At 60.4% G+C, this 56,908-nt stretch carries 47 protein-coding genes and 3 tRNA genes (2 of these 50 running past the window's edge); 26 read left to right on the forward strand and 24 right to left on the reverse strand.

Going from position 1 to position 56,908, the window contains the following annotated elements; translation table 11 throughout:
• The 5 genes from AC24GY_RS04970 to AC24GY_RS04990 all read left to right on the forward strand — a co-directional run.
• Window positions 1-885, forward strand: the 3' portion of a protein-coding gene (locus tag AC24GY_RS04970) for a D-alanyl-D-alanine carboxypeptidase family protein (protein WP_487680817.1). 75 nt of this gene lie to the left of the window's left edge; 885 of the gene's 960 nt are visible here — the last part of the coding sequence; its start codon lies off the left edge, out of view; it ends in the stop codon at window positions 883-885.
• A 69-nt stretch (window positions 886-954) separates the two neighbouring features.
• Complete coding sequence (locus AC24GY_RS04975; RefSeq protein ID WP_487680819.1) at window positions 955-2,172, forward strand: hypothetical protein; 1,218 nt, start codon at window positions 955-957, stop codon at window positions 2,170-2,172.
• A gap of 111 nt (window positions 2,173-2,283) precedes the next feature.
• Entirely contained in the window at window positions 2,284-3,612 is a 1,329-nt protein-coding gene (locus tag AC24GY_RS04980; protein ID WP_487680821.1) for a DUF1501 domain-containing protein, read from the forward strand.
• Window positions 3,613-3,984: 372 nt separating this feature from the next.
• The gene (locus AC24GY_RS04985; protein ID WP_487680823.1) at window positions 3,985-4,572 is read left to right on the forward strand and encodes an RES family NAD+ phosphorylase; all 588 of its coding nucleotides are present in this window, start codon (window positions 3,985-3,987) and stop codon (window positions 4,570-4,572) included.
• Window positions 4,573-4,661: 89 nt separating this feature from the next.
• Entirely contained in the window at window positions 4,662-5,009 is a 348-nt protein-coding gene (locus tag AC24GY_RS04990; protein ID WP_422319799.1) for a hypothetical protein, read from the forward strand.
• A gap of 55 nt (window positions 5,010-5,064) precedes the next feature.
• Here AC24GY_RS04990 and AC24GY_RS04995 read toward each other — a convergent pair whose 3' ends face one another.
• Window positions 5,065-5,949, reverse strand: a complete 885-nt coding sequence (locus tag AC24GY_RS04995) for a prenyltransferase/squalene oxidase repeat-containing protein (RefSeq protein ID WP_487680825.1) — start codon at window positions 5,947-5,949, stop codon at window positions 5,065-5,067.
• 109 nt (window positions 5,950-6,058) lie between these two features.
• On the opposite strand from AC24GY_RS04995, the gene AC24GY_RS05000 reads away from it, so the two are divergent.
• From AC24GY_RS05000 to AC24GY_RS05010, 3 genes are all read left to right on the forward strand, one after another.
• Window positions 6,059-6,143 (forward strand) — tRNA-Leu (locus AC24GY_RS05000).
• 49 nt (window positions 6,144-6,192) lie between these two features.
• A complete protein-coding gene (locus AC24GY_RS05005; protein WP_422321123.1) occupies window positions 6,193-6,867 on the forward strand; it encodes a ubiquinone/menaquinone biosynthesis methyltransferase in 675 nt (224 codons plus the stop codon).
• 275 nt (window positions 6,868-7,142) lie between these two features.
• A complete protein-coding gene (locus AC24GY_RS05010; RefSeq protein ID WP_422321122.1) occupies window positions 7,143-7,625 on the forward strand; it encodes a hypothetical protein in 483 nt (160 codons plus the stop codon).
• Window positions 7,626-7,749: 124 nt separating this feature from the next.
• Here the strand turns inward: AC24GY_RS05010 and smc are convergent, their stop codons facing one another.
• From smc to AC24GY_RS05045, 7 genes are all read right to left on the reverse strand, one after another.
• Entirely contained in the window at window positions 7,750-11,745 is a 3,996-nt protein-coding gene (smc, locus tag AC24GY_RS05015; RefSeq protein ID WP_487680827.1) for a chromosome segregation protein SMC, read from the reverse strand.
• 422 nt (window positions 11,746-12,167) lie between these two features.
• The gene (locus AC24GY_RS05020; RefSeq protein WP_487680829.1) at window positions 12,168-14,003 is read right to left on the reverse strand and encodes a vWA domain-containing protein; all 1,836 of its coding nucleotides are present in this window, start codon (window positions 14,001-14,003) and stop codon (window positions 12,168-12,170) included.
• Between the two features lie 249 nt (window positions 14,004-14,252).
• On the reverse strand, window positions 14,253-15,353 hold the full coding sequence (gene aroB, locus AC24GY_RS05025) for a 3-dehydroquinate synthase (protein ID WP_422315583.1): 1,101 nt from the start codon (window positions 15,351-15,353) through the stop codon (window positions 14,253-14,255).
• Window positions 15,308-16,246, reverse strand: coding sequence for a tRNA (adenosine(37)-N6)-dimethylallyltransferase MiaA (miaA, locus tag AC24GY_RS05030; protein ID WP_487680831.1), 939 nt, complete (start codon window positions 16,244-16,246; stop codon window positions 15,308-15,310). The genes aroB and miaA overlap by 46 nt, the downstream gene beginning before the upstream one ends.
• Window positions 16,247-16,270: 24 nt before the next feature.
• Window positions 16,271-16,435 (reverse strand): hypothetical protein, encoded by a 165-nt coding sequence (locus tag AC24GY_RS05035; protein WP_422320256.1) that lies wholly within the window; start codon window positions 16,433-16,435, stop codon window positions 16,271-16,273.
• A gap of 1,287 nt (window positions 16,436-17,722) precedes the next feature.
• Window positions 17,723-19,042: a Fic family protein gene (locus AC24GY_RS05040; RefSeq protein WP_487680833.1), complete on the reverse strand. Its 1,320-nt coding sequence runs from the start codon at window positions 19,040-19,042 to the stop codon at window positions 17,723-17,725.
• 1,062 nt (window positions 19,043-20,104) lie between these two features.
• On the reverse strand, window positions 20,105-21,442 hold the full coding sequence (locus tag AC24GY_RS05045) for a VWA domain-containing protein (RefSeq protein ID WP_487680835.1): 1,338 nt from the start codon (window positions 21,440-21,442) through the stop codon (window positions 20,105-20,107).
• A gap of 337 nt (window positions 21,443-21,779) precedes the next feature.
• Here AC24GY_RS05045 and AC24GY_RS05050 point away from each other — a divergent pair.
• The 14 genes from AC24GY_RS05050 to AC24GY_RS05115 all read left to right on the forward strand — a co-directional run bounded on the left by AC24GY_RS05050 (window position 21,780) and on the right by AC24GY_RS05115 (window position 36,180).
• Window positions 21,780-21,854, forward strand: a tRNA-Thr gene (locus AC24GY_RS05050).
• A gap of 75 nt (window positions 21,855-21,929) precedes the next feature.
• A complete protein-coding gene (tuf, locus tag AC24GY_RS05055) occupies window positions 21,930-23,114 on the forward strand; it encodes an elongation factor Tu (RefSeq protein WP_395734230.1) in 1,185 nt (394 codons plus the stop codon).
• A 151-nt stretch (window positions 23,115-23,265) separates the two neighbouring features.
• Window positions 23,266-23,341, forward strand: a tRNA-Trp gene (locus tag AC24GY_RS05060).
• Between the two features lie 44 nt (window positions 23,342-23,385).
• Entirely contained in the window at window positions 23,386-23,604 is a 219-nt protein-coding gene (locus AC24GY_RS05065) for a preprotein translocase subunit SecE (RefSeq protein WP_397384804.1), read from the forward strand.
• A gap of 42 nt (window positions 23,605-23,646) precedes the next feature.
• Window positions 23,647-24,216 carry a transcription termination/antitermination protein NusG gene (nusG, locus tag AC24GY_RS05070; protein WP_422320811.1) on the forward strand — a complete coding sequence of 190 codons (570 nt, stop codon included), beginning with the start codon at window positions 23,647-23,649 and terminating at the stop codon, window positions 24,214-24,216.
• 53 nt (window positions 24,217-24,269) lie between these two features.
• Window positions 24,270-24,695: a 50S ribosomal protein L11 gene (gene rplK, locus AC24GY_RS05075; protein WP_422320810.1), complete on the forward strand. Its 426-nt coding sequence runs from the start codon at window positions 24,270-24,272 to the stop codon at window positions 24,693-24,695.
• 54 nt (window positions 24,696-24,749) lie between these two features.
• On the forward strand, window positions 24,750-25,448 hold the full coding sequence (gene rplA, locus AC24GY_RS05080; RefSeq protein ID WP_487680838.1) for a 50S ribosomal protein L1: 699 nt from the start codon (window positions 24,750-24,752) through the stop codon (window positions 25,446-25,448).
• A gap of 19 nt (window positions 25,449-25,467) precedes the next feature.
• Window positions 25,468-26,028: a 50S ribosomal protein L10 gene (rplJ, locus tag AC24GY_RS05085; protein WP_487680840.1), complete on the forward strand. Its 561-nt coding sequence runs from the start codon at window positions 25,468-25,470 to the stop codon at window positions 26,026-26,028.
• Between the two features lie 129 nt (window positions 26,029-26,157).
• Window positions 26,158-26,535, forward strand: a complete 378-nt coding sequence (rplL, locus tag AC24GY_RS05090; RefSeq protein ID WP_487680842.1) for a 50S ribosomal protein L7/L12 — start codon at window positions 26,158-26,160, stop codon at window positions 26,533-26,535.
• Window positions 26,536-26,650: 115 nt separating this feature from the next.
• On the forward strand, window positions 26,651-26,830 hold the full coding sequence (locus AC24GY_RS05095; protein ID WP_487680844.1) for a hypothetical protein: 180 nt from the start codon (window positions 26,651-26,653) through the stop codon (window positions 26,828-26,830).
• Between the two features lie 85 nt (window positions 26,831-26,915).
• On the forward strand, window positions 26,916-30,776 hold the full coding sequence (gene rpoB, locus AC24GY_RS05100; RefSeq protein ID WP_487680846.1) for a DNA-directed RNA polymerase subunit beta: 3,861 nt from the start codon (window positions 26,916-26,918) through the stop codon (window positions 30,774-30,776).
• Window positions 30,777-30,830: 54 nt separating this feature from the next.
• Entirely contained in the window at window positions 30,831-34,970 is a 4,140-nt protein-coding gene (gene rpoC / locus AC24GY_RS05105; protein WP_422320806.1) for a DNA-directed RNA polymerase subunit beta', read from the forward strand.
• A 143-nt stretch (window positions 34,971-35,113) separates the two neighbouring features.
• Window positions 35,114-35,824, forward strand: a complete 711-nt coding sequence (locus tag AC24GY_RS05110; protein WP_487680848.1) for an alpha/beta hydrolase — start codon at window positions 35,114-35,116, stop codon at window positions 35,822-35,824.
• A 140-nt stretch (window positions 35,825-35,964) separates the two neighbouring features.
• Window positions 35,965-36,180 carry a CsbD family protein gene (locus AC24GY_RS05115; protein WP_487680850.1) on the forward strand — a complete coding sequence of 72 codons (216 nt, stop codon included), beginning with the start codon at window positions 35,965-35,967 and terminating at the stop codon, window positions 36,178-36,180.
• Between the two features lie 49 nt (window positions 36,181-36,229).
• Here AC24GY_RS05115 and AC24GY_RS05120 read toward each other — a convergent pair whose 3' ends face one another.
• The 4 genes from AC24GY_RS05120 to AC24GY_RS05135 form a co-directional block, all read right to left on the reverse strand.
• Complete coding sequence (locus tag AC24GY_RS05120) at window positions 36,230-37,111, reverse strand: phosphodiester glycosidase family protein (protein WP_487680851.1); 882 nt, start codon at window positions 37,109-37,111, stop codon at window positions 36,230-36,232.
• Window positions 37,112-37,115: 4 nt separating this feature from the next.
• Window positions 37,116-37,712: a non-canonical purine NTP pyrophosphatase gene (locus tag AC24GY_RS05125; protein WP_487680853.1), complete on the reverse strand. Its 597-nt coding sequence runs from the start codon at window positions 37,710-37,712 to the stop codon at window positions 37,116-37,118.
• Window positions 37,713-37,840: 128 nt separating this feature from the next.
• Window positions 37,841-38,776 carry a CNNM domain-containing protein gene (locus tag AC24GY_RS05130; RefSeq protein ID WP_487680855.1) on the reverse strand — a complete coding sequence of 312 codons (936 nt, stop codon included), beginning with the start codon at window positions 38,774-38,776 and terminating at the stop codon, window positions 37,841-37,843.
• Window positions 38,777-38,791: 15 nt separating this feature from the next.
• Complete coding sequence (locus AC24GY_RS05135; protein WP_487680858.1) at window positions 38,792-40,066, reverse strand: CNNM domain-containing protein; 1,275 nt, start codon at window positions 40,064-40,066, stop codon at window positions 38,792-38,794.
• A 114-nt stretch (window positions 40,067-40,180) separates the two neighbouring features.
• Here AC24GY_RS05135 and AC24GY_RS05140 point away from each other — a divergent pair, with 114 nt between their 5' ends.
• On the forward strand, window positions 40,181-41,089 hold the full coding sequence (locus tag AC24GY_RS05140; RefSeq protein WP_487680860.1) for a ThuA domain-containing protein: 909 nt from the start codon (window positions 40,181-40,183) through the stop codon (window positions 41,087-41,089).
• A gap of 93 nt (window positions 41,090-41,182) precedes the next feature.
• Here AC24GY_RS05140 and AC24GY_RS05145 read toward each other — a convergent pair whose 3' ends face one another.
• The 3 genes from AC24GY_RS05145 to AC24GY_RS05155 form a co-directional block, all read right to left on the reverse strand.
• On the reverse strand, window positions 41,183-42,097 hold the full coding sequence (locus AC24GY_RS05145) for a bifunctional riboflavin kinase/FAD synthetase (protein WP_487680862.1): 915 nt from the start codon (window positions 42,095-42,097) through the stop codon (window positions 41,183-41,185).
• A 79-nt stretch (window positions 42,098-42,176) separates the two neighbouring features.
• Window positions 42,177-42,368: a hypothetical protein gene (locus AC24GY_RS05150; protein ID WP_487680864.1), complete on the reverse strand. Its 192-nt coding sequence runs from the start codon at window positions 42,366-42,368 to the stop codon at window positions 42,177-42,179.
• 103 nt (window positions 42,369-42,471) lie between these two features.
• Window positions 42,472-43,173, reverse strand: a complete 702-nt coding sequence (locus tag AC24GY_RS05155) for a hypothetical protein (protein WP_487680866.1) — start codon at window positions 43,171-43,173, stop codon at window positions 42,472-42,474.
• Window positions 43,174-43,508: 335 nt separating this feature from the next.
• On the opposite strand from AC24GY_RS05155, the gene AC24GY_RS05160 reads away from it, so the two are divergent.
• Window positions 43,509-44,570: a hypothetical protein gene (locus AC24GY_RS05160; protein WP_487680868.1), complete on the forward strand. Its 1,062-nt coding sequence runs from the start codon at window positions 43,509-43,511 to the stop codon at window positions 44,568-44,570.
• A gap of 274 nt (window positions 44,571-44,844) precedes the next feature.
• Here AC24GY_RS05160 and lspA read toward each other — a convergent pair whose 3' ends face one another.
• The 3 genes from lspA to AC24GY_RS05175 form a co-directional block, all read right to left on the reverse strand.
• Entirely contained in the window at window positions 44,845-45,381 is a 537-nt protein-coding gene (gene lspA, locus AC24GY_RS05165; protein WP_487680870.1) for a signal peptidase II, read from the reverse strand.
• 183 nt (window positions 45,382-45,564) lie between these two features.
• Window positions 45,565-46,701, reverse strand: coding sequence for a galactitol-1-phosphate 5-dehydrogenase (locus AC24GY_RS05170; protein ID WP_487680872.1), 1,137 nt, complete (start codon window positions 46,699-46,701; stop codon window positions 45,565-45,567).
• Between the two features lie 335 nt (window positions 46,702-47,036).
• On the reverse strand, window positions 47,037-47,441 hold the full coding sequence (locus AC24GY_RS05175) for a peptide chain release factor-like protein (RefSeq protein ID WP_422322871.1): 405 nt from the start codon (window positions 47,439-47,441) through the stop codon (window positions 47,037-47,039).
• Between the two features lie 219 nt (window positions 47,442-47,660).
• Between AC24GY_RS05175 and AC24GY_RS05180 the strand changes: the two genes are divergently transcribed.
• Window positions 47,661-48,458, forward strand: a complete 798-nt coding sequence (locus AC24GY_RS05180; protein ID WP_487680875.1) for a thymidylate synthase — start codon at window positions 47,661-47,663, stop codon at window positions 48,456-48,458.
• A 206-nt stretch (window positions 48,459-48,664) separates the two neighbouring features.
• Here AC24GY_RS05180 and AC24GY_RS05185 read toward each other — a convergent pair whose 3' ends face one another.
• On the reverse strand, window positions 48,665-49,222 hold the full coding sequence (locus AC24GY_RS05185; protein ID WP_487680877.1) for a transposase: 558 nt from the start codon (window positions 49,220-49,222) through the stop codon (window positions 48,665-48,667).
• Between the two features lie 246 nt (window positions 49,223-49,468).
• On the opposite strand from AC24GY_RS05185, the gene AC24GY_RS05190 reads away from it, so the two are divergent.
• Window positions 49,469-50,443 carry a carboxylesterase family protein gene (locus tag AC24GY_RS05190; RefSeq protein WP_487680879.1) on the forward strand — a complete coding sequence of 325 codons (975 nt, stop codon included), beginning with the start codon at window positions 49,469-49,471 and terminating at the stop codon, window positions 50,441-50,443.
• A gap of 67 nt (window positions 50,444-50,510) precedes the next feature.
• On the opposite strand, the gene carA is transcribed toward AC24GY_RS05190, so the two are convergent.
• The 5 genes from carA to AC24GY_RS05215 form a co-directional block, all read right to left on the reverse strand.
• Window positions 50,511-51,677 carry a glutamine-hydrolyzing carbamoyl-phosphate synthase small subunit gene (carA, locus tag AC24GY_RS05195; protein ID WP_487680881.1) on the reverse strand — a complete coding sequence of 389 codons (1,167 nt, stop codon included), beginning with the start codon at window positions 51,675-51,677 and terminating at the stop codon, window positions 50,511-50,513.
• A 296-nt stretch (window positions 51,678-51,973) separates the two neighbouring features.
• The gene (gene metG / locus AC24GY_RS05200) at window positions 51,974-53,548 is read right to left on the reverse strand and encodes a methionine--tRNA ligase (RefSeq protein WP_487680883.1); all 1,575 of its coding nucleotides are present in this window, start codon (window positions 53,546-53,548) and stop codon (window positions 51,974-51,976) included.
• A gap of 75 nt (window positions 53,549-53,623) precedes the next feature.
• Window positions 53,624-54,241 (reverse strand): hypothetical protein, encoded by a 618-nt coding sequence (locus AC24GY_RS05205; RefSeq protein ID WP_487680885.1) that lies wholly within the window; start codon window positions 54,239-54,241, stop codon window positions 53,624-53,626.
• 72 nt (window positions 54,242-54,313) lie between these two features.
• Window positions 54,314-55,012 (reverse strand): hypothetical protein, encoded by a 699-nt coding sequence (locus AC24GY_RS05210; protein ID WP_487680887.1) that lies wholly within the window; start codon window positions 55,010-55,012, stop codon window positions 54,314-54,316.
• Window positions 55,013-55,423: 411 nt separating this feature from the next.
• Window positions 55,424-56,908, reverse strand: the final stretch of a protein-coding gene (locus tag AC24GY_RS05215; protein ID WP_487680889.1) for a c-type cytochrome domain-containing protein. The gene runs 2,142 nt beyond the window's last position; only the last 1,485 of its 3,627 coding nucleotides appear in the window; its start codon lies off the right edge, out of view; the stop codon is at window positions 55,424-55,426.

Here is a 56,908-nt window from a genome sequence, read left to right on the forward strand (position 1 = left end):
GTGCGTGCCATTCCGGTCGCACCGAATACGCAGCACATGTACGCCGAGGGCGACAGTGCGCAGATCATGCCCGTGATGCTGCCAGAGCGGCCCATGCTCGTGGCCACCTCAGGACCCGCGATCCGTGCCTCCTCCTACCTGCTGCTGGATGCGCGCACCGGGCAGCACCTGGCGGGGCGCAGTTTTGAAACCGCACGTGGGGTGGCCAGCACACAAAAGCTGGTGACCGCCTTGGTGGTGCTGGATGCGGGAAATCTGGACAAGATGGTGCGGATTCAGGCCTCCGACGTGGCCGTGGAGCCGACTCGGCTGGGCATCAAGCCGGGGGAGGTGTACTCGCGCCGGGAACTGCTCTATGCCTTTTTGGTGAAGAGCGCGAACGATGTGGCCAATGCTCTGGCGCGTGACAACGCGGGCAGCATCAGCGCCTTCACGGCCAAGATGAATGCCAAGGCGCGCGCGCTGGGCTGCGCGAACTCCAATTTCAAAAACCCGCACGGCCTCACCGTGGGCGGGCAGTACTCCACGGCACGCGACATGGCCCGGGTGGCGATGGCGGCGTATCGCAATGCGGTGATCCGTGATGTGGTGCGGCGGAAGTATTTCAGCTTCCGGCGTGCGGACGGGCGTGTGGTCACGCTCACAAACACCAATGAACTGCTGGGCGCCATGCCCGAATGCAACGGCATGAAAACCGGCTACACCGTGGCCAGCGGGCGCTGTTTGATCTCCAGTGCCGCCAGTGGCGGGCGGGAAGTGATCCTGGTGCAGCTCGGCACCAAGACGAAGTACATCTGGGAGGACGCCCGCATCATGATGAGCTGGGGATTGCAGCGGCTGCGCTCCAGTGGCGCCTTCACCGCGGATGCTTGGACGGGAAATTGACCAACCACAAGTTGCGGCGGTTCAATCCAGCCGCCAGAGTGCCCACCCTTCATCAACGTCCAGCCAAGAATGCCGGCCACCATCCTCGTTTGCCCTCACTGCGAAAAAACTGTCGAAATCCAGGTTTCTTCAGTGACGCGCTCACGCCCCTGTCCTGAGTGCGGGCAGATGGTGATGCTGCAGATGGCGGAGAAGACCACCAAGACGAAGCGCCGTGCGCTGCTGATGACGCAGAATGAGCCGACCAGCGCAGCACCCGCTCCGAGTTCGAGTCCGGCTGCTTTTCAGGAACCGCAGCCGCTGCCCGGGGATGCCTTTGACCGCATGCGCATGGATCCTGAGATCCAGCAGTTTCGGCGGAAGTTGATGATTGGCGCGGGTGTGGTGGGCGTCATCGTGGTCCTGCTTGTGGTCTGGAGCTTGATGCCTTCACCGGCCAAGAAAACTGAATCGCTTGCTTCCAAGCTGGCCAAAGCGGGGGATTCGAAAGCGCAGAATGAGAACGGCGGGAAGATGGTGCTGCCGCCTGACGTGGCGCTGATGCAGCCTGAAGAGCCGCTGCCCCAGGTGAATTCTGGCAATCTGGTGTTTCGCCCACCCGGCAGTGAGAACCTCAAAACCGCCAGCGCCCTGCCCAAAGTCACAGGCGGAGACCTGGCGAAGCTGGCTGCCGCAGAGGAAGTGATCGGGAAGTTTCTGGAAACTCCCACTTGGAAACAGCGTGTGCTGCTGGTGCGCGACCGCCTGCGCGTGGCACCGCTGATGAGCCTCTACTATTCAAAAAATGCGGATGGCCCGCAGGCGTTTGATTCCATCGTCGAAGCGACGGAACTCTCCCCCAAGTTCAGCCAGCATGTGGTGGTTTTCGAAGGTGGTGGCCGGCGCGTTGCCACGGTGGAGCACTCTGCGGCGGGGCCGCGTGTGGACTGGGAGTCCTTCGTGGGCGCAGGTGAGATGGGCTGGTCGGATTTCCTTGAATTGAAGCAGGCCGCCCCCACGCTCTTTCGGGTGCTCGTTTCTCCTGCGGGTCACTTTGAAAATCAGTTTGGTGATCCCTCCAAGCTCCAGTGCTACAGCCTGCGCAACATTTCCGAACCCGGGGCCAAAGTGGTCTATGGCTATACCGACAAGGGCGCTGCGATCACCAAGGCGCTGGATTACCAGCTGCAACTGAGTGAGGACGCCACCGTGCCGATGATTCTGCGGCTTAAATTTCCTCCGGATGCTCCGGTTGATTTCCAAGTGTGGATCAGTGAACTGGTGCAGGCTGGCTGGGTGACCCCCTGATTGTGCGAAACCACGATTTGTGTCATTTTTCGCAAGATATGCAAGAACCCCGGGGGGGACCCGTATTTCCTCTCGAATCCAGCAACAACACCCCTCCTTCACTTTATGAAAATGCACTCACTCTGCCAAGGCAATCACCTTGATTTGCGCTCCGGTGCCAGCCGTCGTGACTTCCTCTATGTCGGCATGCTCGGCGGCCTCGGCCTGACATTGCCTGAGATGCTGCGCCTGCAGGCTGCGCAGGTCATGCCTGAAGTGGAAACCTTCAAGCCCGTCGCTGACTCGATCATTCACATCTACCTCCCAGGTGGCATGGCACAGCATGAGTCCTGGGATCCGAAGCCCTTTGCCTCGCCTGACTATCGCGGCCCGTTCACCCCGATCAAAACTTCCATCCCCGGCGAATACGTCGGTGAGAAGTTCGCGAACATCGCCAAGATCATGAACAAGCTCACCGTCATCCGTTCCATGACGCACGGTGAAGCCGCTCATGAGCGTGGCACGCACAACATGTTCACCGGCTACCGTCCAAGCCCGGCGATCAAGTTCCCAAGCTTCGGCTCCGTCATTTCCCACGAGCAGGGCAGCCGCAACAACCTGCCTCCTTATGTGGTGGTGCCAAACATGGTCGCTCCTGATCAGGGCACCGGCTACATGAGCAGCGCCTTCGGTCCCTTCGCCCTCGGCAGCGATCCTGCTGACAAAGGCTTCACCGTTCGCGATCTCCTCACCCCGAAAGACGTGGATGAGAAGCGCTTTGACCGCCGCCGCAACCTTCTGGGCACCGTGGACGAGCACTTCAAAAACGTGGAAAAAGCCGACTCCATCAGCGCCATGGACAGCTTCTATCAGGCCGCCTATGGCCTGATCAGCAGCAAGCAGGCCCGTGAAGCCTTCGACCTCACCAAGGAGTCCGACAAACTGCGTGACGAATACGGCCGCAACACCGCCGGTCAGCGCTTCCTGCTGGCCCGCCGTCTGGTTGAAGCCGGTGTCCGCATGGTGTCCGTCAACTACGGTGGCTGGGATCACCACTCCAACATCAAGGACGCCTTCACCGGTCAGGCTCCGAACTTCGATCAGGCCTTCGCCCGCCTCATCACCGACCTCGCTGATCGCGGCATGCTCAAGCGCACGCTCGTCATGGTCAGCTCCGAATTCGGCCGCACACCGAAGATCAACGGCACCAATGGTCGTGACCACTGGCCACGCGTGTTCTCCGTCGCCATGGCTGGTGGCGGCATGAAGGAAGGCTACATCCACGGTGCGTCTGACGCCCTCGGTGGTGAGCCCGACCGCGATGCGGTGGGTCCGGAAGATCTTGCCAAGACCATGTATCGCCTCCTCGGCATCAACAGCGAGAAGCGCATCATGGCCGACGGCGGTCGCCCGATCGACATCGTCAACGGCGGTCGCATCCTCACGGAAGCGCTCGCGTAATTCGAGGCTTCAGCAAAATATTCAGAGAACCCGGACAGCGATGTCCGGGTTTTTTGTGCCTGGGTACTGCGCCAGGCCTCCTCTCCTCTGTAATCGTCCTAGTCCTCCTGCTCGAACTCGTCCTTGATCCCAGATTGTTTCAGGCAATGCGGAGTTCGATCTATCCAGCGTACCCCTAGCGGTTTTCCCTCTCTCCGTCCATGACGAGGGATCATGCCCTTATCTTTCTTCGAGAAGAGGGAGTTTCAGGCACGCGCCGACAGCCTGGGATGACTTCTGCCCGAAGTCTGCCAGCGCATTTTGCGCTTAATTTGTTCAGCGTGGGCATAGCTATCTTGTAAAAGAACGCCAGTCAGACGACAGTACCCACCCGTGAAGACTACCGTTCACCCAGACAGCTCAAAACTGGAGCATCGGCTGAAAACCATCGGCAACACTTGTGATGTGAGCTGCAATGAGATGCTGTACCGCTTCGTCAATCCCACCTACTCAAAAGCCGCTGACATTACGAGCGGTGCCGGTGCCCTGCACTCCTCGGGCAGATGGCACACCAAGGGAGCTGCCAGATTGAGCTATACCGCGCTTACGCCGGAGACCGCACTGGCAGAAGCGCAGGCTCATGTGCGTTATTACGCGCTGCCGCCCAGCAAGGCTCTTCCTCGCACACTGGTGGCCCTCAAGTTCAAAGCCAGGCGCGTGCTTGATCTGCGGGACGGAAAGGTGCGCCGGATACTGCAACTCTCCGAAGACACCATTCGCCATCTGGACTGGCGGGTAGAGAACCAGTCGGGCCAGGAGTCCATCACACAGGCTTGGGGGAAAGCCTTCGCTGACACCGGTTTCGAAGCGGTCATCGTCCCGAGCGCCGCAGATTCCTCTGGCGTGAACGCACTCGTTTTCCCTGAAAATTTGCTACCGGGCAGCCAGTTTGAAGTGGATCAAGAAATGATATCGCCTTAACAATCCTGCAATTTTGCAGGATTGTTGTTGCGCGTCCCGGGCGTCAGAGGCATGGTTGTTTCATGAGAAGCGCTGCGACCCAGAAGCCCGTGACTTGGCAGCAGGCCAGGGAGAGCGGGACCGCGTTGTTCGTATGGCGCAGAAACATCGGTTTAAATCGGTGTGTCTTTGCGCGGCTATCCAATTTTTCGGAGCGGACCCTTGCCACCTATGAAAAGCAAAAAAAGCTTTCCGCTCCAGTGCAGGCGCAGGTCACAGAAGCCGTGCGCCTTGTGAAGGCATTGCTGGAATTGATCCCGGCGGAGGATCTGTCTGCATGGTTGCAAAAACCCAATCCAGGCTTCAAAGACCGCAGCCCGTGGACGCTGATCGAGAACGGTGAAAGAGATGTGATATGGGAGATGATCCATCAGACCCGCCACGGAGCCTTTGCGTGAACCCGTCTCTGAAGAACTTCAGCGGAAAAAGGCGGTAGCTGGAGCAGATGAGTATTCACGCCAGATGCCCCAGCGCCAGCATGCCGTAGTAGGTGTACTCGCAGTCCAGCATGTCATCGGTCCAGTTGCCGTGGAAGCCGCCGGTGGCATTCCAGAGTGAATCGACAAAGTCGAGGCAGGGTTCCTTGAGGCGGGAGTAATCCGCCTGCACGGCATCCAGAGCATGCAGGGCCACGGCGGTTGAGAGCAGGTCGGGCAGGGGAGCGGCGGGGAGGGCCAGGAAGCCACCTGCAGGCAGGCACTGGCGCATCAGCCAGTCCACGGCCTCAGCGGGCGGGGGTATGTCCATGTGGCGGTGCAGGGCCACTATGGCTGCCGTGGCTGTGGTGGAGCCCACGGGGATGCCGGGTTCGTTGGACCATGCGCCATCCGGTGTGCGCAGGCCGCCCATGCATTCCACCAGCCGCCAAGGCTCGGGCGGGATGCCGCCGAGATCTTGGTAAGCACCCCAGGCCAGCAGGCAGCCGTAGGCGCTGCCCTTGGCACGCTTGGGTGCCTGATGGTAGCCACCGTCCGGGCAGCGAAAGGCCTCAATGCGTGCCGCCAGCGCCTCACGCGAGGCCATGGGAAAATCTTGCATGCCGGCATTCGCCCAGCAGCGCGCGAGGCAGCACAGATGTACGAAATCCTGCCGCTCCCCATCTCCAAATGGAGCCAGCCATGGCCGCACATCGGGAATCGTGGCGGCATCCACGGACAGCGCCTGCAGGCCTTCCAGGCCAAACACGGTGTAGTAGAGATCCGGCTTGTCGTTGCGATCCAGGAAACCGCCCTCGGGGGACAGGCGCGAACGCAGGAAGGACTCCACCAGCTCCGCCGACTCACCGAGGAGTTTGGGGGCCAGGCGTGCGACTTGCAGCATCTCAAGACGAAAGGACATGCCACGCGACTTACCCGAAGCCCGCCATGTCGCCAGAAGAAAGTCATTTTCTCGCTTGAGTATTCTGCGGCTTGGTCAAAACTCTCGACCCGGTTAACCCGACTCCTTTGCTCACGTGGCGGAATTGGTAGACGCGCTAGATTCAGGTTCTAGTAAGTAACATTGTGCTGGTTCGAGTCCAGTCGTGAGCACCATCCAGCGGCAACAGTGCCGCCTCGGGTAACCGGTTAAACAGAAAGTCACATGCAAGACGCAGGATTCGTGAGGCAGGCATTTGCGGGAATCGCATCGCGTTATGTGCTGGCGAATCACGTCCTCAGTCTCGGCATCGATTGCCTCTGGCGGCGCACCACGGCCAAGCGCATCGCGGAACTGAAACCGCAGCGCGTTCTCGATCTCGCCACTGGCAGTGGAGATCTCGCCCAGGCCATCCAGGCCGCCTGCCCGCAGGCGAAAGTGCTGGGGGCAGATTTCTCGGTGCCCATGATGCGTGAGGCGCAGAAGCGTCAGTTCACCAGCCTCGTCGCCGCAGATGGACTCGCGCTGCCTTTTCAGGATGGTGTCTTCGATGTGCTCACGGTGGCCTTTGGCCTGCGCAACATGGCTTCCTGGCCTGCGGCCCTGAAGGAAATGAACCGCGTGCTGCGGCCCGGCGGTCGCTTGTTTGTGCTCGATTTTTCCATCCCGCGCATTCCCGGCATCCGGCAGTTGTACCTGTTTTATCTCAAGCAGATCATGACCCGTGTCGCCGGGTGGATCACTGGCAAACGCGAAGCCTACGTGTACCTCTGCGGTTCCATTGAGCGCTTTCCCTCCGGCCGTGAGATGGAGGCTTTGATTTGCGAGAATGGTTTCGCCAGTGCGAGTTCACGCCAGCTCACGCTTGGCATCGCTTCGCTATATGAGGCGGTGAAGTAGAGTTAGCCGCGCAAAGACAGAATAGCGCTGGGCGGTGTGGCGCACTTTCAGGCCGGAGCGCGGAGAAGAACGCGGAGCGTCTTGGAGTGCTCCAGTCCTCTGGAGCTTTTCGTAGGCCACGAGGCACTCGAAAGCGCCGGCGGACCGGCGCAGTCCAAAACGCATAGCGCAGGCGGTGACACGTTTTCAAACACGACCTAGGTTGTTCGTGCGTGCGGCACGCGAAGGCGCTTGCCTCGCAGTTGCAGAGCTTGTGATTGGAGTTATCCCTTCGCATGAACTGGCAGAAAGCTCGCAGGATTCTGGCCGGACTCGCCTTGGTCGCGAGTGTGTGGATGATGTCTGCAGCGCTGAAGATGGACTGGCTGTCTGCGGCCTTTCGGGTCATCGGGAGCATGCTGCTGCTCGTGACGACGGTGCTGCTGCTGGCTCCGGACACGGCTTTCAAGCTGGCGGAGTGGATTGCGAAGCCGTTCGCGGAGCTGTTCTTTCCTTCCGATGAGTTTGAGAAGCCGCCGCTGTCCTACAAGCTGGCGCGTCGCTACAGCCAGGAGCGCAAGGTGGAGGCTGCGGTGCAGGAGTATGAGAAGATCTTGTTTTATTATCCCGAGGAACGGGATGCGTATCTGGAGGTGATCGAGCTGGCGCAGCGTGTGCGGGATGAGGAACTGCGCGATAGGTTTGAAGGGCTCTTGAGGGAGAGGGACGAGGCGGAGGCTGCCAAGAGATCAAGGAGCCAGGATGAGGGCGAGGCTTGAGGTAGACCGAGCTTGGAAGTTCGGTCTACGACAAGAAACTCTGCAGTCGCAAGCCATTGCCGAATGGCGCACGGCTTGACGTCTTGATGCGCTGGGAGCGAGCTGAAGCTCGCGAGTACTTTCCTCACACCAGCGCCGCCGGCGTCTGTTCCTCCATCTCCTCGATGGCGGTCAGGCGGGCCTGCTCTTCATCGAGGTCTTCGTTGACGGGGATGGTCTCGGCCTGCTCATCGGCTGAGGCTTCGGCATCGTCGTCTGCTGCCTTCTTCCGGCGGCCGGGCTGGTTCGGGGCTTCGAGGGCGAGTTCCTGGACGGTCTTGTCCATGGTGCGGGTTTCCTCCGTGGTCATGCGGACGCCCACTGGCTTGCTGACGCCGAACTCCTGCATGGTAACACCGTAGATCACATCGGCGCGGCTCATGGTGCGCTTGTTGTGAGTGACGATGATGAACTGGGAGTTGTCGATGAAGGCGTCCAGCATCTTGAGGAAGCGGCCGATGTTGGTTTCATCGAGAGGTGCATCAAGCTCGTCCAGCACGCAGAAGGGGCTGGGCTTCACCTGGTAGATGGAGAAGAGCAGGGCCACGGCGGTCATGCTGCGCTCGCCACCGGAAAGGAGGCTGATGGTCTGCAGCTTTTTGCCCGGGGGCTTGGCGATGATTTCGATGCCGGACTCCAGCGGATCGTTTTCATCCACCAGCATGAGGTCGGCCTTGGCGGCAGGGCCGAAAAGCTCGCGGAAGTTGTTGTTAAAGAATCCGCGCACCTGGGTGAACGTCTCCACAAACATGGTCTTCGTGGTCTCGTTGATCTTGGCGATGACCTGCAGCAGCTCGTCCTTGGATTTGACGAGGTCGTTGTGCTGGGTGTCGAGGAAGTTGTGGCGCTCTTCGAGTTCTTCGAACTCCTGGATGGCATCAAGATTGACGGGGCCGATGCCTTCGAGCTTCTGGCGCAGTTCATAGACCACCTCCATGACGAAGGCCCAGTCGGGCTGTGCTTCTTCGCCGGGGATGACGACTTCGTCGATGTCCACGGCATCGTCATCACGATTGGAGACGGCGCGGATGACGGGAGCTTCGGCTTCCTCGGCAGCGGGCTCGGCGTCTTCAGCATCTTCGTTGCTGGCTTCGGCGCCATCGGCGGCTGCGCTGGAGCCTGCGGCATTGGCTGTGCCTTTCTTGCCACGGTTGCGGTTCTTCTTCTGCTCTTCGATGGTGACCATCAGCACGTGGTAGTCAGGCTCAAACGCCTCGATGTGGAAGCTGTAACGCTCCTGCACCTGATTGATCAGGTTTTCGAGGCGCAGATCCACGCGGGTGAGGGCGACTTCGGCGCGGTTGCGGGATTCGTTGAGGCCGTTGAAGCTCTGACGCAGCTGCGTGAGCTGCGCTTCGAGCTGGCTGACCTGCTCAAACAATCCGGCGCGCTCTTCGGTCTTGGACTGCAGGTGTTCTTCAATGGCGGCGATGGTGTCGCGCTGGGATTCGATCTGCTCCTGGAAGCGGGCGTTTTCCGCCTCGCTCTGCTGGATGCGCATGCGCCAGGTGTTGATCTCTTCGGAGAAGCGATTGATGCCGGCCTGCAGCTCCTGCAAGCGCACGCCGAGGGGAGCCTTCTGGCGCTCGATGGAATGCAGCGCACTCTGCTCAAGGGCGAGAGCGGTGCGCAGCTTGTTGAGGCGTTCGCTGGATTCAAGCTCGCGGCGGAGGAAGGCCTCCATCTCGAGCTCAAGATCGTTTTCGAGGGCGCGTGAGGTGGCCAGTTGCTCCTGGGCGATGGCCACGGCTTCGTGAAGCTGCTGGATCTGGCTTTCGGAGCCGCTGATGCGATCCTGAATCTGGTTCTGGTCCCACTCCACGCTTTCGAGCTTGGTGGTGGCCTGCTGCAGCGCACGCTGAACGACGCTGATCTTGCCCTGGAACTGGGAGAAGCCTTCGCGGGCGCGCTGGGACTGCTCGCGCAGGGACACTTCCTCGCGCTGCATTTCCTCCAGCTGCGCGCTGATGTTGTTCACCGCGTCTTCCTTCTCCATGTACTGGTATTCCAGTGCTTCCACTTCCGTGCGGAGCTGGCGCACTTCGGCCTCACGGCGCAGGGTGGAGGAGCCTTCCTCCTTCGTGGCACCGCCGGTGATGATGCCGTCATGCGTGATGAGTTCACCGCGCATCGTGGCGATGGCGAGGTGCGGCATCTCGCGCTTCATGCGCAAAGCGGTGTGCAGATCGTCCACGATGACGACGTTGTGCAGCAGGTGGTCAATGAGGCTCTGCACGCCGGTTTTCACGCGCACCTTGTCCGTGGCCCAGGCGATGGCGCCAGCGGGCAGGAGCTCGCGATCCGAGGCGCGGCGGAGGTTGCAGAAATCATGCGGCACCAGGGCGGCTCGGCCCATCTTGTGATCGGTAAGGCGGTCGATGATCTGCGCGGCGAGTTCGCTCTCCGTGAGAAGAACGGCCTGCAGGTGGTCTTTGAGCGCGGCTTCGATGGCGGTGATGTATTCGGGCTCCACTTCGATGCTGGAGGCCAGCAGGCCGCGCACACCGACGGAGTAGACTTCCGGATTGTCCAGGCCGCTGATGACCTTCTGCGTGCCGGCGGAGAGGCCTTCGCCTTTTTGCAGAAGCTGCTCGATGATTTCGAGGCGTGACTTCCGCTGCGTCAGATTGCGCTGGAGGTCATTGAGCTCGTTGTTCATCGCGTCGCGCTGGCGGCGGCGTTCGATCATTTCACGGGCGCAGTCCTTGGCCTTTTCGTCGAGCTGGTTGCGCGTCTCTTCCAGTTCCTGGATCTGGCGCTGCAGTTCGTCGAATTCGATCTGGCTCGTCTCACGCGCCTGCTGCGCGGTCTGGCGGTCATGCGCCAGGGATTCGTGGCGCTGGCGGTCGCCGGAGATCTGATTGCTCAGGGACTGCGCGCGGGCTTCGCTGGAGGCGATCTGGCCTTCGAACTGGCGGATGGATTCGCGGATGGCGCGGCGGTCGGCTTCGAGACGGTTGCGCTCTGGAAGGATGCTCTGGTGCTGGCTGGCGTGCTCGTTCATGGCGAGCTGGCGCGTCTGGATGTTGTCCGTGATGGCAAGCAGTTGCTCGTCCGCATTGGCGAGGTCACGACGTGCCTGATCGAGCAGGTCTTCATTCGCGGCGATCTGCTCTTCGTTCTGGCGGATACGGCCTTCGAGTTCCTCACTGCGCTCGCGGTTGAAGCCCAGGCGGCCTTCGGCGCTCTGCATCTGCGAGCGGAGCTCCTGTGCCTGCTGGCGTGCCTGGCTGATCTGGGATTCCAGCGCGTGGTAGGCCTCGCGGGTCTGTGCGGCTTCCGTCTCGGCGACTTGCAGCTTGCCCTGCAGTTGTTCGATCTGCTGCGCCATCATGCGCACCTGATTTTCAGACTCGGATTTTTCACCGGCGAATTCGGTGTACTGCTTGTGCGCAAGGTGGGTGTCCAGCAGCCGGGTATCTTCGAGCAGCGTCTGGTAGCGGCGTGCCTTCGCGGCCTGGCGCTGCAGCGTGCCCATCTGGCGTTTCACTTCTGCGACGATGTCGGCGACGCGCAGCAGATTGGCTTCTGTGTATTCGAGCTTGCGCAGCGCTTCACGCTTCTGCGATTTGAACTTGGTGATGCCGGCGGCTTCTTCGAAAACGGTGCGGCGGTCTTCCGGCTTGGAGCTCAGAAGCATGTCGATCTGGCCCTGCGCCATGATGGAGTAAGCCGCGCGGCCGATGCCGGTGCCGGCGATGAGATCGTGGATGTCCTTGAGACGGCAGACGGTGTTGTTGAGGCGGTATTCGCTGCGACCGTCACGGAACACGCGGCGGGTCAGTGCCACTTCGTTGAAATCAACTTTGAGCGACTCCTCGCAATCAGCCATCGTCAGCGTCACTTCCGCGAGGCCCACGGGCTTGCGCTTGTCGGTGCCGTTGAAGATGACGTCCGCCATTTCATCGCCGCGCAGCGCTTTGGCGGAGGTTTCACCGAGCACCCAGCGGATGGCATCGACCACGTTCGACTTGCCGCAACCGTTCGGCCCCACGATGCCGGTGACACCTTTGTGGAACTCGAAATGGGTCTTGTCCGCAAAGGACTTGAAGCCGTGAAGGGTGAGGCTTTTGAGATACATGACGGTGAATAGGCGGAGATGAAAAGGCGGGTGAAGAAATCCGAAGGACGAATGACTTCGCGGTGAGTACTGAGAAGGACTGAGAAGGACTGAACCATTCCGCGCCGGATGCCCGCAAGAGCGAACGCAAAAATCCACGCTATCTTGGGGATCATTAAGACATCTTAAACAAGATGTGGGATTTTTCAGGACGTTTTTCCTGTGAATAATCGTAGCGGCTGTGAACAAGTTTTCAAGGGCGGGGTAATTAAGGAGCGCGGAATTTATTCCGCAGCACTCCGCTACTCACAAAAGTCCGCGCTTCACCTGCTCCTCCTTCACGTCTCGGGGCCAGCGTGTTTGTGATGCTCAAAGCAAAGCCCCACCCGCAGCGTGCTTGCGACCTGCTGCGGAATAAATTTGGCGCTCCAAAAAACGTTCCGCTAATACACCGCCTTGCGGTGAAACAGAAAGCTCTCGGCCAGCAGCAGGACCAGCGCGAGCCAGATCAGGCGCTTGGGCCAGGTGCTGAAGGCGGAGGCGGTGATGACGGGGGCAGTTGGCTGAACGGAATGCGCGGCATCGGCGGCGAGGGCGGGGAGGTTCGTTTCGGCGGCGGAGATCAGGGCGCAGGCGCCGCTGCGGTCTTTGCCGGTTTCCCAGCTGCCGATGCGGTTCAGCGCGAGGAGGCCGTGCGCGGGATCGTCGGACACTTCGATGAAGGACTCGCCGTTCCACGCGTGCCATTGCACGAGGCTGTCGGTGTGCAGCATCTCGCCGGTGTGCAGGGTGCGCATGTCGGTGAGGGCTTCGCTGTTTTCGGCGCACCAGTAGAGCGCATTGCCGAGGATCAGCGGAAACGAGGGCAGCAGGGCGAGCTGCTCGGACTGCGAGGGCGAGAACGCGGTGACCACGAGGCGCTGGCCGTTGAACTCTCCGGCGGCGAGCACGGGCTCGTTGCCGGCAAACCACAGCGGCTCGACCGAGGCGGGCAGTTTGAGCAGCGTTGTCTGCGTGACGGCGATGCGGCTGCTGCTGGCGCGGAAGAGCAGGGGATGATCCGGCTGCACGGAGCGCACGCTGTCATGCGGGATGCTCTTAATGGAGCGTGCCTGCAGCGGGCCGGAGCTGCTCTGCGGGGTGAGGGCGATCACCGGGCGGTCTGTGGGCAGTTCCTTGGGCAGCCAGTTTTCAAACACAAACACGTCGGGCTGCTCCTTCGGCGGCCAGGCCTTGGGGTCGCCTTTGCGCATTTCGATGCGGCCGTTTTCGATGAGGGCGGAGAGCGCGAGCTCGGTGAAGGGATCGGGCTTGTCAGCAAACCACGCGACGGTGAGAGGTCTCGTTTTGGGCAGCGGTGCAGCGAGGCCGTCGTCCCAGCCGAAGCAGTCGCCGGCGGTCTTCAGGCGGATCTCCATCTGCTGGCCGCGCACGCCTTCCAGCGGCAAGATGAGAGCGCTGGATTCACCGGGGGCGAGATCCAGCTCACGCAACTGAGCGATGCGCCCGGCGATGGAAATTTCGAGCGTGGTGGTGGCCTTGTCCTTGTTGGCGGCTGAGGCGCTGACTTTCACGAAGGCCTCGTAGCGATCACGCGCCAGCGGGCTGTGGCGGATCTGAAAGCCGGTGAGGCCCACGTTGAGCGGCTCCTTGAGGGCCACGGGAATCCAATCGACCGCACTCGTTGATGAAGGCTGTGCATCGCTCGCCATCCAGATGCGGGAGTGGGTTTCGAGATCCGCGAGGCGCTGGGCCACGGTCAGTGCCGACTCCGGTTTGCCCTCGATGGGCGTGGGAGTGAGCTCTTCGAGCAGGCGCAGGCACTCGCGGTGGTTGCGGCTGCGGGAGAGGAGCACACGGGCGCGCGAATCAAAGGCGATGAGGGATACCACGGTCTGGTCTGGCAGCGCGCGGATGCGTTCCTTCACGCGCTGCTTGGCGGCGTCCAGCCGGGTCTGGCCTTGCAGATCCTGCGCGGCCATGGAGGCGGAGCAGTCCACCACCATGACGACGGCGCTGATGGCATCGGCGGAGAGATTCCCGCTGGGCCGTGCCAGCGCCAGGATGGCGAAAAGCAGCACCAGCAGCGTGAGCAGCAGCGAGAGCCATTTCTTGATGCGGCGCAGCCACGCGGACTCCTGGTGCTCACGCGCGAGCGATTTGAAAAACAGCAGCGTGGAAACCGGCACCCGCTTCGCCTGCCGGCGGAAGAGCCACAGCACCAGCGGGATCAGCGCGAGCCAGAGGAGGTGCAGGTAGCTGGGGGTGAGGAAGCGCATTCAGGAGTGACGGACGGGAGAGTGGCCGCAAAGAGGCGCAAAAAGAAGCAAAAAAGTCGAAGAGTTGCGGAGGGGTGTCCGGTCCGGATCGTAGGTTGGGTGTGTTTGGCGAGTGTGAGTCTCGCTATCACACATGGGCTCTTCGCCAAACCGCCCGACTGCGAGGACGTCCGTACTCCATGGTGCTTGCCGTACGCTCGCAGACGGGTGGGCTGTCGCCACACCCATCCTACGGCTCAGAGGCCCCCCCTACTTTCTCAGCTCATCCAGCGCCTGCTTCAAATGCCCTTCAAGGACATCCTTGCTCACGTAGGCTTCGCCGATCTTGCGCAGGAGGACGAAGCGGATCTTGCCGTTTTCGAATTTCTTGTCGGTGCGGGCGATGCGCATGATCTCTTCGGTGTCGAGATCGTCCGGCAGGCGCAGGGGGAGATCGCAGAGCTTGAGGAGGTTGAGGATGCGCTCGTAATGGTCGCTGGTGAGATCGGAGACCTGGGTGGAGAGCCAGGCGGCGGCGCGCAGGCCGAGGCTGATGGCCTCGCCGTGCAGCAGCCTGCCATAGCCTGCGGCGGCTTCGATGGCATGGCCGAGGGTGTGGCCGAAATTCAGCAGGGCGCGGGTGCCGATGGTCTCGTACTCATCGGCCTCCACGATGACGGCCTTGATGGCGATGTTCCGGCGGATGAGGCCGACGATGTCTCCCTTGCCGGCGGCGATGTCTTCGATGGCCTTGAACATGGACTCATCGCGAATGCAGGCGTGCTTGATGATTTCCGCAAAGCCTTCGTTCCACTCGCGGGTGGGGAGGGAGCTGAGGGTGTCGAGATCCGCGATGACGTGCACCGGCTGGTGAAAGCAGCCGACCATGTTTTTCGCATTGGGCAGGTTCACGCCAGTCTTGCCGCCCACGGAGCTGTCCACCTGGGAGAGCACGGTGGTGGGCACCTGTACATAAGGAATGCCGCGCTGGTACACGGAGGCGCAGAAGCCTGCCAGATCGCCAATGACGCCGCCGCCGAGGGCGACGACGAAGCTCTTGCGGTCCAGGCCAAAGCGCACCATCTCGCTGAGCACGGACTCGCTCCAGGTGAGGGATTTGGAGGACTCCCCGGCAGGCACGGTGATGAGGTGGGGCTTTTTGCCGGCATCGCGCAGGCTTTGCAGCACCTTCTCAGCGTAGAGCGGGCCCACATTTGAATCCGTGACCACGGCACAGCTGGTGCGGTCCGGCAGCTTTTTGTTCACCTCTTCACCCAGCGTTTTGAGCATGTCGCGACCGACCTGAACGAGGTAGCTGCGTGGGCCTAGATTGACGAAGACGGGGCGGACGGGCTGGACGGGCGGAGGCATGGAAAAAGTTCGAGGAGATGGGGGAGTGCGTACTCTGCCGCCGGAACGGAATCGAGGCAAATCGTTTGGAAGCAGCGCTCGCGCCGAAACCACGTGATTTGTCGCTTGGCGTAGTGCCGGGTGGCCTGCTGGATGGCGGCGAGGGTGTCTTCCAGCGAAACGTTCCCGGCCAGATGCGCGCGGATTTCCCGCACGCCGATGGCCTTTTCCGCCGTGGGGGAGAGCGGGCCCAGCGCGCGGACTTCCTCGATGAGCCCGGCGGCAACCATGTCCAGCGTGCGCTGATTGATGCGGCGGTAGAGCGTCTCGCGGTCCCAGGTGAGGATGACGCCATTCACCTGCGGCTCGGCCTGCTCAAAGGAGCGCCGCAGGCCGGACTGCGGGCGGCCGGAGAGCAGGCAGATCTCCAGCGCACGCTCCACGTAGCGGGGATTGCGCAGGTTCACGGTGGTGGCGGCTTCGGGATCGCGCTGCAGCAGCCACACGATTTTCTCGCCGGGGCTGAGGTGCTGAAACTGCGCCCGGAGCTGCGGCGAGGCGGCGGGCAGGGGAGAGAGGCCGTGGGTGAGCGCCTTGATATAAAGCCCGGACCCACCCACCACGATGGGCACGCGGCCACGTGCGGCGATGTCTTCTATCTTTGGCAGTGCCAGCGCGTGGTAGCGCTGCGCATCGCAGGCCTCCGTGAGAGGGATCACCCCATAGAGATGGTGCGGCACGCTCGCCAGCTCCGCCGGGGAAGGCTTCGCCGTGAGGAGGTCCATGCCCGCGTAGAGCTGAAAGGCATCCGCATTCACGATCTCCCCGCCCACGTGCTTCGCCAGGGCGATGGCCAAGGCCGTTTTGCCCGAGGCCGTGGGCCCGGTGATGAGGAAGGTGCTGGCAGGAAGCATTCGGGGGTCGCAGCGGGCTGCGCCTCAGAATTTGCTCTCGATCTTGCGGCCCACGTGCTCGATGCCTTCACCGGTCTTGTGGATGGCGTGGTCCACACCACGGCCCGCACGCGTCATGGGCCCGCCACTGCCACGGCAGGAAGCGAGGGAGAAAACAGCGACAATGAGGAAAGAGGCGATGATTTTCATGGTGGCGCAAACTAGTGCAAGGGGCGGAAAGGCTCAAGCGGGGAGTGCGGGGGGATGATTCGTCCTCGTTCTCCTTCTCGTCCTCGATCCTGTAGCGCCGCTGGATATTGAATGCGGAATCTTCATTCTCTTTCGGAAACGTTGCATGGGTTTCGTTCCCGATGCCTTCACCGCCCAGAGGCTCAAACGCGGGCACCGTGAAAAGGGGGGGGACGATGGGGCCACACCGCACGCTGGGACGAAGGAATCTACGGACGCGCACAACTCGTCCCTACCATCCCCTGCGGCGTTTTCGGGGTGGTAGGGAACCGCTGTGCGGGTCCGTGATTATGGGTCTGTGTCCCCCGCAGGCTCTCAAAAAGGTGCGCCGTCCGTGAGGCGATGAAAATGCAGGGGGCGGCTTGCTCACACGCGGCCTGCCTGCATCAGAGCCGCCCCGAAGTTGCCGAGTTTCCACACCTCAGCATGGCAACTTGGCAACTCGCGTCGCTGAGGCTCCGCTTGCCAATGGGAGGCTTCCACTGTTTCCACCGTTTCAACGGGGGAGTGTGTGAATCAAACCGATGCCGAGTGGGCCATGGAAGGCGTAGAAGCATGCAGGGCATGCCCACAAACCATGGCAACCCAACCCCCCCTTCTGGTTGCCATCCTTGGAGGTGCTTTCGGACTTGAGCGTCTTCAGCGGCTTGCATCGCATTGCCACCGTTTTCCAACGGCTGCGTCCTGCTGCAGTCTCCTGCACAGTGTCTGGCGTGGGCCGTGAGCACCTTGGTTGCCGGTTGCCCACCCTAGATTCTCGCGATGGCAACCGGCAACCAGCGGGGGGCGGGCGCAGTCTGCCGATGGGAGACTTCCACTGTTTCCACAGTTTCAACGGGGGCTGGTGTGAGTTGGCTCTGTGCGAATGGAGGCTGGAACGGCGCGACAGCGTCTTGGAACCGAAGCGCAGCGAAGGTAGACAGCCGCAGGCTGCCCGAAGGGTGAGCGGAGCGAGCCGAACGAAGTGAGTCAGACGACTGCAAGGAGCCCAAAGGGTGAGCGCAGCGAATCAATCAATGCGTGCGGTAAGCCTTGGCGCGACGCCGCTTTCGCAGGCCGGACGGCAAGGTAAGGCCCAAGAGCATTCAACACCTCACGAAAGCGGTGTCGCCGATGCAGGCTTGCGCCGTGCATCTCTGCCACCGCAGTCCAAGACGCTGTCGCGTGGCTCGTGGACATCCAGCCTGATCCACAACCATGCATGCGCTTAATTGAATGCTGTTCATGATTGCTACCCAATGGCGGTGTTCATTCCTTACTGCCGCTGAGTTTTTTAATCTCAGCGAAGGCGTGGGCCAGGGCTTTGTTGGCAAGGCTCTCGGCTTCGTCTGGGAGGAGTGGCTCGGTGTATGACCTGCGCAGCTGCTCCTGATCGTTGATCTTTATTGTGTAGCGATAGTCACCAAAGTACATTTCAAATCCGATCTGAATATCAAACGGAGCTGGGGCTTGGCCTCCGTAACCACGGAAATGATGCTGCACTAAGAATACAGAAATATGATCGGGAAATTGGATCATGTGCTCCAACGGTTTAACGGGACTTTCGCTATCGTTGAGTTTATGTGGCAGAGCCGTCACGGTGTGATCCGTGAATAGGGGTGCGAGCTTACTGAGCTTCACGTCAAACTTTTCAATGAACTCCCGGAGCCCTACATCAAAAAGTACACGTAGTGACTCTGCTGACCGCTTTTTTTCACCCTTTGGTCCCTGCTGATTCCGTACAAAGATGGCCACCTCCTTTTCCAGGTCGCTGGGCTCTTCAATGCTTTCTCCTTTGGCGGCCTTGATGCCTAACTGCAGCGACCACTCCAGGCGGCGCTGGAGGTAGGTCATGAGGGCGGAGAGTTCGCCAGCGTCTGCGAGGCGCAGGGCGGTGAGGTAGGCTTCCTTTTCATCGGTGCGGACGATGAGGGGCAGGTAGCCGCTGCGGATGAGCACGTAGTTCACCAGAAGGCGGGCCACGCGGCCGTTGCCGTCTTCAAAGGGGTGAATGACAATGAAGTCGTGATGGAGCTTGGCGATGCAGGCGGCGATGGGCAGGGTGGGGGAGGTCAACTCCTGGCGCAGCCATGTCACGAGGTCGCCCATGCGTGAAGGTGTTTCCTCCACGCTGGCAAAGCTCATGATTTCACCGTTGGCCTGACGCACACTGTTGGGGGTGGTCTTGTATTGGCCAGGAATGATCTCCTTGCGTGTGCTCTGGCCGTCCGCTGTTTCCGCGGACTTCCAGAAGGACTCTTTGAGGATGATGCGGTTGAGATCGCGGATGTCGCTCTCGGAGATGAGGCGGTCTTTGTCTGCAGCGAGAGTTCGCACGTGTTCGATACCCACATCGTGGGCCTTCATCTCCAGATACTCACGGTGGCTGTGGTTGCCGGTGGTGCGGTCATGCAGCAGTAGGAGTTCTGTTTCACCGTAGGTCAGGGTGTTGCCTTCGATGTGGTTGGAGTGGTAGTTCCATTCCAGGCGCAGCTTTTTCCACAGGCGTGTCACGTTCTCCGCCGACAAAGGCTGGAGGGCCTGCCATTCATCCCGCAGGGCGTCGAGGGGCTGGAGCTCGGTGTGCATGCGGCAGGGAAGCCGGAGATGGAAACACATGCCACAGGAAAAGCGGAAAAAATGGCGGTCAACGAGGAGGTGTTTGTCCACCTGGCATGCTGCGTGTGTACATCCCCCCCCGGCGAATGTGGAGAAGTTGGCGAACTTTCTTCTGCGGCCTTGGGTCGGAAACACACCAGCCCCCGTTGAAACGGTGGAAACAGTGGAAGTCATGTGTCGGCAGGCGAAGCCACACCGCCGATGGTTGCCAGTTGCCATCGCGAGAATCTAGGGTGGGCAACCGGCAACCGAGGGGATAAGACAGCCCGAAAATTTGGGGCAGGAAGTGGCAACGGGATGCATGAGGCGGCAACGCAGTGCAGGCCGATGCAATCCATTGAGGCCGTGAAAGCGCCAAAGACGGCAACCAAAAGGGGTGTTTTGGTTGCCATGTTTTTTGCTCACGCTTCGGAGCCTGCCATGGCCCGCCGGCGCAGGATTGTTCTCACACCAGCCCCCGTTGAAACGGTGGAAACAGTGGAAGTCTCCGCGTTCGCTGCTGGAGGAAAGGGATCATCCTGAGCCGCAGCTTGCACGCCCAGAAATCATGGCAACCAGCAGGAGGCCATAAGTTGCCGTGAGGGTCGGCCTTTTACAGCCATGAAATACCATGGATTGCCACGCAGTGCCATCGGCGGCTTCTGTTTGCGCAGGTTTGCGATTTCTGAAAGGTCGAGTTGCCGAGTTGCCGTGCTTAGGCGTGGAAACCGGCAACTCAGGGGAGGGCGGCGCTGATGTTGGCGGGTGGCGTCTGAGCAAGGCGGTCCATGCAATGATCATTGCTCCAAGGACGGCGCACCTTTTTGAGCGCCTGAGACGCTGCAGACCCGAAATCACGGACCCGGCGCAGCGGTTCCCTACCATCCCTGAGGTGCCGCAGCACGCAGCGCTCGGTAGGGACGCGTTGTGCGCGTCCGTAGATTCCTTCGTCCCAGCGTGGGTGCGGCCCCATCGCTTTCCCTCTTTTCCAAGGTTCCCGTGTTTGGCCTTGGCGGCATCGGCATCAAGGATCCCCCCCCAATCACCCACCTCTCACGGCGGCACCGTAAACGTCCCGCCGCACGCATCCGCGATCTGCTTGAGCAAGGAGGGCTCGGTGCTGCCGGGCTCAGCTTCCTCACCGATGCTGATGCAGTGGATGCGCACCTTGTACTGGGTGTGGATGCGCTGGGCGAGATCCAGCACCATGGCAGGGGTGCCGTCGCTGGGCTGGCCGTCGCTGAGGAAGACGAGGGTGTCGATGTTGCCCTCAGGGAGGATGCGGGTGAGGGCGTGGCTGAAGGCCTGGCACATGGGCGTGCCGCCGTCGGCCTGGATGCGATCCACGAACTGCACGGCCTGCTTGTGGTTCTTCTCGTCGTTCAGCGCCATGCCGCGTGAGGAGAAGCAGGAGTCCACGGTTTCGCCAAAGGTGAGGATGCCGTAGCGCAGACTGGCGGGCTTGTTTTGCAGCGCGGTGAGGAGGTTGCTCATCTGCCCCTTGAGCTTGCCGATGCGGTCGTCGCGGCTCATGCTGCCGCTCACATCCAGGATGAAGAGCGCGCCCTTGCCCCGGATTTCCAGGCCGTAAAACGAGGCCATGTTCACGGCGGGATCTTCCTCCAGCGGCTTGAGCAGCTTGAGGAAGTCCGCGTATTCGCTGCGGGGCAGCATTTTCCACGGGATGCTCGTGCCCTGCGCAGTGATCCACGCCTTCCATTTCTCCGGGTCGTCCACGAAGTCCTGACCGGTGAGCTGAAACAGCGAGGCGTGCACGGCATCGCCGATGGCTTCGTCGTTCAGATAGGGCAGGAGGGACTGCAGCGCCACGGCACTGCGCATGCCGCCCAGAGCCTCGGCTGCGCAGGCACGCATCACGTGGGCATTGGCTGGCTCCAGCAGCGTGGCCACGCGGGCCACCACGGGGTCCGGATTGTCCTCAAACGCGCCCAGCGCCCGGGCTGCGAGGGCGATGCGCTCCGGCTCCTTCACCGCTGAGAGCGGGCCTCTCGCCTGCGCGAGCAGATTCCAGAAATAGGTGCGCGTCTCCATCAGGTTCGCGCCTGAAAAAAACATCAGGGCGTCGTCATCGCAGGCGGGGTGCTTCGCAAGCCAGTCCACCAAGGCTTTGCGCCCTTCGCCTGCAGGCCATTCGGCCACGATTTCCGCCAGGCGCAGCTTCATGCCCAGGCCCACGCGCTTGTCTCCCACGAGGGAGAGCACCGCATCGCCAGCCAGCTTTTGTGCGTGCAGATCCTTCAGCGGTGCCAGTGCCTCCTGGTCTCCAGCACGGGCGTTTTTCACGAGGCTTTTGAGCATTGCCGTCTCATCCGCTCCGTGCAGACCGGTGAGCAGCAGCAGGAATACAAGGCTGGCGAGGACGAGGCGCATGGCGGCTGCTAGTTGCGGGAGTGAAGAAGCCTGCCCATGGGAAGGGGAGTGGCGCATTTTCCAGCCCAGAGTATGAACCTGAAGCCCTCATAACCAAGCCCTAAAGTGAGAACAGCCGGGCAGCGGGAGGAAGGTGAATGACGAAAATATATTCGTCTTTCTTTCGCAAACAGTCGAAATAGTCTTTGACTGTGCCCCCAATCGTCCTAGTATCGCGCCACTTTTTCGGAACAAAGCCGGGGTGTACTGTCTCCTGACGCCAGTCATGGAGGTTGTTTTATCCCCGGTTTTCTTGTCGAAAGAGGAGGAGGTTTCTCACCAAACCGCCGCCGGTTACGCTGTTATAGCTCAGTGGTAGAGCACGTCCTTGGTAAGGACGAGGTCGAGGGTTCAAGTCCCTCTAACAGCTCCAGTGGCAGTCCGTGGGGATCTTCGAAACACGACAAACGAACCAGTCCCAAGCGCACCCCCTCAACTAACTCCACCCATGGCTAAAGAAGCATTCCAACGCAACAAGCCGCACGTCAACATCGGCACGATTGGCCACGTTGACCACGGCAAGACCACCCTGACCGCCGCCATCACGACCGTCCTTTCCAAGAAAGGCTTCGCCCAGGCACGTGCATACGACCAGATCGACGCAGCTCCTGAAGAAAAGGAACGCGGCATCACGATCAACACCGCCCACGTGGAGTATGAGACCGACAAGCGTCACTATGCTCACGTCGACTGCCCCGGACACGCTGACTATGTGAAGAACATGATCACCGGCGCCGCTCAGATGGACGGTGGTATCCTCGTCGTTTCCGCCGCTGACGGCCCGATGCCCCAGACCCGTGAGCACATCCTGCTCGCCCGTCAGGTCGGCGTTCCTGCCCTCGTGGTGTTCATGAACAAGGTGGACATGGTGGACGATCCAGAACTCCTCGACCTCGTCGAGATGGAAGTTCGCGACCTCCTTTCCAAGTACGACTTCCCAGGTGACGACATCCCGATCGTCAAGGGTTCCGCTCTCAAGGCCCTCGAAGGCGATGCTGAGCACGAAGCCAACATCCTCAAGCTCATGGAAGCTGTGGACAGCTACATCCCGCTGCCAGAGCGTCCGATCGACAAGGACTTCCTCATGCCAGTTGAAGACGTGTTCGCGATCGAAGGTCGTGGTACCGTCTGCACCGGTCGTGTCGAGCGTGGCATCATCAAGAAGATGTCCGAAGTCGAAATCATCGGCATCCGTCCGACCGTCAAGACCACCGTCACCGACATCGAAATGTTCCGCAAGCTGCTCGACGAAGGTCGTGCAGGCGACAACGTCGGCCTTCTGCTTCGCGGCACGAAGAAGACCGACATCGAGCGCGGTCAGGTCATCGCCAAGCCAGGTTCCGTCACTCCTCACAAGAAGTTCACCGCTGAGGTGTACGTTCTTTCCAAGGACGAAGGCGGCCGCCACACCCCTTTCTTCAACAACTACCGCCCGCAGTTCTACTTCCGCACCACGGACGTGACCGGCAGCGTGAAGCTTCCAGAAGGCGTGGAAATGGTGATGCCTGGTGACAACGTCTCGATCGAAGTCGAGCTGATCACCCCGATCGCCATGGAAAAGACCATCCGTTTCGCTATCCGTGAAGGTGGCAAAACCGTGGGTGCTGGCCGCGTTGCCAACATCCTTGACTAGTCCGCTTTAGTTCGTTTGTCTCGAATCCCGCCGGGTCTGGCGCACAGACCCGGCGGTGATTTCGTCTCCCAGCCGGGAGAGGAAAGAGGCGCCGGACTTGCAAATTTGATTCCATCCGTTATCCATTCCGGGAAGTCTTTCTCGCTAACACAGGTCAGTAGCTCAATTGGTAGAGTAGCGGTCTCCAAAACCGTTGGTTGTGGGTTCGAGTCCCTCCTGGCCTGCCAGCGAAAATTCCCCGGAAACATCCGCAGAAAACGAAACGCTTCACATGAGTCGCATCCGCAAATACATCGGCGAAGTCATCCTTGAACTCAAGAAGGCCACATGGCCCTGGGATCCTAAAGAAAAGGGCTTTGCCAAATATCGCGAACTGATTGAATCCACAGTGGTGGTCTTCATCGCGATGATCCTCCTCGGAGCTTTCGTTGCAGCGTTTGACATCAGTTTCAAGTGGGCCTTTGAGGCCGCGCAGAAGCTGGGTGCCTAATTCTCCGTTTTTCCCCACCCACCCCTTTTTCCAAATTCTCTTATGGGAGCTATCCCCGCACCTCGCGACCAGTGGTTTGTCATCCACGTCCGCTCCGGCCTTGAACAGAAGGTCCGTGACAGCATGCTCCGCCGCATTGAGAAAGAGGAGATGGGTGACTACGTCTTCCAGGTTCTCGTGCCGATGGAGCGCGTGGCCGAAGTGAAGAAAGGCAAGCGTTCCGAAAGCAACCGCAAGTTCTTCCCCGGCTACGTCATCGCCAACTGCCATCTCCTCGATGAGCACAACCGCCTGATCGAAAAGACCTGGTACTTCGTCAAGGAAACCGACGGCGTCCTGAACTTCGCCGGCACCAAGGATCACCCGATCTCGATGCGCGCCAAGGAAGTCGAGGCCATGCTGGCCCAGGTGGGCGACAAGGCCGACGGCGCCGTGCCCAAAATCGCCTTCAATCTCGGTGACACCGTGCGTGTGGCCGACGGTCCCTTCGAAAGCCAGAACGGCATCGTCGAGGAAATCGATCCGGAACGCGGCGTGCTGCGCGTCTCCGTCAATATTTTCGGGCGCTCCACACCGGTCGATCTCGAATACTGGCAGGTCGAGAAGGCATAAGCCGACCCGCCGCCCCCTGAATCTCAACTCAAGCAAGCAAGGAACACAAAGACATGGCCAAGGAAATCATCAAACTCATCAAGCTCCAGATCAAAGCTGGTGCCGCCAACCCCGCACCGCCCATCGGCCCTGCTCTCGGTCAGGCCGGTGTGAACATCATGGCCTTCTGCAAGGAGTTCAACGCCGCCACTTCCAAGCTCGGCGGAGACGTCCTTCCAACCGTGATCACGGTTTACAAGGACAAGAGCTTCACCTTCATCACCAAGCAGCCTCCTGCTTCCAACCTCCTGAAGAAGATCGCGAACATCGCCAGCGGCTCCAAGGAAGCGAACAAGATCAAGGTCGCCAAAATCACCAAGGCCCAGCTTCTTGAAGCCACCAAGCTCAAGATCGCCGACCTCAACACTTCCGATCTCACCATGGCGTCCCGCATCATGGCGGGTACCGCTCGCCAGATGGGCATCGAAATCATCGACTAATCACTTCAACCGAAGCAGGAGAACGTCACAGTTCGCCACCACTGCACACCTACCATGCAAAAGAGAAGCAAACGTTACAAGAAAGCAGCCGAGATGGTTCCGGCAGGCAAGGCATTCACGCTTGAAGAAGCGGCCGAGCTCCTGCGCAAACTCCCTGGCACCAAGTTCAACCAGACCGTCACCCTGTCGTTCCGCATGGGTGTGGATCCGAAGAAGAGCGACCAGATGGTTCGTGGCACCTGCCCCCTGCCTCACGGCTCCGGCAAGACTGTGCGCGTCGCCGTCTTCGCCCAGGGCGCCGCTGCTGAAGCCGCCAAGGCCGCCGGTGCTGACATCGTCGGCAACGAAGACCTCATCGCCAAGGTGAAGGAAGGCTTCACCGACTTCGACGTCGCCATCGCCACTCCGGCTGCGATGAATGAAGTTCGCAAACTCGGTAAGCAGCTCGGACCTCGTGGCTTGATGCCAAATCCTCGTACCGGCACCGTCACGGAAGACACCGCCGCCGCCGTCAAGGCCGTCAAAGCAGGCCGTGCCGACTTCAAGCTCGACAAGAATGGCAACATCGCCTCCTCCGTCGGCAAAGCTTCCTTCGAAGTGGCCCAGATCGCTGAAAACGCCACCTCCCTCATCGAAGCCGTGGTGCGCGCCAAGCCCGCCTCCGCCCGTGGCCGCTACGTCGAAACCATCACCCTCGCCGCCACCATGTCACCTGCTCTCCGCATCGACGTGTCGAAGTACGTCAAACTCTAATTTATAGAAGCACTGTATCATGAAAGAACTCAAAACATTGCTCATTGATGACCTTCTGAAGCGGGTCAATGCCTCCCCATTCCTGTTCGTCGTGGATTACACCGGCCTGAAGGTCGCGAAATTCGCCGAACTGCGCAAGCGCCTCAGCGCTGTCGGATCGGAGATTCACGTCTTCAAAAACAACCTGGTGAAGAAGGCTGCTGAAAAGGCCGGCTATCCTGGTGATCTGGGTGCCCACCTCACAGGCCAGAGCGCCTTCGTGACGGGTGCCAAGGATGTCTTCGGTGCCGCCAAGATCCTCAAGAATTTCCAGGCCGAGTTTGAAAAGCCGGTGATGAAAGTTGGCGTCCTCGACGGCAACCTTCTGGACACCGCCGCCATCAAGGTCCTTGCCGATCTGCCTTCCCGCGAAGTGCTCCTCGCCCAGCTCCTCGGTGTGCTCCAGGCTCCTGGTTCCGCCCTCGCCCGCGTGCTCCAGGCCAAGGTCGACAAAGAAGGCGCTCCTGCTGAAGAAGCTGCCCCTGCTGCTGCTGAAGCCGCTCCTGCTGCTGAGGCTGCCCCCGCTGAACAACCCGCGTAAACCCCATTTGATTAGATGGCCCGTCAAACGGCCTGAATACCCCAACACCCAATGGTTCCTCGCCGGAGCAAAAGCTTTTGCTCTTAATTTATCCGCAGCTGCGGACCGCGGCGACACCGACAAAATACTATGGCTGACCTGAATAAAATCGTTGAAGAACTGAGCACACTTACCGTCCTGGAAGTTGCCGAACTTGTGAAATCCCTCGAAACGAAGTGGGGCGTTAGCGCCGCTGCTCCTGTCGCTGCCGCCGGCCCTGGTGGTGCTGCCCCTGCTGCTGCAGTGGAAGAGAAGACCGAGTTCGACGTCATCCTGACCGAAGCTGGCTCCAACAAGATTGGCGTCATCAAAGAAGTCCGCGGCGTTGTTCCTGGCCTTGGCCTTGCAGAAGCGAAGAAGCTTGTCGAAAGCGCTCCGCAGACCCTCAAGGAAGGCTGCAAAAAGGAAGAAGCCGAAGAGATCAAGAAGAAATTGGAAGCCGCTGGCGCCAAGATCACGATCAAGTAGTCTCACGTTCCTGCTCTTTTCCGCGTGGCGTCTGCCATCATCCGCAGCGCCGCGCGGTCAGGAGCCTTTTCAAGTTAGAGTCAGTCTCAATCCCCCGTTCGTTTCGTTCCATCGCATGCCCGCAACCGCCCGTGATCCCCGCTTGAACCTCCGCAGCCAGTGCTACGGTTCCGGGACACCACGCGAAGTGCCGCCTGCTTCTGACAATTTTCATGGCCTGAATCCCGGCTCACACCTGGATTCCGGCTGCTTCGTTTTCGCGACAATCGCAAGTAATGCCGGGCTGGCCGCCTGACATTGCTCTTTTGTTGCTTCGCGGAACTCCCCTTCCGCATCCCGTGCCACCGCCCATCGCCCCCTAACCGCCTCATCACTGCCTTATGTCCCAGCGCACCAACTTTGGCAAAATCCACGAAGTCGCCGAGCCCCCAAATCTCATCGAGATCCAGCTCCGCTCATACGAGGAATTTCTCCAGAAAAACATCCTGCCCTCGAAGCGCAAAGACCTCGGCCTCCAGGCCGTGTTCCGGGAGGTCTTCCCGATCACCAGCTATGATGAGAAGATGACGCTCGATTTCGTCATGTACGAAATCGGCGAGCCCAAGCTCAGCTCCCTCGAAGCCATCCATGAGGCCGAGACTTTCAGCGCCCCGCTGTACGTGACCTATGAGCTCAAGGACGAGCAGGGTGCGAAGCAGGAACGCGTGTACATGGGTGAAATCCCCCTCATGACGGTGCGCGGCACTTTCGTCATCAACGGTGCAGAGCGCGTGGTCGTCTCCCAGCTCCATCGTTCCCCCGGTATCTGCTTTGAAACCAGCCAGCATCTCAATGGCCGCTGGCTCCACGGCTTCCGCATCATCCCTGACCGCGGCACCTGGCTGGAAGTGCAGTTCGACACGAACGACCTCCTCTACGTCTATCTCGACCGCCGCCGCCGTCGTCGCAAGTTCCTGGCCACCACGCTCCTGCGCGTCATCGGCTTCCCGGGCGATGAGGACATCCTCAAGCTCTTCTACGAAATCCAGGACCTCAAGCTCAAGGACAGCCTCTCCGAAGAAGAAGTCGCCACCAAGATCCTCTTCAAGGACATCCTGGACGGCGAACTCATCGTGGCCCGTGCCTACGAGCCGCTGACCTCCGGCGTCATCCGCCAGCTCATCCAGCTTGGTCACAAGTCCGTCAAGGTCGTCACCGCTTCCCCGGACGATCTCCTCATCACCTCCCTGCGCAAAGACACCGCCAAGGATGAAGATGAAGCCCTCAAGGAAATCTACCGCCGTCTGCGTCCGGGCGATCCGCCCACCACGCCGAATGCACGCGCCCTTGTGAAGCGCCTGTTCTTCGATCCGAAGCGTTATGACCTCACCCGCGTCGGCCGTTACAAGATCAATCAGAAGCTCTCGCTGAAGATCGACACCGAGACCCGCATCCTCACCGCTGAGGACGTGATCTCCGCTCTGCGCTACCTCTTCCACTTGCGTGAAGGTCAGGGCATTCTGGATGATATTGACCATCTCGGCAGCCGCCGTGTGCGTGCCGTGGGCGAACTCCTCGCCAACCAGTGCCGCGTGGGCCTTTCCCGCACCGAGCGTCTGGTGAAAGAGCGCATGACCCTGTTCGACGTGAACATGGACACCATGACTCCTGCCAAGCTCGTCAATCCGAAGGCGCTCTCCGCCGTCGTGCGTGACTTCTTCGGCCGCAGCCAGCTCTCCCAGTTCATGGACCAGATCAATCCTCTGGCCGAACTGACCCACAAGCGTCGTCTCTCCGCACTCGGGCCTGGCGGTCTGAACCGTGACCGCGCCGGCTTCGAAGTTCGTGACGTTCATCCGTCCCACTACGGCCGTATCTGCCCGATTGAGACTCCTGAAGGTCCGAACATCGGTCTGATCAACTCCCTCGGCAGCTATGCCCGCATCAACGAATTCGGCTTCATCGAAACGCCGTATCGTCCGGTGAAGGACAGCGTCGTGGCCGAGAAGATCGAGTATCTCACCGCCGACCAGGAAGAGAAGCACTACATCGCCCAGTCGAACAATCCGATCGACGAAAAAGGCAACTTCAAAGGCAGCAAGATCACCGTCCGCTACCGCGGCGAGTTCATCGAAGTCGAGCCCGCGCTCGTCACCCTCATGGACGTGTCGCCAAAGCAGCTCGTCTCCGTGGCTGCCGCGCTCATCCCGTTCCTTGAGCACGATGACGCCAACCGCGCTCTGATGGGTTCCAACATGCAGCGCCAGGGCGTGCCTCTCCTTGAAGGTGAGTCCCCGCTCGTCGGCACCGGCATGGAAGGCAAGGCCGCCCGTGACTCACGCTCCGTGATCGTCGCTGACGCCAACGGCACCGTCGCCGCTGCGACGGCTGACGTGATCATCGTCACCAAGGACGGCAACCTGCCCGTCAAGGACGACAAGTTCCTCGAAAACCCGATCAAGTCGTGCGTGACCGACGAAGACAAGGGCACCCACGTGTACCCTCTTCGCAAGTTCGGCCGCTCGAACGCCGGCACCTGCATCAACCAGAAGCCTCTGGTGAAGCGCGGTCAGAAGATCAAGAAGGGCGATGTCATCGCCGACGGTCCTTGCACCGACCAGGGTGAGCTTGCCATCGGCAAGAACATGCTCGTCGCGTTCATGCCTTGGAACGGTTACAACTTCGAAGATGCCATCACCATCAGCCGCCGCGTGGTCAAGGAGGACATCTACACCTCCATCCACATCGAAGACTTTGAAGTCATCGCACGTGACACCAAGCTCGGGCCGGAAGAAATCACGCGTGACATCCCGAACGTCGGTGATGAAGCGCTGAAGAACCTCGACGCCCAGGGCGTCGTGCGCATCGGTGCTGAAGTGAAGCCTGGCGACATCCTCGTCGGCAAGATCACTCCGAAGTCCGAAACCGAACTCGCCCCTGAAGAGCGCCTCCTGCGCGCCATCTTCGGTGAGAAGGCCGCTGACGTGAAGGACACCTCCCTGCGCGTGCCCTCCGGCTGCACCGGCATCATCATGGATGTCCGCATCGCCCAGCGCGGCATGGGTGCTGACTCTGAGAAGGAGAAGCTCTCCCCGTCCGAGTACAAGAAGCACATCAAGCAGATCGAAGAAGACTATCGTGCGAAGAAGGAAGACCTCACCGAGCAGCTCACCGAGCGTCTCTCTGACATCCTTCTCAACGAGAAGATCCCTCTCGACATCGTGAACGGTCAGACCGGCGAGCCCCTCGTCGGCGCGAACAAGAAGATCACCAAGACGATGCTTCGTCACGTGGCCGAAAGCTACGACACCATCGAAATCGATCCGAGCCCGATCCGTAACAAGATCTTCGACATCATCCAGACCTTCGAACAGAAGTTCTCTGACGCCGACATGGAACGTGAGCGCAACCTCGACAAGATCGAGTCCAGCGAAGACACCGCCGACAGCGGCGTGGTCAAGCAGGTGCGCGTCTTCCTCGCCAGCAAGCGCAAGCTTTCGGTGGGTGACAAGATGGCCGGCCGCCACGGAAACAAGGGGATCGTCGCCAACATTGTTCCTGAAGAAGACATGCCGTTCCTCGAAAACGGAACGCCTGTTGACATCGTGCTGAACCCCCTCGGCGTGCCATCACGCATGAACGTGGGTCAGGTGCTTGAAACCCACCTCGGCCTCGCCGCCAAGGCCTTGGGCATGAAGATCGCCACCCCGGTGTTCGATGGTATCCCCGAAACCAAGATCATGGAATACATCAAGGAAGCCAAGAAGGTTCCTGGGTATGAATGGATGGGCCTCAACGGCAAGTCGAAGCTCTTCGACGGCCGCACAGGTGACGCCTTCAGCCTCGATGTCGTCGTCGGCTACATCTACATGCTGAAGCTGAACCACCTTGTCGCCGATAAGATCCACGCACGTGCGGTCGGACCTTACTCGCTCGTCACGCAGCAGCCTCTGGGTGGTAAAGCCCAATACGGCGGCCAGCGCTTCGGGGAAATGGAAGTGTGGGCCCTTGAAGCCTACGGTGCCGCATTCACGCTGCAGGAACTCCTCACCGTCAAGTCTGACGATGTTCAGGGCCGCACGCGCATCTATGAGCAGATCGTCAAAGGCGACCACGCTCTTGAAGCCGGCACGCCTGAGTCCTTCAACGTGCTCATCAAGGAAATGCAGTCCCTCGGTCTTGACGTCAAGGTGCACAAGCGCGCCAACGCCAATGCAGATGTGGAAGCCCTTGAAAACTTTGCCTCCTCGGCGGGTGCCTAACCCTCCTTCCCCCAGAAACCCAGCGCAAAAACCTGCCACCCATCTCCACACATCATGAATGCTGACGCGAGCTTGAAAGAAATCTTCGGGGAACCCCAACACGGCGAGGAGTTCGACTATGTGTCGATCTGCATCGCCTCTGCGGACCGCACCCGCTCCTGGTCCTCCGGTGAAGTTAAGAATCCAGAAACCATCAACTACCGTACGTTCAAGCCAGAAAAGGGCGGCCTTTTCTGCGAACGTATCTTCGGACCCACCCGTGACTGGGAGTGCGCCTGCGGCAAGTACAAGCGCATCAAGCACAAGGGTGTCGTTTGCGATCGCTGCGGCGTCGAAGTGACCCTTTCCCGCGTTCGTCGCGAGCGCATGGGCCACATCGAACTCGCCGTGCCGGTGACGCACATCTGGTTCTACAAGTGCATGCCTTCCCGCATCGGCCTCATGCTCGACATGACCGCCCGTTCGCTGGAGCGCGTGATCTACTATGAAGACTACATGGTCATCGATCCAGGCAGCACCCCGCTTCAGCGCGGCCAGCTCCTGACCGAAGTCGACCTTCGTGAAGCCGAAGAGCAGTACGGTGCAGACGCCTTCCGCGTCGGCATGGGTGCTCAGGCCATCCGTGACATCTTCGCCCAGCTCAACCTGGCCGAAGTGACCAAGGAACTCGAAGAGGCGATGACCAAGACGCGCTCCAAGCAGATCCGCAAGAAGCTCGCCAAGCGCCTCAAGCTCTGCCAGGGCTTTGCCGAAAGCCACAGCCGTCCTGAGTGGATGATTCTGGAAGTGCTGCCGGTCATCCCGCCAGACCTTCGCCCCCTCGTCCCCCTCGAAGGCGGCCGCTTTGCCACCTCCGACTTGAACGACCTCTATCGTCGCGTCATCAACCGCAACAACCGTCTCAAGAACCTCCTTCAGCTCCGCACGCCGGATGTCATCATCCGCAACGAAAAGCGCATGCTGCAGGAAGCTGTGGACGCCTTGTTCGACAACGGCCGCCATGGCCGTCCGGTGACCGGCGCAGGCAACCGCCCGCTGAAGTCCATGTCCGACATGCTCAAGGGCAAGTCCGGCCGCTTCCGTCAGAACCTTCTCGGCAAGCGCGTCGACTACTCCGGCCGTTCCGTCATCGTGATCGGACCTGACCTTCTGCTGCACCAATGCGGTCTGCCGAAGAAGATGGCCCTCGTGCTGTTCGAACCCTTCATCATCCGCCGTCTCAAGGAGATGGGCCTGGTGCACACCGTGCGCTCCGCGAAGAAGATGATCGAACGCCGCACGCCTGAAGTGTGGGACATTCTGGACGAAGTGACCAAGGGGCACCCCGTTCTCCTCAACCGCGCTCCGACGCTCCATCGTCTTTCGATCCAGGCTTTCGAGCCGAAGCTCATCGAAGGTGAGGCCATTCGCGTGCATCCCCTCGTTTGTACGGCCTACAACGCCGACTTCGACGGTGACCAGATGGCCGTTCACGTCCCGCTTTCCATCGAAGCTCAGATGGAAGCCCGCCTGCTCATGCTTGCGCCGAACAACCTGTTCAGCCCTGCCAGCGGCAAGCCGGTGATGAATCCCTCCCAGGACATTCCTCTGGGTTGCTACTTCCTTACCTACCTGCGTGAGTTCCCGAACCAAGACGCCAAGGCCAAGAAGGGTGATGTGGAAGGTCGCGTGCCGATCTTCAATGACGCCCCTGAAGTTGAATTCGCCATTTCCGAAGGCGGCTTGACGGTGAACGACAAGATTCGTTTCCGCAATCCCGACTGGAATCTGCCGAAGCGTCCTTATGGCGATCCTACCAAGGCTGTCATCGAGACAACCGCAGGTCGTGTTCTCTTCAACGAAACCTGGCCTGAAGGCCTCGGCTTCATCAACACCACCGTCGGCAAGAAGCAGATCTCCGACATCATCTGGCGTTGTTTCCAGACCGTGGGCCAGAAGGAAACCGTCCACGCGCTGGACCGTCTCAAGCAGCTCGGCTTCCGCGAAGCGACCCGTTCCGGTTGCTCCATCGGTATCACCGACATGGTCATCCCGACCGCCAAGGCCGCTGGTCTTGAAAACGCCTACAAGCAGATCGAAGAAATCGAGAAGCAGTATCGCCGTGGTATTATCACCAACGGTGAGCGCTATCAGAAGATCATCGACATCTGGACGCAGGTGGGTGAAATCGTCGCCGACGAACTCTTCCGCACCCTGGAATACAACGAGGGCAAGAAGCACCACAATCCGCTCTACGTCATGGTGAACTCGGGCGCCCGAGGCAACCGTACGCAGATCAAGCAGCTTGCCGGCATGCGCGGTCTGATGGCCAAGCCTTCCGGTGAAATTATCGAACGTCCGATCACCTCGAACTTCCGTGAAGGTCTGAGCGTGCTCGAATACTTCATCTCCACTCACGGTGCTCGTAAAGGCCTTGCCGATACCGCTCTGAAGACGGCTGACTCCGGGTACATGACCCGCAAGCTCGTCGACGTGTCCCAGGACGTCATCGTCACTGAGGAAGACTGCGGCACCGTCAACGGCATCACGCTCTCCTCCATCTATCAGGGTGACGAAGAAATCGTTGATCTCAAGACCCGCGTCTATGGCCGTGTCTCCTGCGAAACGATCCATGATCCCGTGGACAAGAGCATCGTCATCAAGGCAGGTCAGCTCGCTTCCGAAAAAGAAGCCGCTCACCTTGCGAAGATCGGCGTCGAGAAGCTCAAGATCCGCTCCGTGCTCACTTGCGAAAGCAAGCGCGGCTGCTGCTCGAAGTGCTACGGCCTCCACCTCGCCACGCATCGCATGGCGAAGATCGGCGAAGCCGTCGGCATCGTCGCCGCACAGTCCATCGGCGAACCCGGAACGCAGCTCACCATGCGTACCTTCCACGTGGGTGGTGCTGCCACGGCCTCCTTCAAGCAGCCCTTCATCAACGTCAAAAACGCTGGTACCGTCAAATACACCGACATGCGTGCGGTTACCACGATCGAAGGCACCTGGATCGCCCTCACCAAGAACGGCATCCTCTCCATCCATGACGACGACGGTCGCGAACTCGAAAGCCACAAGCTGGTCACGGGTGCCGTTATCTCCGTCGAAGACGGTGGCAAGGTCAAGAAGGGCCAGCAGGTCGTCACTTGGGATCCGTATAACGTGCCGATTATCACCGAGAAGGCTGGTAAGCTGGAGTTCCGCGACATGATCTCCGGCATCACGATCACCAAGGAAAAGAACGAGTCCACCGGCAACGAAGAAACCGTCGTCATCGAGCACAAGGAAGACCTCCATCCGCAGGTCGTCGTGGTGAATCCGAAGACGCACGAAGTTCTCGCCAGCTACACCATTCCAGCGGGCGCTCACTTGAGCGTGAAGAACAACGAGAAGGTCGAGGCTGGTACCACCATCGCCAAGACGCCTCGTAAGGCCTCCAAGACGAAGGACATCACCGGTGGTCTTCCTCGTGTGGCCGAACTCTTCGAAGCCCGCAAGCCGAAGGACGCCTGCGAAATCGCCCGTATCGACGGTGTGGTTGAAATCGGCGGTCTGGTCCGTGGCAAGCGCCGCGTGATCGTCACCGACAACAAGACCGGCCAGCAGGAAGAACATCTCATCCCCCGCAGCAAGCACATCTTGCTGTTCAACGGCGACCACGTCAGCAAAGGCGACCAGATCACCGACGGTCCAGTCGTTCCGCATGACCTCCTCGAAATTCTTGGCCCACAGGCTCTCCGCGAGCACTTGGTCAACGAAGTGCAGGAAGTGTACCGCGCTCAGGGTGTGGAAATCAATGACAAGCACGTTGAGATCATCATCCGTCAGATGCTGCGCAAGGTGAAGGTCACCGACACCGGCGACACCGAGTTCCTCTGGGGCGACCAGATCGACCGCGGCGAGTTCGAGAAGGAAAACAACCGTGTTTCCGAAGAAGGCGGCAAGCCTGCAGAGGCAGAGCCTGTCCTCCTCGGCATCACCAAGGCTTCCATCGAAACCGAATCCTTCATCTCGGCTGCTTCCTTCCAGGACACCACCCGTGTGCTCACCGAAGCCGCCACCCTTGCCAAGTCCGACTTCCTGCGCGGCTTCAAGGAAAACGTCATCATGGGTCACCTCATCCCGGCCGGCACTGGCTTCATCAGCAACCGCAACTTCGAACTCCACGAAACCGAGCGCCCTGCGCTGCCTGCCATCGTGGACGAAGACGCTGCCTAAGCCCGCCCGTCCGTTCAAACCTCACCCGCCTCCTTCGGTGCAAGCCGTCGGAGGCGGTTTTGCGTACTGGAGGCGTGGTGGCCGTGGTTGCACCTTAAGTGGCGCATGGCTATAGCTTGCGATTATCTGCGCCGCTTTTCCCCATGAAACACCTCCTCGCCACCGTCCTTCTCATTTTTCTAGCGACAGTCTCAGAGGCGGCCAAGCCGAAGCCTTTCATCTTTGTGCCGAAGGATGCCGCGGAGCCTATGCCTGTGGCCGTGTGGCTGCAGGGTTATCGTGGATATTCACCTCTGGGCCCCATGCCCGGCGAAACGACGGAGGCCATGCAGAAACTGGCCGATACACTCGGCGCGGTGATCCTCGGCTTTCCCGCCACCACAGACCTGGGCGATGACACGCAGCAGTGGTCCGAAGAGCCGGTGGCAGACCACGCCTACATTCAGGACAGGCTGAAAACGCTCACGACGGGGCTGAAAGTGGATCTGACCCGGGTCGGATTGTTCGGCTTCTCCCAAGGCGCGATGGTGGCTGCGGATCTTGCCACCCTGTATCCGGAGTCATATCGAGGAGCCATCCTGATGTCGCCCGGAGGCATGGGGGCACCGAAGGTTGCGGAGCGGAGGTTGCCGGTTCACGCCACCCAGGTTTACTTCTGCTTTTGTGGCGCTGAGGAGCATGAAGGCAACGTCGGCCTCACCAAGGCATATGCGCAACATTTGGAGAAGGTTCTGGGTGCCCACGTCACTCTGAAGCTCTATGAAGGCGTCTCCAAGCACGCCCGGCCACCCGATTTCATGACCCAGTTCACCACCTGGATGGGAGCCATTCTGAAGCCCGTGGAGAAGCGCTGAGTCACCCAGGCAGAGTGCATGCAACATTCCCCGATGAGTGGCTCAGGGGACCGCTGGAGCAGGTGGAGACGAATTGAGGATGGTACCGTTATTTCCGCTTTTGCGGCATGAGGTTCCTCCACCCCCAATCAGCAACGTCGATGAACACAATCCTAATCCAAGGCACCTGGAACATCCTCAAAGGCAAGCTCAAACAAGCTTGCGCATTGCTCACGGGTGACGATCTGAAGTATGAAAAAGGCAAGACGGTGGAATTCCTCGGACGCATTCAAAAAAAGACCGGCGAGAAACGCACTGCCATCCAAAGAACGATGCGCGAGTGCGAAGAACTGCGGCAGCGCATAGGCGGGTGCTAGAGTCTTTGTGGCTGAGGAAGCGCTTCGTCCGCCTTGGAAGTGTGGCCCCTCACTTCGGCACGATGCCCAGATAATTCCTCACCGTGCTCCAGCCGGGATGGGTGTGTTCGCGGCCGTCATTGGTGCGGAAATAGAGGGCGGAGGAATGGCCGCCATCGAGATTGAGCGCACGGTTCACGGTGAATGCGGGCATGACGCCGGGGGTGGTGAGCAGCTCGGCGAGTTCACTCAGGGTGATGTCTTGCGCGAGGCCCAGGCACCACTGGTTGCCGCCGTCGTTGGCGATGAAGGTGCGGGTGCTGCGCTTCTTGGCATCGAGTCCAGCCACGGCCTGACCGCCATCGACCAGACGCGGGCCGGCCTGCAGGAGTTCACTGGTGCCTTCGGGATTCACATCCGCATTCCACAGCAGTTGGGGCTGAGAAGTGACAATGACCGCGCCGGTGAGCAGCGGGCCCGTCTGCCAGATGCCGGTACGCTTGCCACTGGCGATCATCAGGCCCATGGGCTTGAATTCAGGCGTGAAGAAACCGCCGTTCACGCCAGCCACGGCTGCGGCACCGCGCATGCAGTCGGTGAGGCGGTTGCCGCCGGACCAGTCTTCCGGCTGGTCGATGACCTTGAGATCAAACTGGCGGTCGTCGAAGACCACGACCTGAACCTGGAAGGAGTGGCGCTCGCGGCCGATTTTGTATTCGATCACCGAGGCACCGCCGACGAGTGGCTGGCCTTTGAAATCGGAGATGGCCGTCCAGCTTGCTGTCGGAGCTGACTTGGCCGGAGGAGTCTGCACGGCCACTTCCTCCACCGTAGGGTAGGGTGGGACGAGGGGCGGCTGTCCTGACTCTGCTTGGACGGGCGCGGGTGCGGGCGGTGGAGGCGTGCTGCAGCCTGCCAGTGCCAGGGTGAGGATGAAGATCAGCGGGCGCATAAGCTCAGGCCAGTGAGGCGAGTTGTTCCTTCATCGCCGCGAGGGCGCGCGCACGATGGCTGAGCTGGTTCTTCGTTTCCGCAGGGAGAACACCGAACGTGTCCGTAAAGCCATCAGGAATAAAAAGCGCATCGTAGCCAAAGCCACCCGCACCCACTTCCTCCGTGAGCAGACGGCCTTCCACGCTGCCGCTTGTGACGTGCAGCACTTCGCCATCACGCGCCAGAACCATGCAGCATTGGAAGCGTCCGGTGAAGCGGAGGTCCTGCGGCAGTTTGGCGAGTTCGCTTTTCAATTTCGCGCGGTTGTCTGCGGCATTGGCGGTCTCTCCTGCATAGCGTGCGCTGCGCACACCGGGCGCACCGTCCAGCGCATCCACCTCAAGACCCGAATCATCCGCCAGCACCAGCAGGCCGGGCACCCCCCGGCTGCCGCTCACGGCTTTGATGATGGCGTTGGCCTCGAAGGTGTCGCCGGTCTCTTCATCCAGCGTGACACCAGGGTGAGCGCGAAGATCTTCGACCTGCCAATCCTCTCCGAGAATAGCGGCGACTTCTTCAGTCTTGTGGGCATTGGAGGTGGCGAAGACGAGCTGAGGCATGGCCTATGGATGGCGGTGGCGGTGGACGTTTTCAACCGGCTCCATTTATGATTTACGATTTATGATTTGGGAACCCGATTTCGACAGGCGGCTTGGCCGTCCTTGAAATCGTAAATCATCAATCCCCGCTAATGCATCAGCGGCTCCAGCAGTCGCTCCTCCGTGATAAGGCCGATGGGCTGCTGGCGTTCATCCACCACGATGGCGAGGCGGCGGCCGGATTTGCGCATGCGCTGCAGCGTGTGCAGGGCAGGCAGGCTGGCGGGCATGGCATCCAGCGTGCGCATATGGTGGCGCACGAGGCGGTCCGGGGGGATGACGGCGGGAAGGTCGGTGGTGTCGAGCAAGCCGATGAAGCTGCCATTGTCTCCCAGCACAGGAAGCAGCGTGCAGTTTTGCTCACGGGCCACAATCAAAGCGGTGCTGAGCGGGATCTCAGCGGCAAGGGCGATGCTGCGTGCCAGCGGCTGCATGATGTCGCCGGTGCTCAGCTTTTTGTAGTCGAGCACGCGTTCGATGAGATGCATGGCGTTGGCAGAAAGCTGATGCTGGGCGGCGAGCTCCTGCGCCAGCGATTTCAGATCGTCGCGCCCGCGTGTTTGCCGTGCCTCGCTGGGGACTTCACTGGTGGCGGTGCTTTTTTTGCCGGTCACCACGCGAAATAGAGGACGCGCCAGACCGACGAGATGGACGAGCGGCGAGACACTGCGCATGGAGCGGAAGGGATAGCTGCGAAAGAGCTTCTTGGGCATGACCTCCAGGCCGATGAGGAAAACAGGCAGCGCGAGCGTGAAGGCCAGCACGTAGCCCCACAGAGTCGCATGGTGAATGATGGGAAAAGCGACGAGCAGGAAGGCGGCGAGATTGGTGAGGTGATTGGCCACGGTGATGCAGCCGATCAAGGCGTCACGGTCTTCCAGCAGCGGCAGCAGGCCGCGTGCACGGCGGTCGCCGGCGCTGGCTGCATGGCGCACACGCACACGGCTGACGGCCATCACCGCGCTCTCCAGTCCGGAGAGCATGAAGGAAAGAGCGAGGCAGAGAATGAGCAGGAGCCAGGTCATGTGGGTGGGATGAAATTAGCCGGCGCTGGATTCGTCAGAAGATTTGAGTTTGAGGCGGAGCTCCACCTCCTGAATGCGGGCACGCACGATGCGGCGCACCTTGATGTCCGCGTCGTCAAGGTTGATGCGTTCACCGGGCTTGGGCACATGACCGAGCTGATTGAAAACAAGGCCGCCGATGGTGTCGATGCCGCCGACATCCAGGTCGACGTTGAAATCGAGATTGAGTTCTTCTTTGATGTGATCCAGCCGCGTGCCGCCATCCAGCAGGAAACGACCGCCGCCGAGATCGCGAATCTCCGAGGTCTCACCATGCCAGGGGGCGGCTTCGTAAAGCAGCCAGTCGGCGATCTCACGGCGGGTGATCATGCCTTCCAGCCCGCCGTATTCATCCGCGATGAGCGCCGGTTGTTCGTCACGTTGCAGATGGTGCTGCAAGGCTTCGAGCACGGGCATGGTCTCGGGCACAAAGGCCGGCGTGCGCAGGAGTGTGCGCCAGTCCGGACGGTTCGCGAGTTTCCAGGCATTGGTGTCGAGCACGCCTTCGACCGAGTCGGGCGTCTCGCCATACACAATGACAAAACGTCCGGCGGATTTTTCCAGGATGGCGGTTGTTTTTTGCGGTGAGTCCTCGCTGCTCATGAGCGCGAGATCCACGCGCGGGATCATGCAGTCGCGCACGGTGAGTGATTCGATGTCGAGCACCTCATGGATCATGGCGCTGTCATCGCTGTCCAGCAGGCCCTGCTCCTGGCGCATTTCCACCAGGGTTTCGAATTCATCACGCGTCACGGGCATGCGCATCTTGATGTGCCGGGTGACGAATTTTTGCAGCAGCGCGTCCGTGGTGCGATCAACAAGCAGCGCTAGAGGGTCGATCACATTTCTCAGCGGGTGCAGCAAACGCAGGCTGCCGAGCAGAACCACGGAGGGATTGCGAGCGGCAAAAAATTTGGGAGCCATGTCTCCTAGCAGGACCGTTGCCAAGAATATTACGGATGCTGTGAGCCACACATTCCACCCAGATGCCAGCAGCGGACCGGTGACAATCCACAGCCCAAGTGCGGCGAGGGAGAGATTCAGCGCTGCGGAAAGCAGCAAAGTGTGGTGCAGCTGCGCAAAGGGATTGGCGGTGATGGCTCGCAGTCTTTGCGCCACGGCGCCTTCGCCAGCTGCAAGCAGCTGCGCTTCGACATCGCGCGCGCTGTGGATGGCCGTTTCCGCAGCAGAAATAACCGCGAGCAGCAGGAGCAGCGCGAAGTAGAGAAGGAAGGCAACAAACAGGGGCATTGAGAGACCTCTTAGTGTGGGTGGTGGCAGCACCGAGGGTCAAGGTGAATTACGAAGTGTTCCAAATGTTCGTTCTTGCCAAAATTGTGACGTACTGATAGCAACGTTTCAACCATGCGCTCCATCCTCCTCACCTTCCTCCTGTGTGCCGCCGCCAGCCTGCAGGCCGCAGACAAACTGAAAGTCCTCATTGTGGACGGGCAGAACAACCACAAGTGGGACATCACCACGCCCGTGCTGCGCAATGCGCTGGAGAGCAGCGGCGCCTTCACCGTCGAAGTCACCACCACGCCGCCCAAAGGATCTCCCAAGGAAGCCTGGCATGCCTGGAAACCGATGTTCACCGATTACGCTGCGGTGGTGAGCAACTACAACGGCGAGCCCTGGCCGCAGAATGTGCGTGATGCCTTCACGAAGTACGTGGCTGACGGCGGCGGCTTTGTTTCGATTCATGCGGCAAACAATTCCTTTCCCGAGTGGAAGGAATACAATGACATGATCGGTGTCGGCGGCTGGGGCGGTCGTAATGAAAAGTCCGGCCCCTGGCTGTATGTGAAGGATGGGAAACTCTTCCGCGACACCGTGACGGGGAATGGCGGCGCTCACGGCGCGCAGCATGAGTTCATCGTCGAAATTCAGAATTCGAATCATCCGATCACAAAAGGACTCCCCAAGCGCTGGCTGCACGCCAAGGACGAGCTCTACAGCAAGCTGCGCGGCCCTGCCGAAAATGTGGAGGTGCTGACCACGGCTGTGTCTGACCTCACCGCTGTGAGCGAGCCGAACAACCTGGTGCTCAACTATCAAAAAGGCCGGGTGTTTCACACCACGCTGGGCCATGCGGACTACTCGATGCTGGACCGCGGCTTCTACACCATCCTCCAGCGCGGCACCGAATGGGCGGCCACCGGCAAGGTGGAGCGCACAGCAGCCGTGCCTGCGGATTTCCCGACTGAAACCGCGGTGAGCGTGGTGAAGCTGGAAGGTTATCCGAAGCAGGAAGCGCCGAAGCCGAAGAAGTAAGGCCTCTGACTCTGAAGTACGACAGACAGGAGTGTCTGTCGTACTTGTCTTCGCCGCGCTCGGTTCCTAACGGTTCACGGCATTTAAAATGCGTTACGAATGTGCGGCCAGAATATCTCGCGCGATCTGCGCCTTGAGCTCATCCAGGCTGCTGAATTTCATCTCGCTGCGCAGGTGGCGGGTGAAGCGCACCTCCATGTCCTGGCCATAGATGTCGCCGCTCCAGTTGAGCAGGTGGACTTCGAGGGAAGGATCGGCGTCTGCCGCGACGGTGGGCCGACGGCCGAGATTGGCCACGCCCGGGAACCATTGCTCACCCACGCGCGCCTCCACGGCGTAAACGCCGAGGGGCGGGAGCTGCTCGTTTTCCACATCGACATTCGCCGTGGGGAAGCCGAGCTGACGGCCAAGCTTCTGGCCTTCGACCACGGTGCCAAAGACGGAGTACTCGCGCCCCAGCAGAGTGGCGGCTTTGTGGAAATTCCCTTTCGAGACCGCCTCGCGGATCAGGGTGCTGCTGACCACTTCAGAGTCGATTTTCAAAGGCGGCACGCCATACACGGCAAAGTCATGCTCCTGCCCCATTTCCATGAGCAGGTGAATGTTGCCTTCACGCCCATGTCCAAAGCTCCAGGTGTAGCCGACGGAAATGCAGCCCAGCGGGCGTGAGGCTCTCACCAGCTGCTGGAGGAAATCGCGTGCGGGCGTTTTGGCCGTCTCGGCGGTGAAGGGGCATGCCAGCAGGCAGGAGATGCCCGTTTGGGCGAGAATGAGGCGCTGATGGCGCGGACCGCAGAGCAGTTTGGGGGCGGAGCCCGGCCGTAGCACCTGCATGGGGTGCGGATCGAAAGTCACGACGACTGCGGTGCCGTGGTGCTGCGTGGCGTGTTCCTGGGCCGCGCGAATGACCTCTTGATGCCCGAGGTGGATTCCATCAAACACGCCCACGGCAAGAGCGAGGGGGCCGGGAAGTGTGGAAAGGGCGTCGATGGAGCGAAGAACCTGCATGCGTTGGAGCGGTGAGCCATACCAGTGGCGATGCAGAGCGCAAGGTGAAGGGCGTCAGCCGCTGCCTTCAGCCTCCGGCTTACTTCATGTTGCTCAGGGTGCTCCAGAAGGTCTTCAGCACGCTCTTCTTGCCGAGGCTGATGCTGCTTTGGACGTCGGTGTGGGCGGTGCCGATGACCTTGTTCATCACTTCACCGTAAGCAGGCATCGAGTTCCAGCCGAGGGAGATTTCTTTGTTGGAGGCGGTGGAGGTGGTGGTGTTCGTTTTCATATGATTCGTAAATTTGAGAATTTTGAGGGGATTCAGGCGGTGCGATTCAGATTTGAATGAAGCTTTGTTTACGAGTGTGATAATCGAGTCACAAAAATGAGAATTAAAAGCCAACAGGATGGCGAGGGCTGAAGCCAGCATAGTTGCGGCCCTGGGTGCGCCAGCGTGGACCTTCGCCCGTCATCTGGCCGGAGGTGTCCATGCGAAGACCGCAGATGGTGATGAAAACATGCTCACCAGGCTTCACCCAGATGGTGATGAAGCGGCCCACGCCAGGCTGGCCATAGTTGGCGAACTCCTTGCTGGACAGGCAGCGGTTCAGCAATCCTGCCTTCATAAGGACGTAAGAAGTGCTGCTGCTGCAGTCATAAGCGCTGTCTTCGATGTTGCGATGGCCACCGCCCAGCACGTAGGGCTTGTTCTGGAGGGTGTTGGCTGCATAAACGGCGAACTGAAGGGCCTGAGGAGCGGTCTGGCCGACGGAAGCGAAGCGGCCGTCAAAGCGGATCTGAGAATTGCCACCGACGGCAGCGCGGGGAGCGGCGGCGCGCTGAGCTGCAGCCTGCTGGGCGGCGGCCTGAGCGGCGGCTTGGTCAGCGTAGTAGCGGGCCCAGCCAGCGGCGTTGGCCTGCTGCTGAGCGTTCCAAGCGGCCCAAGCCTGCGCATTGGCTTGTTCCTGAGCGTAAGCAGCCTGTGCCTGAGGGGCGGCATAGTAACCGGCGGCAGAGTAACCGTTCTGGGCGTTCGCGGCGCAAGCGATGGCGAGGAGGCTGACGGTGAGTGCGAGGCGGATGAGTGTTTTCATGGCTGCGTGTGTGGCTCTTGTTTCTGCTAGTATTTATAACAGAAATTATAGAACGTGCAACAACCATATCGGAAATTACTCAAATATTTGTAAAAGTGATAAACATATCTGTATAACCACTATACAAAAAACTCATTTTCAGTAGTTTATATTGGACGAGTGTTGTTCGCATAATCGCGAATTCGCCATTTTAGAATCGAGTTAATCCCAAAAGAGAAAGAAAAATGGGCTTCTTTGTTACAATTGGCAGCAAAATACGATCATTATAGAGAAGGCATAAAATCACTCTTTTCTAATTCTTGCGCATGGAGCGTCTTCTTTGAGAATGGGCCTCCATGAAATCACGCCTGCAGCCTCTTCGAATACCGGTTCTGGCCTTCTTCCTTCTGGCTGCGTGCGGACGTGGTGCGGAGCCTCTGACCACGACTTATTTCTATGACGAGGAAAGCATGCGCTACCTGACCCTGCGCCAGACTTCCGCCACGAGCGTGGAGGTGATCACGCGCTGGGCCTCGGAACCAGGATCGACTGGCGTGTGGACGGGGCAGGGGACCCGCAAAGACAATCTGCTTACCTTTGCCGCCTTGGTGGATGAGGGGCAGGATCGCGGATCGTATTTCATCGCCAAGGGAGGGGAGTCGAAAATGGAGATCCTGTTCAAGCCGGGACAGAAGATGCCGCAAGACCCTGGCATCCTTGGCATCTATCGCCGCGTGAGTGATGAGAAGCGGCTGCAACTGGCCCGCAAAGAATCCCAGGCGGCGGATGAACGCCTGAGCGTGGCCTTGAAGGAGGCCTCGCACACTTGGTCTGGCGTGGACAAGACGGTGCCGGCCGACTGGAAGGCCCGCTGGCCGGCGCTGCTGGGCCGCTGGATGAAGATCGCCTATCAGCCCCCGGAGCCTGTGAAGGCCAAACCTGCGCCGCTTTCTGCTCCGGGCAAAGACGCGCCGACGCCGGAGAGGGATGTGAACTACTGGCTCAAGCTTGCCCAAGTCACGGCGGCAGCCTACGGCTTCATGCAGCAGCCGGTGGTGCTGAAGAGCTCCTCCTGGGATGGCGAGTATGACGACGGCTTTGGCGGGCACGTGAGCATCCGCCGCGCGAAGGACGGCAAGCTGCGTGTGAACCTGAACTGCACGCGGGTGAACGAAAACCAGGGCTCCGATCTGGCCGGCCAAATACCGCCTGAGTCGGTGACTTCCAAGAACGATGAGACCACCGCTACTGCGGTCTTCGCCGAGACAGATGTGCCGGAAGCCGCCAAGGAGGTTAGCATCACGCTCAAGCGCAAAGGCAGCTTTCTCTGGGTGGAAACCAAACGCAAAGCGACCCCTCCCGGCAGTTTGTCATGGTTCGACGGCATCTACCGCTGGTCGCCGGTGCCGAAGGAGTGAGGGGAGAGCTGTCAGAGCGTAGGTTGGGTGTGTTTGGCGAACAAGACACTCATCAACACGCGAATGCCTCTTCGCCAAACCGCCCGACTACGAGGGCGTTCTTATGTCATGGTGCGTTGCCGTACGCTGATGGACGGCGGGCTGTCGCCACCCCCATCCTACAATCACGTCGAAGCCCTTAGGCTGCAAGGAAGCGCGCAGATGATGCTCGCCTCAGTGCTCGAGCGAAGATAAGGGAGCACATCCACAGGCTGGCAGCCTGTGTCATCCTTCGTTACGCCTTCTTCACTGGCTGCCCCGGCGTTTCAAAGAACGACGCCAGCGCCAGCAGGATGGCGGCGCACACGACGCAGGAATCCGCCACATTGAAGGAAGGCCAGGGGTGGAATGGCCAGAAGCCGAAGTCGAAGCGCAGGAAGTCCACGACGTAGCCGTCGAAAAACGTGCCGTCGAAAAGCTTGCCGCCTTCGTGATTGCGGAAGAGGCGGTCGGTGAGATTGCCGAAGATGCCGGAGACCAGCAGCGCCACGGCGGTGCGGCTCAGCTTGCCGGGAAACAGGCCTTTGCCATGCATCACGTAGATGAACACGAGCGCGGCCAGCGAGATGGCGGTGAAGGCGTAGTTCGCATACTGCGTGCCGTTGAACATGCCAAAGGCCACACCGGTGTTCGAGGCATGGTGCAGCCAGAAGACGCCGGGGATGACTTCCTGCTCGGTCTCGTAGAGCCTGAAATGCTGCACGATCCAGTTCTTGGAGAACTGGTCGAGAATGTAGAGAGGCAGCGAGAGGAGCAGGAAGAGGCGGATCATAAAAAATGTCGAATGATGAATTCGGAGCCGAGCGAAGCGAGACAGACGAACGAAGTGAGCCCAGGGGGGGGGGCGGAGCGAATCAATGACGAATGTTAAGAAGAAGAAATCGAGTGAGCGCGCGGATCGTGGTCATTCGTCATTCGTCATTCGACATTCTGCATTCGTCATTGGCTTGGCTCCTCAGGCGGGCTGCAGCACGACCTTGAGCAGGCCTTCCTTGTTGTCATGCAGGCGCTTGAACCAGCCTGCGCCTTCGGAGAGGGGCACCACGGCGCTGAGCAGCGGCTCCACCTGGATGCTGCCGTCCTGAATGCGGCGGATGGCTTCGGGGTACTCACCGGCACAGGAGCAGGAGCCCTTGATGGTGAGCTGGCGTGTGACGACTTCCTGAAGAGGGAAGGGGGTGTTGGGCTGCAGGTTGCCGATCAGCACCACCTGGCCGCCTTTGCGCACGCTGCGGATCGCGAGATCGAGCGGGGCACCGGCGCCCACGACTTCAAAGCTGGCGTCAGCACCGTCGCCGCCGCAGATCTGGCGGATGTGCATGGCCAGGCCTTCCTGCTTGGCGTTGAAGGTTTCTTCGGCACCCAGCTTGCGGGCGAGTTCCAGACGGCTGTCATCAAGATCCACGGCGATCACCTTTTCCCAGCCGCGTGCTTTCAGCGCCTGAATGACCAGCAGACCGATCAAGCCAGCACCCACCACGACGGCGACGCCGCCATTCGCTTCGTCCGTGTCGTCTTCGACTTCGGCTCCGTGGTTGTGCTCGCAGTCATGGCCGCAGCCTTCGGTGTGGACGTGCTGGAAGGCTTCTCCCACTTCGATGCCATCGGCCAGATTCACCGCGTGCAGGGCGATGGACACTGGCTCAGCAAAGGCAGCCTTCTCATAGGAAAGGTCATCCGGGATGCGGTAGAGGATGCGGGTTGGCAGGGCGATCTTTTCTGCGAAGCAGCCATGGCGGCGGTATTCGCCGGGGGACACGCCGAGCACGCGGCGGTTTGGGCAGAGATTGACGAAGCCGGCTTTGCACTCCTCGCACTCGCCGCAGTATTCGGTGGAGTCAAAGGTCACGCGGTCGCCGAGGTTCCAGTCGGTCACGCCTTCGCCCACGGCGATGATTTCACCGGCGGCTTCATGGCCCATGACGATGGGCATCTGGCGGCGGCCGCTGCGGCCGTCCATGCCGTGGATGTCGCTGCCGCAGATGCCGCAGGCGGCGATCTTGACCAGCACTTCGCCGGCGGCTGCGGTGGGTTCAGGGAATTCGAGGTCGTAGTTGAACTCGGAGGGGGCGGTGAGGACGAGCGCTTTCATGGGGAGCGCGGATCATGCCCCGAGTGTGGCCGGAGGCAAGGAGGGAAGTTGTTTCAGCCTGCTGCATTCTGAGGCTGCTCTGGCTGCTGGGGAGGGAGGTGAGTCAATCGAATGACGAATGAGTAAATCCGAATGTCGAAGCTCGTGGCGGAAGATTTATGCATTGTCCCACGGCTCCGCAGACATGCGGCGCATGTATTGTAGTTCCTGCTTTAGCAGGTTCCGGTCGCGCCATCCAGAGCCTGCTAAAGCAGGTGCTACAATACGCTCCGTGGGCACGCGGAGGTGTGCGGCCAGCTCCTCCCTTCCAAATGCAGCACCTTCGCCTTTTGCCGCTACTCCTCCCCGCCCACCTTGCCGCGCCCTTCCTTGATGCCGGCGCGGTGACGCTTGCCCGCCACGTAGCGGCGCTTCAGGCCCCGCGGGCGCGCGCGGGTCTGGCGGCGGACTTTTTCGCGGTCGTTCTGGATTTCCATCTGCGCGCTTTTGAAGGCCGCTTCCAAGCGGTCGCACAGTTCCTGGCGGGCGATCAGGCGGTTCTGCGACTGCGAGCGCTCGCGCTGGCAGCGCACCTCCAGGCCGCTGGGCACGTGGCGCAGCACCACAGTGGAGCTGGTCTTGTTGATCTTTTGGCCGCCCGCGCCGCCGCCGCGAATGAACGACTCCTCCAGATCCTCCTCACGGATGCGGAGTTTCTGCATGCGGGTGCGCAACGCGGGGTCATCAGGCAGATCGGCCATGCCTCAACATCGGGGCAGGGGAGGTTTGGTGCAACTGAGGATACGGAAGTGGATGGCCGCAAAAAGACACAAAAAAGGTGAAGTGGTGGAGGGAGGAATGGTCCCTCCTATGACTCCGGTTTTTGCGTTTTCTGCGTTTCTTTGCGGCCATCCCTCCGGCATTCCCGCTCCACTCGCCGAAACCTTTGCATCCTTTCCACATCCCGCTATGGCTGGACGATGGAAGAATACCACCGCCTGCTGCGCAAAGTGCTCGAACACGGAAGCTACCGTGAGGACCGCACCGGCACGGGGGCGTACTCCGTGTTTGGCGAGCAGAGCCGCTATGATCTCAGCACCACCTTCCCGCTCGTCACCACCAAGAAGCTGCACCTGCGCTCCATCATTCATGAGCTGCTGTGGTTTCTAAAAGGAGACACGAACGTGAAGTACCTGCAGGACAACAAGGTCACCATCTGGGACGAATGGGCGGACGAAAACGGCGATCTCGGACCCGTCTACGGCGCGCAGTGGCGGCGCTGGCAGGGGGCTCCGGGGGCTGAGACACACGATCAAATCGCCAGCCTCATCCACGGCATCAAAACGAATCCCTACAGCCGCCGCCACATCGTCAGCGCCTGGAACGTGCCGCACATCGAGAAGATGGCGCTGCCCCCCTGCCACTGCCTGTTCCAGTTCTTTGTGGATCGCGGCCGGCTGAGCTGCCAGCTCTACCAGCGCAGCGCGGATCTCTTCCTGGGCGTGCCCTTCAACATCGCGAGCTATGCCCTGCTCACCCAGATGGTCGCCCAGGTCTGCGACCTCCAGCCCGGCGAATTCGTCCACACCTTCGGCGATCTCCATCTCTACAAAAACCACCTCGAACAGGCCAAGCTCCAGCTCACCCGCGAGTGCCGCGCGCTGCCGGTGATGAAGCTGAATCCTGACGTGAAGGAGATCGACGCGTTTAAGTACGAGGACTTCACGCTGGAAGGGTATGACCCGCATCCGGCGATCAAAGCGGAGATCGCGGTATAGCTGTTTATAAGGCTGAGCTCCTCGTACGCTTTGCGTCCTGGAGTGCGCCGGCCCTCCGGCGCTTTCGAGCGTCTCGTGGTCTGCGACATCTCCCCAGCCTGCGAAAAGCTCCAGGGGACTGGAGCACTCCAGGACGCTGTCACGTGGCAAATGGTCCAGAGCCATGCGTGCGCTTCGGTTCTAGGAAGCTGGCCGCGGGGTTTGAATCACCAATCGTGATCGACATCGTAATCATCTTCCACTTTCACCTTGTCAGTCTTGAAGCGCTGAATGGACTTCACCATGGCTGCACTGGTGGTTTGTTCGAACCATGCCGCCGAGCACCAGGGGTAGTCTCTGGCGATGGGGACCAACCCATGATGAACGGCGTTTGTGTGAGTGTAGTTCAGTCGTGCGAAATAGGAGGTCGTATGCGTGAGCTGGGTCTCACGGAAGTTGTGCCAGACATTGCGGCCCGGAGTTTCGTCCAGTTTATTAACCCAGCCTGCCAGTTTCACATGCAGCACTCTGAGCATGTCCTGCAGCGAACCAGGATCAGCAGGTGATTTGGCGACGAAGTGGTAGTGATTTGAAAAAAACGCCCAGGCTTCCAAGTCCCAGCCGTATTCTTTTGCGACGGACAGAAGGCCACGTTGGGCGACTTCAAGGCGCCGGGGGCTGCGGAAATGATGCGCTTTGAGGTAGGTGGCAGCCGTCACGAAATAGGTCCCGCGCTCGGTGAGCCGATGAGGCGGCGCATGAGGCCAGTCGATGATGTTTGGCATGATGCGAGGTTGTCGAAGAGCGAGGTTTTTGGCAAGTCGCGACTGCGTTTTGATATGTGGTGGTGGCTATAGGAAAAAAGCATTGCGTGCGCTTTGCGTTTTGGAGTGCTCCAGTCCTCTGGAGCTTTTCGTAGGCCGTTGGACGCTCGAAAGCGCCGGAGGACCGGCGCACTCCAGGACGCTGGCGCGAACCAACACCCGCCTGAGCTTTTCGTGCCGACAAGTATGGCGGGCAGGCATCCTGCGATGAAACTGAAAGATCGCCCCCATTGGCACCTTTTCACCGCGATGCAATCCGCTGCCGCTGTTCTCCTCCTACTGCTGCTTGGCTCAATTGTGGATTTGCACGCTGCGGACGCGCCTGCGAGCAAGCCCACTCTCGCCGATGAGCCCTACGGCCCGCATGCGCGGCAGAGGCTGGACTTTTACCAAGCGAAGTCGGAGACGCCGACGCCGGTGGTGTTTTTCATCCACGGCGGGGGCTGGCTGAACGGGGACAAGGGGGCCTTCAACAACGAGAAGCCCTACCTCAATGCGGGCATTTCGGTGGTGTCGATCAACTACCGGCTGATTCCGGATGCGGAGGCGGACGGGCTGATGCCGCCGGTGCAGGGGCCGCTGCGGGATGCGGCGCGGGCCTTGCAGTTCGTGCGCAGCAAGGCGGCGGAGTGGAACCTCGACAAACAGCGCATTGGTGCGACGGGCAGTTCGGCGGGCTCGTGCAGCGCGCTGTGGCTGGCGTTTCACAAGGACATGGCAGATGCTGATAGCGCGGACCCCGTGGCGCGTGAGTCCACACGCCTGTGGTGCGTGGCGGTGGTGCGGGCACAGACCTCGCTGGATCCACAGCAGATGCAGACGTGGATTCCCAACTGCAACTACGGTGCGCATGCCTTCGGTTTCAAAGGGGAGCCGGGAACGAAGATCACACCGTTCACGGAGTTTCTCGTCAATCGGGAAAAGATCCTGCCGTGGATCGCGGAGTATTCACCCTATGCGCTGCTGACCGCCGATGATCCGCCGATGTATCTCTTCTACAACACGCCTCCTGCCATGGGGCAGCCGCAGGAAAGTGCGGCGCACAGTGCGAACTTCGGCGTGGGTTTGCAGCAGCGCTGCCGCACCCTCCGAGTGGAGTGCGAGTTGGTCTATCCCGGAGCGCCGGAGGTGAAGCATGCGGATGTGGCACCGTATTTGATCGAGCGGCTGAAGGAGAATTGAGAAAACAAAAATGCCGCAGCGCGATGGCTGCGGCATGACTTTTGTCCGTGTCTTGACGGCTCGCAGCTTACCTTCCCGTCTCGATCATCCGGGCAAACTCGGCGAAGAAGTACTTCGCGTCATGCGGGCCGGGGGCGGCTTCGGGGTGGTATTGGACGCTGAGGACGGGGGCTTCGCGGTGGCGCATGCCTTCCACGGTGCCGTCGTTGAGGTTGATGTGCGTGACCTCGACGTTGCCGGGCAGGGAGGAGGGATCGATGGCGAAGCCGTGGTTCTGGCTGGTGATGGACACCTTGCCATTGCGCAGGTCCTTCACGGGCTGGTTGCCGCCGCGATGGCCGAACTTGAGTTTGAAGGTCTTGCCGCCGTAGGCGTGACCGAGAATCTGGTGGCCGAGGCAGATGGCGAAGATGGGCATCTTGCCGATGAGCTCCTTCACTTCCTTGTGGATGTAGTCGAGCGCGGCGGGATCGCCAGGGCCGTTGGAAAGGAAGACACCGTCGGGGTTCTTGGCGAGCACGTCCTTGGCGCTGGTGGTGGCGGGGACCACGTCCACGCGGAAGCCATGCTGGCGAAGGCGGCGCAGAATGTTGCGCTTCACGCCGAAGTCATAGGCCACGATGTGGTGCTTGGCTTCAGGAAGGGGATGACGCACGTGGCCGTCGGCACCGGGCTCGCGATTCTGGCTGGGGCTGGGGATGTCCCAGTCACCGCTTTCGAGGCCTTCTGGATCCCACAGGTAGGGGGTCTTGGTGGTGACTTCCTTGACGTAGTCACTGCCTTCCATGGGCGGGCTGCTGGCGGCCTGCTTCACCGCTTCTTCAGTCGTGGCGGTGGTGGTGATGATGGCGCGCATGGCACCGCGGGTGCGCAGGTGGGCAGTCAGCGCGCGGGTGTCCACGCCCTGGATGCCGGGGATGTTCCACTGCTTGAGGTAGGAGTCGAGGCTCTGGGTGCTGCGCCAGTTGCTGGGCACCTCGCAGAGTTCTTCGATCACGAAGCCGCGCACGTGGGGCTGGTCGCTTTCCAGATCGAGGGGGTTCACGCCGTAGTTCCCGATCATGGGATACGTCATGGTCACGATCTGACCGCGATAGGAAGGATCGGTGAGAACCTCCTGATATCCGCTCATGGAGGTGTTAAAGCAGATTTCGCCGGTGTGGGTGGCATCGGCGCCGAACGCCGTGCCTTCAAACACTCGGCCGTCTTCGAGGGCGAGGAGGGCTTTCTTCATCAAGGTTGCGCCGCTGGTCATAGCCAGAAGGGCGGGGGGTGCAAGGGGTAAGACTGGGGACGGAAGGGAATACGCGGAGGATGGCCGCAAAGAGGCGCAAAAAGGTGCGAAAAAAGAGGGGGCGGGCGCTGCTTAGACCGTAGGACGGATGAGGCGACAGCCCGCCCGTCTGCGAGCGTGCGGCAAACACCAAGGCGTACGGACGTCCTCGCAGTCGGGCGGTTTGGCGAAGGGAGTTGGGGTGATTGAGAAAACACCGTGCGCCAAACACACCCAACTTACAGCGGGATTACGCGCTACTTCTTTTCCTCCACGATCTCCAGACGCGGGAACAACGGCACAGGCGCACCGAGCTGGTGGCCGCTTTGCAGCAGGCCCCACTTGAGGTCGCTGACTTTGAAGCCGTCCGGCAGAGTCCAGCCGATCTGGGCACGGGCGGTGGCCATGGCGGTGGGCATGATGGGATTGAGCAGCACGCTGACGTGTGTGAGCGCCTCCGCCAGATGGTAGAGCACGCTGTCAAGGCGGGTGGCTTGAGCGGGATCTTTGGCGAGGCCGAAGGGCTTCGTGCTGTCCACAAACGCATTCGCATGCGTGACGATCTTCCACGCGGCGGCGATGCCTTCATGGATGTCCCAGCCGTTCATTTTTTCAAGGTAGAGCGGCGTGGCCTCGGCGACCGTCTGGCGCAGGGCTTGATTGATCTCGTCATCGTAATCACCGGGCGTGAGCACACCATTGCGATACTTCTGCGCCATGTTGATGGAACGGTTGAGCAGATTGCCCAGGCCGCCGGCCAGTTCCTTGTTGTAGGACATGATGATGCGCTCGTCGCTGAAGTCGGCATCGTAGCCGGTGGCGATGTCGCGCATGAGGTAGTAGCGCAGGCCGTCGGGCGTGAAGGTGTCGGAGAGCACGTTCGGGTCGATCACGTTGCCGATGCTCTTGCTCATCTTCGCACCCTTCACATTCCACCAGCCGTGGACGATGAGCTTGGGGATCTGATCGTCGGGGAATCCGAGCGCATGCAGCATGATGGGCCAGTAGACAGCGTGCGCAGGCACGAGGATGTCCTTGCCGATAATCTCGGCATCGGCGGGCCAGATTTTTTCAAACTGCGGCAGGCCTTCATTGCCCACTTCATCGGCCAGATAGCCGGCGAAGCTGATGTAATTCGTCAGTGCGTCAAACCACACGTAGTTCACGAATTTCTCGTCAAAGGGCAGGGGAATGCCCCAGCTCAGGCGCTCCAGCGGGCGCGAGATGCAGAGGTCCTGTGCGTTGCCATCGAGGGAGTTGAGCACGTCGTTGGCGCGGTGCGGCGGGTAGATGAAATCGGGATTGCCACGGATGTAGTTTTTCAGCCATTCCACGTGATCGCTGAGGCGGAAGTACCAGTTTTCCTCCTGCAGTTCGACGACTTCGCCCCACTCCTCGCCGAAGTTGCCATCAGGACCGCGTTCTTTGTCGGTGAGGAACTGCTCCTGACGCACGGAGTAAAAGCCGCCGTAGCTCTTTTTGTAAAGCTGGCCGCAGTCGTGCAGCTTTTGCAGCATGGCCTGCACCACGCGCTTGTGCTTGATGTCCGTGGTGGCGGCCCAGCCGTCGTAACGCACGTTCAGCTTGTCCCACAGCGCGGTGAAATGCTGCGTGACACCATCCACAAACTCCTGCGGTGACTGCCCGGCTTTGTCGGCGCTTTTCTGCACCTTCTGCCCGTGCTGATCCACGCCGGTGAGGAAGTACACCTCACGCCCGTTCAGCCGCTGGAAGCGGGCCATGACGTCTGCCAGCACCTTCTCATAAGCGTGGCCGATGTGCGGCGGCGCGTTGGTGTAATCGATGGCAGTGGTGATGTAGTAGGGCTTCATGGTTGGACGCGCCATTCCATGCCCCCCTTCCTCCTGCAATTCAAGTGTTCCCTGCGCCACCCTGGGTGGCGTGGCTCAATGAACCCGGGTGACGAAGAAGCTGCCGACGAAAACCAGGAGGCCCAGACACACGAGCAAGAGCAGCATGATTCCGCAGAATCTCCAGAAGCGATGCTGCTCCGTGAGCGCCATGGCCAGATCTGCGAGCGACTGCGACTTCGCCAGCGAGGCAATGTTTGAGGCATAATTGCTCAGCTTCATTGCCGGGTAGAGGAGCAGGAGGGTGGCGAGCAGGCAGATGGGGATCAATGAACGCGCTCCATCCACCGCCAGGAGAAAACATGCCGGTATCATCAATGCGCAGCCGATTCCCATCGCGACAGAGATGAATCGCACCCACGGCCTGGTTTCGGCGAGTTCCTCTATGAGGGTGGGCGGCACCACGATGCTGGCTGCTGCGCGGGCATCGGCCATGGGTGCGGCATGCGGATGGAAGCCATCAGGATTCACGCCTGAAGGGGATGCTGCGGTATTGGCTGAACCCGCGATTTCAAACAAGCCCTGCCAGCCGGAGGTTTCGCGCCAGACCAGATCCGACAACCGAAAAAAGCCGGTCCGCAGACCTTTTTCGATCTTGGAGGTTTTGAAGTTTCCAAGTTCCTGCCCCTCGCGGGTGACCAAATAGACGCTCATGTGTGCCGGTCTCCCAGCAGTGACCATGCCCAAGTGGCGAGGTGTTTTGAGCGGACGGCCGGGGCCAAGACCTCAGCGCACGGCCAGCGACCAAATCAATATCAGAAGGCCAAAGCCCAGATTCGCGAGCAGCACGATGCCCTGAAACCGCCAGAAACGACGCTGCTCAGAGAGTGCGGCTGCCAGATCGGTGAACGACTCTGACTTGGTGAGCCGGGCAATGTTCAACGCATACCGTGTCAGCTTCAGCGTGGGATAGATGATGATGTAGCCAAGCCCGATGGCGATGAGATAGCTGAAGATTTTGGCCAGACCGCCAGTTTCAAAGGAGTTCCCCAAGGTGGAGGTGCCGAACAACAGACCAAACAGCATCAGCAACACAAAGCCTCCACCGACAATCCACATCACCACGGCGATGAACAGCACCCAGGGCCGGGTGTTCTGCAGCTCCAGCATGACGTCAGACGGCAGCTCTCCGCTGCTGCGCGAGATCACCCTGTCCGATGCAGGCGCGGCGTAGGGGTTGATGCTTTCGGCTGGCTTTGAGGCTGGGGATTTCCTGACCAGAGCGCTCAGGGAGGATGCCAGGGCCCGAGGCTGCGGTGCGGGGGAATTACCGAAAATTTCAGTCAGTCCCTTCCAGCCTGACATGCCTTCGCACCAGCCCCAGTCGCTGGGTAAAAACTGGCCGGTTTGCAGGCCTTCCTGAATTTGGGAAGCTTCAAAGGAGCCAAGATTCTGACCTTCACGGGTGACCTGATAGACGCTCATAGGTGCACGGCCTGTAGCAGCGACCTGTCCCGGATGTCTAGATGTTTTATCGAGATCTGTATGGTGAAATGGCTGTTTGTGGCTGGGGGCACGCTTCAGTAGACAAGGAGCATCTGAAAAACGCGACAGCGTCTTGAAGTGCGGTGGCAGAGATGCACGGTGCAGCCTGCATCGGCGACACCGTTTCCCGTTAGCCGGACGGCGTTATTTCACGATGGAGTTTTCTTCGCTGTAATCAGTGCTCCGGACGCTGCGCTGTGGCCGCGCACTCTCTTCACTCCTTCGAAAGCGGTGCCGCGCCGAGGCTTGTCACCGCAGTCCAAGATGCTGCCGCGCATGCATGAGCGCGGGCGCTTTCGACGCCGCGCTCAAGAACGCTTCACGGTCTGCCAATCACGGGTGCCTTGAAGATCACTTCGGCAGCATCGTGAGGTACTGGTCGTTCATCTGCTTCACCTTGTTGCGCATCGGGTCGAGCTGTGGCTGCAGCTTGGCGATTTCGGCGCTGGCTTCGGCGATGATCTTGTCCTTCTCGGGGATTTCCTTGGTGGCGGCGGCGATGGTGGCCTCGGCGTCGGTTTTCTTCTTCTTGGCGCCTTCGAATTCACCGTTTGCCTTCGCGACCTCGGCCTTCTTGGCGTCGAGCACCTTCTGCTCGGCGTCCAGCTTGCCATGGGCGGCGGCATAGGCCTGCTCCAGCGGCGGCAGGGCGGTCTTGGCGGCGGCGATGGCGGCATTCAGCGGAGCGATCTTGGCGGCAAAGTCTTTCTCAATCGCAGCTGGCGCGGCCTGCTTCTCGGCGAGGGCCTTGGACTGGGCTTCGATCTCCTTCTGGATGGCGTCACGCTGTGCACGGGGTGTGGCGGCCTGCTTCTCGGCGGCGGCGAGTTCGTTCTTGGCCTGGGCGAGTTGCTGCTCGGCGGTCTTGATCGCGGCCAAGGCTTTGTTCACGCTCTGCGGATTGTTGGCGGCGTGTGCCACATCATGAGCTTTCACTGCACCGGCTTTGGCATTCTTTTTCGCGCCGACGTCACCTTCGGCGGCCTTGATGGCATTGGCGATGTCAGCCGCTGCTTTTTCAGCTGCAGCAACTTTGGCGGTGAGAGCGGGATCGCCTGCTTTGGCGGCGAGTTCTTTCTTGGCAGCAGCCACGGCGTCAGTGACGGGCTTCTGCTTGGCGCGGGTGTCAGCGAGGGCTTTCTCAGCAGCGGCCTGGGCGGCAGTCGCGGCAGCCAGGGCGGCTTCGGCGTCTTTGTCGGTCTTCGCTTTATTGGCGAGATCAGCGGTGGCGTCAGCGTGGGCTTTTTTGGCGGCAGCCAAGGCAGCGTCTTTAGGAACGACGGCATCCTGTTTGGCCTTCACGGCTTTTTCAGGGGCAGCGAGCTTGGCATTCACTTCTGCGAGGCTCTTCTTCTTGCCTTCGATGAGCTTGGCGATGTCCTCGGCGGCTTTTTTGGCGGCGGCGATGGCTTCGTCCTTGGCTTTGGCCGCGGCGGCGATTTCAGCCTCCTTGGTGGTGATGATGGTCTTCTGCTCGTTCACCTTGGCGGCGGCAGCGGCATCGGCGTCACGGGCAGGCTTGATGGCGGTTTCGAGGCCGGCCTGCTCGCCCTGCACTTTCTTCAGCGCGGCTTCCAGTCCGGGCTGGGCGGCGGTGGATGCTGCGATGGCTTTTTTGGATTCCTCGATGCGTGCTGCGGCAGAAACCTTGGCGGCTTCCGCGTCTTTCTTGGCTTCGGTGAAATCGGTGAAATCAGCTTCGAGTTTGGCGAGCTTTTCCTTTTCGGCGAGCACACCGGTGTTGAACTGGGCGGCCTTGAGCGCGGTCGGCACTTTTTGCAGGATGCCGATCTCGGTGCTCGCAGAATTCGCAACGGTCTGCGCCGCAACGAGGTT

Source organism: Prosthecobacter sp. Pr1, from assembly GCF_057652315.1.

What these genes read in the sequence shown, in the direction of transcription:
- carA (WP_487680881.1), bottom strand. Translation starts at nt 51,677, where the DNA reads ATGAAGAAAGCCCTCCTCGCCCTCGAAGACGGCCGAGTGTTTGAAGGC.
- AC24GY_RS05175 (WP_422322871.1), bottom strand. Translation starts at nt 47,441, where the DNA reads ATGGCCGATCTGCCTGATGACCCCGCGTTGCGCACCCGCATGCAGAAA.
- AC24GY_RS05190 (WP_487680879.1), top strand. Translation starts at nt 49,469, where the DNA reads ATGAAACTGAAAGATCGCCCCCATTGGCACCTTTTCACCGCGATGCAA.
- AC24GY_RS04995 (WP_487680825.1), bottom strand. Translation starts at nt 5,949, where the DNA reads ATGTCCTTTCGTCTTGAGATGCTGCAAGTCGCACGCCTGGCCCCCAAA.
- AC24GY_RS05130 (WP_487680855.1), bottom strand. Translation starts at nt 38,776, where the DNA reads ATGACCTGGCTCCTGCTCATTCTCTGCCTCGCTCTTTCCTTCATGCTC.
- tuf (WP_395734230.1), top strand. Translation starts at nt 21,930, where the DNA reads ATGGCTAAAGAAGCATTCCAACGCAACAAGCCGCACGTCAACATCGGC.
- AC24GY_RS05145 (WP_487680862.1), bottom strand. Translation starts at nt 42,097, where the DNA reads ATGCAGGTTCTTCGCTCCATCGACGCCCTTTCCACACTTCCCGGCCCC.
- rplA (WP_487680838.1), top strand. Translation starts at nt 24,750, where the DNA reads ATGCAAAAGAGAAGCAAACGTTACAAGAAAGCAGCCGAGATGGTTCCG.
- AC24GY_RS05135 (WP_487680858.1), bottom strand. Translation starts at nt 40,066, where the DNA reads ATGCCCCTGTTTGTTGCCTTCCTTCTCTACTTCGCGCTGCTCCTGCTG.
- AC24GY_RS04975 (WP_487680819.1), top strand. Translation starts at nt 955, where the DNA reads ATGCCGGCCACCATCCTCGTTTGCCCTCACTGCGAAAAAACTGTCGAA.
- rplK (WP_422320810.1), top strand. Translation starts at nt 24,270, where the DNA reads ATGGCCAAGGAAATCATCAAACTCATCAAGCTCCAGATCAAAGCTGGT.
- AC24GY_RS05185 (WP_487680877.1), bottom strand. Translation starts at nt 49,222, where the DNA reads ATGCCAAACATCATCGACTGGCCTCATGCGCCGCCTCATCGGCTCACC.
- AC24GY_RS05045 (WP_487680835.1), bottom strand. Translation starts at nt 21,442, where the DNA reads ATGCGCCTCGTCCTCGCCAGCCTTGTATTCCTGCTGCTGCTCACCGGT.
- AC24GY_RS05180 (WP_487680875.1), top strand. Translation starts at nt 47,661, where the DNA reads ATGGAAGAATACCACCGCCTGCTGCGCAAAGTGCTCGAACACGGAAGC.
- AC24GY_RS05010 (WP_422321122.1), top strand. Translation starts at nt 7,143, where the DNA reads ATGAACTGGCAGAAAGCTCGCAGGATTCTGGCCGGACTCGCCTTGGTC.
- AC24GY_RS05095 (WP_487680844.1), top strand. Translation starts at nt 26,651, where the DNA reads ATGCCCGCAACCGCCCGTGATCCCCGCTTGAACCTCCGCAGCCAGTGC.
- AC24GY_RS05205 (WP_487680885.1), bottom strand. Translation starts at nt 54,241, where the DNA reads ATGAGCGTCTATTTGGTCACCCGCGAGGGGCAGGAACTTGGAAACTTC.
- AC24GY_RS05150 (WP_487680864.1), bottom strand. Translation starts at nt 42,368, where the DNA reads ATGAAAACGAACACCACCACCTCCACCGCCTCCAACAAAGAAATCTCC.
- rpoC (WP_422320806.1), top strand. Translation starts at nt 30,831, where the DNA reads ATGAATGCTGACGCGAGCTTGAAAGAAATCTTCGGGGAACCCCAACAC.
- AC24GY_RS05035 (WP_422320256.1), bottom strand. Translation starts at nt 16,435, where the DNA reads ATGAAAATCATCGCCTCTTTCCTCATTGTCGCTGTTTTCTCCCTCGCT.
- AC24GY_RS05125 (WP_487680853.1), bottom strand. Translation starts at nt 37,712, where the DNA reads ATGCCTCAGCTCGTCTTCGCCACCTCCAATGCCCACAAGACTGAAGAA.
- aroB (WP_422315583.1), bottom strand. Translation starts at nt 15,353, where the DNA reads ATGCCTCCGCCCGTCCAGCCCGTCCGCCCCGTCTTCGTCAATCTAGGC.
- rpoB (WP_487680846.1), top strand. Translation starts at nt 26,916, where the DNA reads ATGTCCCAGCGCACCAACTTTGGCAAAATCCACGAAGTCGCCGAGCCC.
- AC24GY_RS05005 (WP_422321123.1), top strand. Translation starts at nt 6,193, where the DNA reads ATGCAAGACGCAGGATTCGTGAGGCAGGCATTTGCGGGAATCGCATCG.
- AC24GY_RS05110 (WP_487680848.1), top strand. Translation starts at nt 35,114, where the DNA reads ATGAAACACCTCCTCGCCACCGTCCTTCTCATTTTTCTAGCGACAGTC.
- AC24GY_RS05160 (WP_487680868.1), top strand. Translation starts at nt 43,509, where the DNA reads ATGAAATCACGCCTGCAGCCTCTTCGAATACCGGTTCTGGCCTTCTTC.
- AC24GY_RS05210 (WP_487680887.1), bottom strand. Translation starts at nt 55,012, where the DNA reads ATGAGCGTCTATCAGGTCACCCGTGAAGGTCAGAATCTTGGCTCCTTT.
- AC24GY_RS05140 (WP_487680860.1), top strand. Translation starts at nt 40,181, where the DNA reads ATGCGCTCCATCCTCCTCACCTTCCTCCTGTGTGCCGCCGCCAGCCTG.
- AC24GY_RS05120 (WP_487680851.1), bottom strand. Translation starts at nt 37,111, where the DNA reads ATGCGCCCGCTGATCTTCATCCTCACCCTGGCACTGGCAGGCTGCAGC.
- rplL (WP_487680842.1), top strand. Translation starts at nt 26,158, where the DNA reads ATGGCTGACCTGAATAAAATCGTTGAAGAACTGAGCACACTTACCGTC.
- AC24GY_RS05040 (WP_487680833.1), bottom strand. Translation starts at nt 19,042, where the DNA reads ATGCACACCGAGCTCCAGCCCCTCGACGCCCTGCGGGATGAATGGCAG.
- rplJ (WP_487680840.1), top strand. Translation starts at nt 25,468, where the DNA reads ATGAAAGAACTCAAAACATTGCTCATTGATGACCTTCTGAAGCGGGTC.
- miaA (WP_487680831.1), bottom strand. Translation starts at nt 16,246, where the DNA reads ATGCTTCCTGCCAGCACCTTCCTCATCACCGGGCCCACGGCCTCGGGC.
- AC24GY_RS05020 (WP_487680829.1), bottom strand. Translation starts at nt 14,003, where the DNA reads ATGCGCTTCCTCACCCCCAGCTACCTGCACCTCCTCTGGCTCGCGCTG.
- AC24GY_RS05115 (WP_487680850.1), top strand. Translation starts at nt 35,965, where the DNA reads ATGAACACAATCCTAATCCAAGGCACCTGGAACATCCTCAAAGGCAAG.
- AC24GY_RS05065 (WP_397384804.1), top strand. Translation starts at nt 23,386, where the DNA reads ATGAGTCGCATCCGCAAATACATCGGCGAAGTCATCCTTGAACTCAAG.
- smc (WP_487680827.1), bottom strand. Translation starts at nt 11,745, where the DNA reads ATGTATCTCAAAAGCCTCACCCTTCACGGCTTCAAGTCCTTTGCGGAC.
- nusG (WP_422320811.1), top strand. Translation starts at nt 23,647, where the DNA reads ATGGGAGCTATCCCCGCACCTCGCGACCAGTGGTTTGTCATCCACGTC.
- AC24GY_RS04980 (WP_487680821.1), top strand. Translation starts at nt 2,284, where the DNA reads ATGCACTCACTCTGCCAAGGCAATCACCTTGATTTGCGCTCCGGTGCC.
- AC24GY_RS05155 (WP_487680866.1), bottom strand. Translation starts at nt 43,173, where the DNA reads ATGAAAACACTCATCCGCCTCGCACTCACCGTCAGCCTCCTCGCCATC.
- lspA (WP_487680870.1), bottom strand. Translation starts at nt 45,381, where the DNA reads ATGATCCGCCTCTTCCTGCTCCTCTCGCTGCCTCTCTACATTCTCGAC.
- AC24GY_RS05170 (WP_487680872.1), bottom strand. Translation starts at nt 46,701, where the DNA reads ATGAAAGCGCTCGTCCTCACCGCCCCCTCCGAGTTCAACTACGACCTC.
- metG (WP_487680883.1), bottom strand. Translation starts at nt 53,548, where the DNA reads ATGAAGCCCTACTACATCACCACTGCCATCGATTACACCAACGCGCCG.